Source organism: Psychrobacter sp. APC 3426, assembly GCF_030408035.1.
Taxonomy (GTDB): Bacteria; Pseudomonadota; Gammaproteobacteria; order Pseudomonadales; family Moraxellaceae; genus Psychrobacter.
On record NZ_JASDCF010000028.1, the window covers coordinates 1 to 41,698 of the forward strand.

Consider the following 41,698-nt stretch of genomic DNA (forward strand, 5'->3'; position numbering starts at 1 on the left):
GGGTAGTCGTCTTTAGCTTCAATTAGCATACGGACGGCTCGCTCTTGCATTTCAGGGGTATAGTTTCGTGTTTTCATTGTCGTATTCTCTCAGAAAATTGAGTCTCCGACAATCCCGGGGCGGTTCATAGTAAGTATGCACATTATTATTTTAGTAGGTTACAAGTTTTTATGGAGGCTTTAGCTAGGTTCGTTATACGGGCAGAGCCAGACATGGCTATACAAGTGTTTAAATGGGGTTGCAGTATTGCAATCATAGATGAAATGAGAGATTTCTGGCTGTCGAAACTTTATAGTCATCTCATAGAATACAGCTTACTAGCTATACCAGATAATCGAAAATCAGAGATATTTGAAGATGCTCTCTTATTTCCTTTAGCTACCGAAGTGAATATTGACAATGATTTTGGTCAGAGATGGCCAAACCCTGTTGTAGAATTACCTCCCGTAAGAAATGATAGTCTTAAAATCAGTTCACGTTTAGATGAAATCATAAACAATATCTCTCCGAATAATGAGGACAGCGTCCATGCTTTGATCAAACTATTTCCCTTAATTGAATCAGGTTATCTCAAACCTAGTGAGTTAGAGAAATTACGGAAAGTTGTATGGGGTAGTAAAGAAAATTATAGCATTTTACCTACATTAGGTATTTTCAATCATGCTTTATTACATCTGCCTAGTAACGACAAAAAATCATTAGCCTTAGCTATCAAGAAATATTCATTTGAAAGTAGTGATTTATATGAGATTCAAACTCTTATACCAATTAGAAATCTTGTTTTAAACGAAGAGTACAAGGAACTACCTACGAAGAAGCAAACTAGTAAGATATTTAATACTCTGACGACATGGCGATTCACTCCAAAATCGACTGATATTCCTAATTTTTTCTCCGGTAACACTGAAGAGCGTTTAGCTAAAGAAATTGCGTTTACTCTAAATGAAGCTATAACGCCTTATTTAGGAAAATCCAAATTAAATGAAGCTAATCTAAATAAATTAATTGGATTTTATCAGGAAACGGAGACCTTCGAGGTATTGTCTTCATTTATATATTTCTCTAAGAAATTTGATATGGCTTTTGATACTCTTATGAAAGATATACGTGAAGGTTTTTATAAAGAAGATATAAGAAAAGTTGTATCGTCAGCAAATGCTTTACTAAACTGGTGCAAATTTGACTTTAACGATGCATTAAAGCCATTGATCTCAAAGTTAATTTATTCAATAAACTTGAGCCGTACTAATGGACTTACAACACTAATATATACTGCAAATAAGCTATACTCTCTCGAATATTTAAGTAACGAAAACATCTCAACATTATTTGAAGTCGTTCCAATCATTTTTGATGGTACTGCCTACGAAAATGTAAATCCAACTAGTCATTTAGCCATTAACGTCACTTCGGTTAGATCTGAATGTATAAAGCTTGCTCGTGAATTACTAAAAAATAATTCAAACAGCGAGTTAAAAAGGATAACTGAAGAAGCCAAAATAGACCCTCTACCAGAAGTAAGATTTGCATAAATGGAAAATAAAAATACTTCACAATCTCCAGAGCTTGCCGGTGGTGATGGCTTTATCTATGAAGGTCATGTCATGGCCTTTTATTTAACTGCATTGTTAGCTGAAGCGAGTGCACCTGGCTGTAATGGTACGGTAGTAAATGTAGCTAGCCAGCAAAGAGACTTCGGCTATCCTTTAGATGACGTCATAATAAAGTGGATAGACGCCTCAGATCGAATTGGAACAACTAGCTTGCAGGTCAAACGCGACCTGACGATTAGCTCTGCTGACACTAATAAGAATTTTAGAGATGTAATACGTGATAGTTTAACTAGTTATCAAGATGCTAGTTTTAATAATGGTGTAGATAAGTACGGAGTGGCAGTTAGTGAAATATCCTCTGCTAAATTTCGTGATCTAGGGTTTCTCTGCCAAATAGCTGTTGAAAGTGGTGATATTGAACACTTTGAGCAACGGTTTAGTCCTAATGGGAACGCTAGTGCGGATATTAAAGTTATTAGAGAAGCCATATACCAGCTATTGGATGAATTATCTGCTACTCCGTTGATACCTGCTGAAAAACATAATTTTCTAAAACACTTTATTATTGTGAGGTTTGACTTTCTACATGACGGTGAAGTTGACGCTCATGTAGGAACACGATACATTCAATCGCAATTACCGAATAATAGTAATATATCACCTGTATTGGTCTGGTCCCATATTTACGAGTTAGGAAGAGAGTCTGCAGGAAAGGCAGGTCAGTTTGATAGGGTTCGTTTAGTCCATGAGTTATGTAAGGTTGTTAAACTCAAAGAAGGTAGAACTTTTGAGGAGCATATTTCAAAAATAAAAGAGCTTACGAATACTTACTTACATCAAATTCAAAGCGATATTGATGGATGTAGTTTAGATAGAAGTAGCTTAAAATTAAAATTTTCTGAAGTGCTTAAAACGTCCCGTTTTATTCAGATAACAGGTATGCCAGGTACTGGTAAGTCTGCTCTGCTACGTAAAGAAATTGAGAGCTATTTAGAGAGCTCGTTTGTATTGTTTTTAAAATCCGATCAATTGGTCGGTAAAAACTGGGCTCAATACGTTCAAAGCTCTGGGATACCTTCAAATCATAGTTTAAAAGAGCTATTAATTGAAATTAAATCAGCAGGCACACCCATCTTGTTTATTGATGGTATTGACCGTGTTGACAGTCAGCATAGACCAATTATCGATGAGTTAATAAGTTTGATTTTAAATGACTCACTATTAACAGAGTGGAAAATAGTCGTTACCTTACGTGAGACAGGGCTAGAGCCGCTAAGAACATGGCTTGGGTCTGTTCTTAAGCAGGCTTCAATTGGCAACGTCACTGTCAATAAATTAGATGATAATGAAGCAAATATTCTCTCAACACAGTTTCCGAATTTAAGAAGCTTACTTTTTAGTTCTTCTGAAAATGTAAAGCATGTCACTAGAACCCCATTTTTTGCAAAAACTCTATCTACGCTAAGTATATCAGATGATACATCCCCAGAGTCTGAACTAGATTTGATACATGAATGGTGGAAACGTGGCGGATATAGTGCGACGAGTCAAAAAGTCATAGATAGACAGAACGCTTTACTAGAATTAGCTGAGCATAAGGTTAAAAATCTTAGTAAACCCGTAAAAAGAAGATCGCTTACTAGCAACTTAGAATTAGATGAATTAAACAGCGACGGTGTGATTAGAGTCGATAGTAGAAAATCTGCAGTAGATTTTGCTCATGATATCTTTTTTGAATGGTCATTATTGTATAATTTACTTGAAGCTGATGATGAATGGCTCGATAAAATTGAAACGTTCGGTCAACCTCCTGCTATTGCTAGAGTTGTAGAGTTACTGGCTCAGCAGAAGCTCCAGGACGAAGAGTGGTCTATAGCAATAGAAAACCCAAAGTTTAAAACACTTCGTTCACAATGGTTGCGAGCATGGCTATTAGGTGCTATCAGCTATCCAAATATAGCGCAATACAGTAATCAATTTAGAGGCAAACTAGTTGAAAACGACTATGCTCTCTATGAGAAGTTATTGGTTTGGTTTCAAGCTGAAAAAACAAAACCTAATCCACTGATACTCGCCACTTCAAAAGACATGCGAACTGCAACATCTATGGCGTGGCCTTCTGACTTAACGTTATGGTTTAAGGTCATTAGGTTTATATTAAATGATATATCATCGTTACCTGAATTTTTGTATCAACAAATCATTGACGTTTTTTCCGTTTTTCAAAACGTAACGTTAAATACAGATTTTTCGTTAGAATTATCTTCCGAAATCTTACGGGTTACTTTAGATTGGTTATGTGAAATTGAAGGTTTAGAAGGCAGTGCTAGCACTCATAACTGGAAGTTAGTTGACGATATATCCGAATTTAAAGATTCTTTGCGTAGTTTGCTTATAACATCAACCATCTCTAACCCAGAATTTATTGAAGCTTATTTAAAAAACTTACTGACTTTGAATGAGATACCCAACGATATATTTAAATACATAATACAGTTTTCTGGATTTATTGCGCAGAAGCATCCGGAATTACTAGTAGAGCTATGTTTGAAGAAATTGCTATGCGAGCTACCACTAGACAAATATACGAGAAAGTGTGAAGAGACAAAACGAAATCAAGAGTATTGGGCACATTTAAATAGTACTCCAGTAGAAGACAGAACTGCTAAACAAAATAAGTCTCTTCAATTTAGATCACTATCTTTAAGTTCATTTTCAACTGAGAGAGTTGATGATAGTGATTGGAATGACCTTTCTATTAATACCGATTTTCTTGGTTTCTATCCCTCCTCTCCCATTAAAGAACCATTCTACTCATTATTGAAACATGCTCCTGACTCTGGTTTACGATTAATCACAGAGCTATCAAATCATGCTATTACGGCTTGGCAACAGCTTCATGAGCTATCTGATGAAAAGCTCACACCAATTCCTATCACATTAGACTTGCCTTGGGGCTCTCAAACCTTCTGGGGCAATGAGCAAGAATATATTTGGTCACGCCCATTTTGGATAAATAACGTATTATCATCAGCGTTTATGGCATTAGAAAAGTGGTGTTTTGAGCAGTTAGAAGCGGGTGCGAATCTAGACGAGTTAATTAAAAAAATAACCAAAGATCATGAATCAGTAGCTATCCTAAGTGTTATATCTGTACTCATTCTTGAACAACAGGGTATTAGCAAAACCATACTTCCTTTAGTGACGAATCAAAAGGTGCTTGATTTAGATTACTATCGGTTTACTCAGGACATACGTGGTTCATCAACGCCATTAATATCATATTCAGGTAAACACCTTACCCATAGAAAAGATATAGATGAGATTAAAAAAATATATACCAAAACAGGCTATAAGTCCTGCTTATCTAATTTGCTAACAGCATTTATATTTTCAGAATTTAGTGATGAGTTAAAAGTAATCTTAAATAAATTTAAAAACTTCTTGCCATACGATTATGAAGAGCAAATAGATAATTCAGCGGTTACTGAAAAACTATTGGAGCGAGCCAATTTCTACGCTGAGTATGCTGATAAGACTACTTATTCAGTTCAGCCTACTGAAAATGAAAATATAGTCACTATTTCACATCATAGTTCTTCTTTGGATAGTAGCAAAAACATAGAAGAACAGAAGAAAAGTGTAGATTTTCTTAGTTTCAACAATATAGCCTATTGGGCTCATAAATCTCTTTTACAAGACTCTATTGTAGAAGGATATTCTATTCAATCTGCTCTAGATTTTATAAAGGAACACGATGAGCCTGAGCTTTTTGAAGATGATTGTGAAGGTTGGACTGAGGAGTCTACTCGTACACGCATGAAACAAAATGCTATTGTTGCAGTAGCGACTATGACACTATGGTTTAGAAAAGGTTTGGCAGATGCAGATTTGATGTGGGCTCGTGGCGTTATAAATAGAGCTGTTTTAATTCCGTTCAACTCTTACGAGTGCAGTACTTCAGAAGCAAAGCTTTCCTTTCATCCAAAAATATTTTCTAGTAAAGCACTAGCTTCTGAAATAAGATTTGATCCAGCCGGCGATAACGCAAAGCTTCAGCTCTTATGCATTATTGCAAGTCCAGTAAATGAGATATCAATATCGGCTCTAAATGCATGTCTTTCATTGTATGACATTGATAGAAAACTGACCTATTCTGCTATATTTATGGCCGTATCCATGAGTTATAATTATTTAAAATATCGTAATTGTAACTCAGAGGATATAGAGAAAGTAAAGACGGAGTTACAGGGTATAGAATCTACTTTAACTGACTATCATGAATCTGATAAACAATTCATTCAATTACCAAATTGTGGAAGCCCATGGGTTGAGTTGGAAAAAGAAAAATATAGACCTTCTTCGAACTATCACTTAAATAAGTCTTTTGACGCTATAAAGTGGGAAAGATCTAATGAACAATGGGATACTACTTTTTTGAGTCATATCTTAAAGCAGCTACCTATTAAAGATTTACTACAGACATACTTCAAAGAAGAACTTCTAGGTTTTATAGAGAGTTTAATTAATTGGGCTATTGAACTAACTGAGCCTTCTTGGGCTGAAGAATATGATTTTAAAGGCAGTCGAGGCAGCTTTTACGATTTCATGGACGCTTTAGGTAATATCATAAGCATGATCTGTAGTGAGTTACCTTTTAGTGAAACCTATCATAGATTTGTAGAACCTATACTGGCTCTAAAGACTCAAGAAGGTTGGAAGCTTATAGAGCCATTAATTGGTTATTGTAGTAGCAATCTCTATGATGAATTGATTGTATCAGAAGATATTATAAAAATTTTGCAAAAGTGTTTGGATAGATTCTTACAAATTGAAGAGCTAAACAAAGATAGCTACAGAGTTGGCAGATTTGAACAACTCAAAAATAATACACTAGAAACATTAATGTTTACTCGGTTTAGCCAATTTAATGGTGCTAAACGGTTTGCAAATGAAAACTGGTCTGAGATTAATTTGATATTACCAATTATCGATAAGCTTGTGCGTGAAGCAGGTTGGGTAGGCGTTGTTATGCAAAATTTTGTACAATTATGTGAGCATGCCAAAAATGACTATCCCGCTGAGCTTTTCGCAGACCAAGTCTTAACCGTAATCTCTAAGCCTAAGCTTGTAGGCTGGCAAGGTAGCACACTATATTCAAAAATTGCTGAGCTGGTGCAATTCCTTGCAGAAAGAGACAATCCATTAAACTTGCAAACTGGGCAAAAGCTCTTAAGAATTATTGACTGGCTTATTGATCAAGGCGATAGACGTAGTGCATCACTACAACAAAGCGAATTGTTTAGAAGCATCAAGGTTAATTGAAACAAGCTAGCTAGCTATAAACTCTATATTTTATTTTTTGTTAGTACCATTAATAAATAACCTAGATATTTAAGCACCCCCGATGATGCATAATAGTGATCAGTGGTAGCCAAGTTTTTGTCAGAGTGTTTACGTTTTTTCTGTACTACCCTTACCTCATAGCCATGAAAACTCTCACGAGCACCGACAAGTATTGAGCTGTTCAGACTCAAGTCTTTTTTAACATCGCTTACAGCTTGCTCGCTATATGCCCTAACCTGCCAATGACTGGCATCAATAAGCTGACACCCTACTAGCATAAAACTCTGTAGCATCTCCAGCTGGGCCTCCTTGATACCAAAATGAATCGATGAGTTATTTAAGTTATGTTTGTGTGCAAATACTTCAATAAACACTCTCAACTTCTCAGGATCCTTTATAGATATCTGATACGCCCTATCTAATGCTCTAATTATTACTTCCTGATTTTTACTACCTTTAGGCTTACCTAGTAATAGCCTGTCATCGTCGAACAGCTCACTAGCGCGCAGATATAAACATTTAGATTCATTTAGACTTATACCATGTCTAATAGCAATTTCAGGTAACAGCTCATCTCGAGAGTTTTCTTTTAACTCCTGCAGCTCCTCTAAAAAACCTATGACGTCCGCATATTTAGGATGAATGAAAATTGAATTTGTACTCAACTCTTCAAATTCATTCAAATTACCGTTTAACAGTTGCTGGCTAGCATTGCTATCAGGTTCATCTGCATCCTTAAATAATGGTATTTTATTAACAGCTGTTTTTTTAAGGACATATGGTCTTATCTTATTTAACTGCACAGTCTTTGTCGTTGCATCATAAGCAGTTTTGTCTTGCCTATAGATAGCAGAGTAATCTAGCCCTGTTATTAGCTCTAAAACTGTTATAGGTAGCTCCAAGCGAGCGTTACTCAGCCGCTCCCCTGCCAGCAGATGAGCAGTATGAATATAATGCTCGAAGGTTGTGTCGCACGTTAAATGTCCTGAAAGGCTGGCCAGCCCAAACCAAGCACCCTGCTCTTTATGATAGCCCAGGATACCTTTTATTACTCTCTCGCACTGCTCATTGTCATAATCAGTCATCACCTGTGCCAATGGCGATTTACTTAGTACTAACGCCAGCTGACTAATCGCAGTATGCCTAAAGCTGTGAAATGTGAAGTCGTGCTCTCCTAGGAATCTGTTCCAAATTAACTTCATGAGATTACTAAAAACCACACTGGGTAACGGCTGCTCACCTGAACCTTGAGAAAACAAGTAACGACGCTTCAATCTTTTCTGCTGATGATATAACTGAGTAAATTGTTCTAGCTCGTCTTTCTTGAGTAGGCAGTTAATCGGTATAAGGCGACTTGCGCTGCTACTTTTCAATCTCCGATAGCGGTTTGGTCTTAACCAAATTTGCGGCTGCTCTATTCGTTGTCTATGCTCATCAATATAGATGTCCGCTATATCACGAACTTTAATACCCATAAGTTCTTTGATTCGCAACCCTGTTCGATACGCAAGACTTAAGACTACTAAGCAAAGGTTTTTCTGTTCATCATCTAAATCCGAGGTGACCAAATACTCTTTCATCGCATGATATATTCGAGGTGATATCATGTTCGCATTTACCACTTGGCGTTTATTACCCCACGGAAAATACACAAACGGCGCATTATAGTACGCTCTCTGATAATCATGGAAAGCTCGCAGTCTACCGTAAGTAAATTTTTGCGTATCTTTGAGCTTATCCAGATATGAAACTTTGTTTTTCTTTACGCGCTCATTCTTTAAGCCATTGAGACTATCTTGACCTAACACATCGTCTGCACAGCCAACTAAATCATCATCTATCTCTAGATTGTCTTCACCAAAGCCTGAGTCTTTGTTCAAAATAGACTGCTTTCTTCCATCCTTAATCTTACTTTGAATAATCTCCTCATAGACCGCCTCAAAGTCCTCATCAGACCATTCATCAAGATTCTCATCCATTGTTAGCATCAGCCAATCCCGACCAATACAGCCCAGATATTTACTGATGGTATCTAACCTATTATTGCTATCATTCAATAAGCTTTTTACCCATCCTAAAAGACGCATGGCGTTGGGTTGGGTTAACTCCTGCTGTAACAGCTCTACTTGTATAATAGCGGATGCTTTACTACCCTTAAGGGCATCTTGAACCTCTTTAATAAGATTCTTACTAAAACTTGGATACTCCCTACTATTGGTACTTTTTTTGTCAGATTCTGAAAAGCTTGCTACAAATAACTCTTCCCAAGTGAGCGGCTGTAGATTTGAGTTAATCACCTCTTGATTATAATTAATAAGCTTATTTGTGGTTAAGCCCGTCGTTTTAATCTTACCCTGTCTAACAATAGCCAATGCAGTGTCTATATCGCCTCCCTTCATCTGCCGCCAATGATAGTCAGCGTATTTTATTAACTGTGATAAATGCGGTTTACTTTTATCTTTATTTTGTAGTTTTAGCTTCTTACAAATATCACTGATAATGGTTTCAAACGACTTCACATCTTCTTTTTTTAACTTTTTATCTTTTAGCGCGTATAAAAAGCAAAGTGTCATATCATCAGGTATGTACTCTACATAGCGCTGTAAGCTTGTAGCAGATACATCCTCTGAGGTATGACTTTGCGTATAAGAACAACCGTAATTGTCATCATCAATGCTGAGCAAGATTAGCGCCAAACTCTCGCTGCTGACACCTGAATCTGGTAATTCATCAGTTGCTGGTAGCTGCAATTGATATATGTCACGTTCGCCTAGGAGCCATTGATACAGTGTTTTTAACACATCTATGTCATTCAATCCCCCATACATCACGCTACAGTAGAGCACTGACTCAATCAAATCATTGTTTGAGAACCTTCTTTTCCGTTGCCGTATCTCAATCATTTGCTGGCTAGCAAGGCTTACTTGAGCACCATTTACCATCCAATCATAGGATATTGTTAAATGATCACGCTCTGCTATAACTGGTACAACCGGCTCATCTAAATTCAATCCATGTAATTTGTTATAACTTCGAATGAACTCTAAAAAACCTTGCCTGGCTAAGTAATAGGTATGCGCAGTATCAAAATGCACTTCAAGTAAGCTACCAATGGTTTGATAGTATTCAGTTAGGTCTATTCCTATGGGTATGTGATTGTCATCAATATACGAAGCTATCAAAATTTTCGCCTCATTTTTGATACTCTCATAACTGTTGCTTCTGTTTTCTTCTCTTAACTGATGGGCAAAGGCATTATCCATATATGTTTACCTCTATCTGTCGCAGATTAAGCTTGCCAGCTACTTTATCTAGATCACAAGATAGTTCTTTTAGCTCATTAATGGATAATGACGACATTGGATGCATAGCCTCCTGATCTGGATGTTCATGACCATATAAGGCGCATATCAAATGCTCAGGAGACCTATTTGTTAGTAGTGAACGTAATTGATGTCTTAGCCAATTATCTTGATGACTAAAAAAATGCTTTATCTGATAGCGAACCTTACTAGGCGTAATACCGGCAAACCCTTTGGGATTTTGGCTAAATAGCTGAATGAGTGGCTGACTAGAGTTCAAAATGTTATTTATAGGAAATTGATCATTGGGGTATATAGAATTATGCATGACCGCAAATTGCTTGATATATTCAATATAATTCTGAATGGCTGTGATTAAGAAATCACTAAGAGGAATAAGCCTTCCCTGCCCTTGCCCATGACGCTCTTCTTTATCCGACACCCATAACAGCCTTTGCCTAAAGTCAAATTGATTTAAAAGTCCAGGCGCATGCTTTACAGGTCTAATCCCAGTCTGAATAAAGATGATGTGCCATAGCCAGACACCATAAGCATTAAACTGCTCAATATAACGGTCCTGCCTTATGCTTAAATTCCGCTTTAATCGACCGTTATAACTCTCAGCCGCCTCAGCAAGCTCATCAAAAAACTTTTGACAGATATCAGTATTCAAAGTCATGTCACTACCGATATGTTTTTTGTACCGATTACTTTTCGTGCTAGACATACTAAGCTGTCGCAGCTCATTTTGGCTGTCCACACTACAGTATTCGGTCAATAGCTGTATAGCACTGTAGTAGGTCTTCTCTAAGCTTATCGTTTCAATACTGGTGTAATACAAGGGCGAGCTGTGTTTCACATCAATCCCAGTAATCATGTCGGCATGTAATGGTTCTTGCAGCTCATTCTTTATAACTGTATATAAACAAGCGTCAATATGCTGATTAGATAACACTGGTAGATCTAGTTGCATTTTTAAGCTTGCCAGCACTTCAGAGACCTCATTACTATTTACCAAAAACTTATTTTCAATAACTGCTTGCAGTCTAGCTGGCAGAGGTAATTTAAATTCACTATCATGGCTTTGACGATGGGGCAATAAGTGGCTTCTACGATTTGAAGTTACGTCAATAGTATTACTTATAGCATAACTATCAGCAGCCGAACCGCTCTCATGACTCAACCACTTACGCTGACTGTTATCCAGTTCTAACTCATAAATCACATCTTGGATCTTCCGACCACTTAATAGTGACAGTAATATGACCGCATAAACCTGACGCTGCTTATAACTGACAATGGTAAAAACCTGCCACACCCGAGCGAATAGCATCTGATAGCTCAGTAGACTTAATTGACGTAGGTTGGTAGGAAAATGAAACTTATTACGGCGGGCGTGTCGATAGTTGTTTTTTAGCTTCCATTGCTGCAACTCTGAGGATTTAGCGGTTGTCCTAGAGGGCTTAAAATCATTATCTAAGAGCGCAGGCGGGTCATCATCAGCAGTATTCTCAGCGTCCGCCACGTTATCATTTTTATGAGGTTTACCAAATATTGTGAATCGTACTGGCTCATCAGAGCTATCAAGGTATCGCTTATTAGTATGTTCTTTACTAAGCTCATTGTTTTGTGAGTTGGTATAGGTTTTACCTACAAACGCTTTGTTCTCTGCAACTACTTCATAGGCAAGTCTTATTTGACCAATCTTACCAGCCAACTTTTGATTAACTACTTTGCCTGAATCTTCATCATTCCTTATTTGTGCTTCATATTGACGTAACAGCGCTAGCGCCTTCGTCAGTGAAACATGTTGAGCATGGATGTTAATTAGTTTTTTAACAATCTCAAATTGTGGGTTATTATCCTTTAATCCCATCCTTAGACGCACACTTAGCTGATTAACTTTGGCAGAATGGTCATCCTTACGTATAGAAATCATAATAATTATTTGCAGATATGCACTCATAAACTGCCATGCTTCACTATCACTACGTGCTTGGCCATACCTCTGGTAAAACAAGACCAGCATATAAGTGACTGCCCAATCTTCAATCTTTTTCTCTTTGACGACTATCTTGGCAATAGCTCCACATTCAGACGATGCAAATACTGGCATATCTATATTGGTCTGCTCACTACTATGTAGGCAAAAGCCTGAATTAATATAAAGGGTGTTAATAATCAGGTTTTGTACTTTTATACAGTACGGTGAATCCAGTGGCACTAGATGATCTAAAACCCTCTGTAATTCGCTGTTATCAAACTGATTTATGTTCATTAGGGCCTACCACTCAACCAGCTCATACTTTGAGGTATACCTAGAACTCGCTCTTCTATTGCAAACTTACATTGGCGATATTCATAACTACTCTGGCTGATACCTGCAAAATGGCAATATTCCCTTACCGTTAGTTGCCTAACCCCCATTAGTTGACATATAACACTTTGAGGGGCAGTACTTTTAAGCGCTTTAAACAGATCAGGATGGTGAATACCTTTCAAGAACATCAAGCCTATAACCTCCATCCATGCGAGCTGCTGAACGTCTTTAATACTTTCAGGGATGATTAAACATGGGTAATCACTATCATTCTCGAATTTTAAGACCTGATCGACTCTTTGGAAATCGTTAAAGAAATAAAAGCTGTTATCTCCTCCATCAACCAAGCGAAGTGGTGGACGGTAGAAGTTATCCAAAAACTTCATATTGATATAAGTCGCTTTAGGCCGCAATCTCTGCCAAACAGATAAAGCGGCTCTAGCATATGGATGGATATACAAATCATCCTTACTAGGATTGGCAAGTTTTTGCATAACCTTAAATTTATTATTTCTCATCATTTATATAATAATAGTGAATATAATTCATGTTATCCAATAATCTCTTAGGTGTCAAACACTTTAGTATTGTGGGGCTTGAAATCGCAAAACAATTAATCTCATTAGATAGTTAATATTATTTTAGATATAAAAAAACCTCTTAACACTATAGGATATATAGCTTCAAGAGGTTATTACATTTTATATTTTTGTTAGGTGAGAAGGTTAAAATTGGGGTTTGAATAATTATCAACATATCATTTATAGTAGGTTTAATATTACGACAGATAGAGGATAAAAGATGGACAGAATCGACGCGATACGCGCTTTTGTAGCGGTCGTGACAGAAGGTAGCTTTAGTAAGGCAGCAATCACTATGCAGCAATCACTATGCAGCTCTCACCGCAACTGGTCAGCAAGTATGTGGCAAGATTAGAGGAGCAGCTCCATACTCGTCTGCTTAATCGTACGACTCGCAGAGTCAGCGTAACTGAGGCTGGTAGCCAATATTTTATCCACGCTCAGCAGATTTTATTGAGTATTGATGAAATGGCAGCGCGATTGGGCGGCTTGCAGCAGCACCCTAAAGGTATGCTGCGAATCAGTGCGCCCGTCTCATTTGCCTTAAAGCATATGGCAAAACTGATTACTGACTTTCAAGTACGCTACCCTTCAGTTACTGTCGATCTACAGCTGAGCGACCGAAAAGTCGATATTATTGAAGAAGGGTTTGATATTGCATTGCGTATCGGACAGCTGGAAAGCTCATCGCTTATCGCTTATCGCCAAGCAAATCGCGCCTATTCGTGTGGTTTTATGCGCATCGCCTGACCATCTAAAAATTCACGGCACGCCTAAACAACTTGAGGGTTTAGAAGGGCATCGCTATTTGCATTATAGTTATATGAATATAGAGACTAAGGGACAAATTTTTAAATACCTAAAGACAAAACAGCTTAAGGAAAGCAGTATTTTTCGTAGTAATAACGGCGATGTATTGGTTGAAGCAGCTATTGAAGGTGCCGGACTAGTATTGCAACCGACTTTTATTGCTAGCAAAGCGCTAAATACTGGCAAGCTAGTAATAGTATTGCCAGAATATGAACCGAGCCCTCTAGGCTTATATGCCGTTTATACCCATAAAAAACTGCTACCTCATAAGATCAGATGTTTTATTAGTTTTTATGACGGCCTATTATGGTGCACCGCCATATTGGGATGAGCAGATAATTAGCGAATAATTCAAAGCACTATTTTTGCCGTATCTTTTTACACTTAATAGATAGGCTCAATTACGATTATTACTAGATTTTATTGGCTTATTCATCATCGAAAACATTATCACTAAACAAAGCCCACACCTGCGAGCCTCAAATAAAAGCTGATAAAGGCACAGGCTATTATTGAGCAAGTGACATCAGTGGCCAAGGATTTTTTAAAGGCTATTAGCGACTGTGACATCGAAAAAGCCGTTAATCTAGTTATCGCCGGGGACATTAAAAACTATCGAATGGATGGTGCGGCTGGCAAGGTGGCTTTGAATTAATGAGCGTTTGCAGAATTAACTTACATCCATAATTCAAAATTGTTAGATGTAATTACCTATAATATTGCAGATCTACAAATAGCATTTATAGACCTGCTGGTTACTTACCAAAATGTGCACATGCTATATCGATAATTCATCTAAGGCTGTTTATATAAAGCTTGTACTACAAATTGCTAATCATAAGATTTGTCAGGTGACTTTGTGAATGTTGGAGTGTGATAAAAAACAATAATCTATTACTAATAATAGCAAATAACTATACCTAAAAGGTATAGTTATTTGCTAAATAGGTCTTGGACATGTGATCCAAGAGTGTCTATCTTTAATACAAAAAGCGATGTATAAATTAAATATATTTAAAGTCTAAAGTAGTTTGAATATATTTAATTCCTTCAGAGTAAAAGTCTTGCTTGAACTTCTTAAAAATAGATTAGGGATATCTAAATGATTGAGACCAAAGAGCCGCCTTTGAAGGACGTTATGGAGACAATAAGCTATCCAATGATTTTGACTGGCTTATTTGGTGGGCTTGTGTTGGCTTGGCTTCTACCTGATAGCTTATCCTTTGCTGGACGTGCAGCAGCAGGCGGTGCATTATTAATGGCAATATGGTGGATGACGGAAGCTATTCCGATTCCAGTGACTTCAATGTTGCCGCTCATAATATTTCCATTATTCGGTGTTGGCACCTTTGGAGAAATGGCTGCTCCTTATGCAAATCCAGTAATCTTTTTGGTATTAGGTGGGGTAATACTGGGTCTAGCAACAGAGCGTAGTGAATTGCATCGTCGTGTAGCATTACGCACTGTACAGATCGTAGGCACACGTCCTGATCAAATTGTCCTAGGAATGATGATGTCTTCAGCTTTCATTTCAGCATGGATTTCTAATACTGCGACAGCGGTTATTATGGTACCAATTGGCGTTTCAATTCTGAAACTAGTTCGAAACTTAGAAGGTCAGGAAAGCGGAATACATCATGACAGGAAGTTCTCTGCTGCCTTAATGTTGGGTATCGCTTATGGAGTTACAATAGGTTCTACTGCGACGCTTATAGGGCAGCCACCCACGGCTTTAATGGCTGCTTATCTACAAGAGCAACAGGGTTATACTATAGGTTTTGCTGAATGGATGATGGTTGGTGTGCCTTTTGCCATTGTCATGCTTATTATAGCTTGGGTTTTACTCACTAAAGTGATTTATCGTTCTAAATTAAGGGAGCTACCAGGTGGTGCTGAATTAATTCGTAGAGAAGTCGATGCCCTTGGACCCATGGCTAAGGCTGAAGCACGGGTAGGAATGATATTTCTAGGTGCTATATTTTTTTGGGTTGCAGTACCTTTACTGACTAAAATATCTGCCGTGGATGAGGTGCTACCGTTCTTGGCGGGAATTTCTTCTTCACAAGTAGCGATGACGGCAGCAGTTGCTTGTTTTATTGTATCCTCTGGTAATAAGAACAATAAGGGTAAGAGCGTTGCTTTACTGACTTGGGATGCTGCGCGTGACATTCCGTGGGGTTTGTTGCTACTGTTTGGCGGTGGTTTAAGTCTTTCGGCCGCTTTCACCTTAACTGGTTTGTCAAATTGGATTGGCGAACAGGTAGGCTCACTGGGAGACTTGCCTCCATTATTAATAATGATGGTTGCCGCTATAGTAGGACTGGGATTAACAGAGCTTACTAGTAACACTGCAACTGCAGCTGCTTTCTTTCCTATTATGGGAGCAGTTGCCATTGGTGTAGGAATTGATCCTTTAATTATGACAGCATTGATGACATTATCAATTTGTTCGGCTTATATGCTGCCAGTTGCTACCCCTTCTAATGCGGTAGCTTTTGGTTCAGGTGAAGTATCAATCAAGCAAATGGTGCGTGCTGGGGTCTGGTTAAATATCATTTCACTGGTAGTGATTTTTATAATGATTCAGACATTAGTGCCGATGGTTTTGGGACGTTGAATTTAGCTTCTAGTTTACAATGGGTTTAACTTCAAACACAGTAAGTATAAAGTAGATTGGTGTCGAGTTAAGAAACCTAATATTATATTATATTAGATTGTTGAATTTAATTCTGGACTAAACCGCCCCCGACTATATCGATCGGAGAGTAATTTACTTGAGTCAGGTAGCGATGCCTGACAGAGCTAAATTATCATAATAACGCTTTTTAAATTCAAAAAGTGACGCTTAACTAATCGTACTATGTAAACGATTTTCATTAAACCAGCCCACCCATTCAAGGGTTGCCAGTTCAACTGGCATTAACGCCAGTCTAGCTCTCTTTTAAATAATGTATTACCTCAGACTTGTACAGTCCATTGACCGTTTCAGCCAATGCATTGTCGCACGAATCGCCAGTTGTGCCAACGGAAGCAATCACGCCACAGTCAGCCATCTTATATGTTTAGCGACGAATGGATAAGTACTGAATCCCTCGATAACTGTGATGAACGACATCCTTAATATTGTTCCTATCTGTTATTACTTGATTTAATGCCGCTATCACCATATCCGTGTTCATACGACTAGATACTTTCCAGCCAACGATAGCGCGAGCAAACATATCAATAGTAAAAGCGGTATACATCCAATTGCTCAACGTCTTGATATAAGTAAAATCCGCAACCCACAGCTGGTTAGGACGCTGAGCGCGAAAGTTACGATTAACTAAGTCACTAGCATGCTTTTGGTCGTCACAGCTATTGGTAGTAATCTTGCCTTTGCTACGCCAAACGCCTTGTAGGCCACACTAATTCATCAAACTCTCAATAATACAACGAGCGACCAAAACACCCTCAGCTTTCATCTACTGCTATACTTTGCGAACGCCTTAACGACATTTACTATCCTGCTACATGCGTTCGATTACACTGAGATAAAACTCGTCATGCTGACTGCGAAATAAGCTCTTTACTGGATTATTAGCTAAATATTTTTCACGGTAATGGGTTGATAGAACAATCGGCAACACTCTACAGATTTGCTCGACCCCATAACTATCTCTATGATCATCAATAAAATTGACCATCACTTGGATGGGCGACCCGTCTCCCCCCCCCCGGACGAAAAAAGTGGCAGCTCTCCTAATTATTTCATTGGCTCATCTGAGCTCTCTGCATTCTCGCTCAAGCCCCTAGATACTCTGTTCTTGGCTTTGAGTTTGTGCTGATGTAGGAGTAGTTTAGTCTATGTTCTTCTTATGCCTTGATCGCAGGGTTTCAGGCGTACAAACAATCTTAGGGGCAATGGTTTGGCTGGCTAACCGTTATAGGGATAGTCATTTGCTGATTTAATGAGCATGCGAATGGTGCATTCTTTAATTTCGGGAGTATAGGTTTGTCTTTTCATTGTCGTATTCTCTCAAAATATTAGATCTCCGAAAATATCGGGGCGGTTCACTCAAGGGTACGTCATAAAATAGAGCAATAGCTTCCATTAGAGTCATTTTTACCAGCGGAGTTATACCATGTTAAAATACAGTTATTATCAACATTTAATGGATTAGCTTGACCTTTTAGTTAATGGATTAGCTTGACCTTTTAGATAGCTATTAATCAATGTTACACGGATTAGGCGATTGCTACTGTGTGCTTGACTGGATAATAGGCACATATTGATTAACTTGTGTATTATCTGAAAGAACGTTATGACTAGATGCTGATTGAGAAAAAATGTTCAACGGGAAACCCTCTATATCACTCACTTATTAAGAGAGTGCTTAAAACTAGGTTGCTTTGTACTCCAACTGGGTTTAGTAAAAGCGTATTGGGTCGTCAGTTCTTTAAATTTAATAATGTGACTAAGGAAACCTACAAGGTTTAAAAATTCTGGGTATTTTTAAACCGGAGGCACACCTTCATAAGCTTTTCCTAGTAAACCTTTAAGTTCCTCATAATTATAATCACGCGGATTATAATAAGGACTATCACAAACAATTCGAGCGACTTTATCCGGACCCTCCTCCGGTAAGCCTATCTCTTTAAGTGCCATCCTAATACCCAGAGACCGATTAAGACGATAAATCGCTAAGCCTATCTCTTCACGACTCCTGACATCTAAAGCCTCTGCCAATTTATCCATCGCTCTAATATCAGCATTACGGTTATAGTGAACTGAATACGCAAGAGTAATGGCATGCGCCTCAGCATGAGGCAAATTAAAAGTACCGCCCAAGACATGACAAATTTTGTGATGAATCGCCATACCCACCGAGCCCAAACAAACTCCTGCCAGCCAAGCGCCATAGGCTACCTGCTGACGCGCCGGTATATTTTTCAGATCTCTGATAATTATTGGTAAGCTAGATTTTATAGCTTTAATCGACTCAATTGCCATCATACTAACAATCGGATTCTTATCCTTTGCATAAAGCGACTCTATAGCATGTGCCATTGCATTCATACCTGAACAAGCTGAAATTTGTGCAGGCAATGTTAGGTACAACTCTGGATCATAAATGACTATTTTGGGTAGCACATTAACATCCTTACCAATAGTTTTCCTATGGTTGTCAGTTATCCCGTAGATACTCGTCATCTCGCTACCAGCATAAGTAGTCGGTATAGCGACTATTGGCAAATGTGTTTTCAAAGCGATAGCCTTGGCAAGCCCGATAGTAGAGCCACCACCTAAAGCAAGGCAGCAATCAATGCTACTATCTCTAACAAACTTCACTGCTTTGTCTGCTACCTCTACTGGTACATGCATAACTGCATGAGGATAAACGCCTCTAGATATATTACCTAGCTTATCTGATAGCTCTTTTCCTATTTCTTCATGCCCAGATGTGGTAATTACTAGAACTCTTCGATAGCCTTGTTCAAGAAAAATATCTTTCACTTGAGAGGATCTACCTACACCAAAATAAACATCAATTGGTAACGCATTATAGTGAAAATCTTGCATTTTTCCTCCTTAAAACTTAGCTTTGCTAAAATTATAAGTTAGCAAAAATAAGTCTACTTAAATTTCCTCACGCCGATAAACAAACCTCTCTTCATCATATAACTCGTAGGTGACATCCAGTAGCGTTTTTAGCAAATCCGACTTATCAAAATGACGGACATTCATAATAACTGGTGACGTTAATAATCCGTCTTCGAATGGAATATAACCAATTTCTGTACCGCGTAGGTTCTCGAGCGCTCGAGGCACAATAGTGATCCCCTCTCCTGCAGCTACTAAACCTAAAGCCACATGCAATTCGCTAACTTCTGAAAATGAGCTCGGCTCAATATTGCGTTCCTCGAACAACCCCAAAACAAAGTCAATAAAACTAGGTCGCGGCGCCTTTGGATATAATAATAGATTCTCATTAGCTAGATCAGCAATAGTTATAGTGCTTTGTCGTCGTTGGATGATGGGATGATCAATAGGAACGGCTACCATTAAGCTCTCCTCTCTCAATAAAATACGTCTGACCGAAGCGTCCTCAAAAAACAATCTTCCAAACCCTACATCTATCTTGCCGTTTGTCAGTGCTTGCGTCTGCTGCCACGAATTTAATTCATGAAGTTTTATTTCTATATTAGGATATACCTTGCGAAAGCGTGAGATCACTCTTGGTAACGTTCCGTATAAAATCGACGCTACAAAACCTATAGACAAAGAGCCATCAAACTTCCCCTTACGCATAGTCATCGCTCGAAGATTATCGGACTTTTTTAGAATCTGTATGGCATTCTCGTAGAAGAAAACCCCTGCTTCAGTTAACTTAAGAGGCCGTTGATCACGATCAATCAAAAGCACTCCCATCTCTTCTTCTAACTGTTTTATCTGACGACTAAGTGGTGGCTGGGATATAAAAAGCCGCTCAGCCGCTTTACTAAAGCTTTTTTCTTCTGCCATTGCGACAAAATAACGTAAATGTCTAAGCTCCATATCGTTATCCTTATTATCATTGTTTAATTATCATTAGGCTGTCAATCAACTTTGTCCGTCTATTAAACCCTTGTATTACTATCATACTATACCTAAAAGGTATAAAAAAGCATCATATAAGGTCTTAGACACGGCAGTTTATAAGCCTTATAGTTAATAACAAGCATAACAACTAATTAATCAAGGGTTAGCGCAATATGATTCGTTCAATTACGACATTGCTGGTTCCGATACCTACCATTCGAACTCATAAACTTGCTTGTACGGTAATGAATGAGCAGACCTTAGTCTTAGTTCATATTCAGACAGAAGATGGGCTTGAAGGTTGGGGCGAAGCGACAACCATCGGTGGGCTCAACTATGCAGAAGAGAGCCCACATAGTATCAAGACCAATATAGACACTTACTTCACGCCTTTGTTATTAAAAGAAGCCCCCACTTCCACTGCCAAAGCTATGCAGTTACTAAATCAGCATATCATTGGTAATCGCTTTGCAAAATGCGCAATTGAAACCGCACTACTCGATATCGAGGGCAAACGTCTTGGCATACCGGTCAGTGAGTTATTAGGTGGCCGTGTACGTAATGAGCTTGAAGTGGCATGGACACTTGCCAGCGGTAATACTGATCAAGATATTAGCGAAGCAAAACAGATGATCGAACAAAAAAAGCATCGGATTTTCAAATTGAAAATTGGCAGTAATCCTATTAATGAAGACATTTCTCATGTACTGGCTATCAAGCAAGCTATACCAGAGTATCGTGTCACCGTCGATGTCAATCAAGCATGGACTGAGCTTGAAGCCATGAGCGCAATCAAGCGTTTGCAAGCTGGCGGGGTAGATTTAATAGAACAACCTATCTCTATGCGTAATCAGGCGGGACTGAAACGTTTAAAAGAGCATTTTGAGGTAGCCATCATGGCCGATGAGATTGTCCAAGATCTACAAAATGCTTTTCGTTTAGCAGTTGATCATTGCGCCGATGTCTTTGCAGTCAAAATCAACCAAGCTGGCGGACTAAAGGCAGCCTGCCTCATTGGACAAATGGCACAGCTTGCAGGAATAGAATTATACGGTGGTACGATGTTAGAGGGCCCCATTGGCACGGCCGCATCGGCTCATGTGTTCTCAACTTACCCTAGTTTAAATTTTGATACTGAACTTTTTGGACCTCTATTACTCACCGAAGATATTCTAGCTCGTCCGCTAGATTACAGTAACTTTGGACTGTCTGTGCCAACGGGCCCTGGACTAGGGATCGAGGTGGATCGCGATAAAATCTATCATTATGCAGGACTCAGCCTATCAGCGGTATCAAATACAAACTCTCAACCCTACCTTGCTGCTGAAAATAGCTTATAAAGAATTAAATAATTAACGGGCTCAAAACCATAAGGAAAGAATAATGCTATATCACGTACGAATGGATGTCTTAATACCAAACGATATGGATGCTGACAAAGTTGCCGAACTAAAAGCCACTGAAAAAGCGCTATCACAAAAATTGCAAGAGCAAGGCAAATGGCGTCATATTTGGCGATTGGCTGGCGAGTACTCAAACTTTAGTATCTTTGATGTTGAGAGCAATGAAGAGCTGCACGATATCATGATGTCATTGCCTCTTTATCCTTACATGAAAGTAGAAGTTACGCCACTACTTCGTCATCCATCATCTGTTCGTGAAAATGACAGCTAAAACGATTGAACGACCACGAGGATATCCTCATAAATCAGGTTAAACCCAAGGAGAAAGGACAAGGAACACAAGCAGATTGAAAAAAAATGACAGCTAAAACGATTGAACGACCACGAGGATATCCTCACAAATCAGGTTAAACCCAAGGAGAAAGGACATGGAACACAAGCAGATTGAAAAATTGGCTGAACAGTTCATTAAAGGCAAGATCGACTTCCCTGAGCAAGTTAATCCACGTGTGCAAGAAATCACCCTGCGCATTGTGACCGATTTGATGAAAACGATTAATGATCTAAATATCACTGCTGATGAATACTGGACTGGTGTGTCTTACATTGGCGATTTAGGCAAAGAAGCCGGCCTCTTATCACCAGGTTTAGGTTTTGATCATTTCATGGATTTAATGATTGAAGAACATATGAAAGCGGCTGGATTAGAAGGTGGCACAATACGTACCATTGAAGGGCCACTATATGTATCAGGTGCTCCTGAAGAAAAAGGCTTTGCGCGGCTTGATGATGGTACTGAAGATGAAGAAGGCACAGTGCTATTTATGCAAGGATATGTTTATGACGAAGATGGCAATCCTATCCCTAATGCTAAAGTAGAGGCATGGCATGCCAACACTTTAGGTAACTACTCTTACTTCGATGAATCGCAACCTGACTTTAATCTACGTCGTACTATCATTACTGATGGTGACGGCAAGTATGCTTTTCGTAGTATTGTGCCACTGGGTTACTCAGTACCACCAGGTGGTATGACGGATCAAGTATTAAGTGCTTTAGGACGTCATGGTAATCGCCCTGCTCACATTCACTTCTTCGTTAGTGCTGAAGGTATGCGCAAAATAACCACGCAGATCAATATTGATGGTGATGAATACCTTTGGGATGACTTTGCTTTTGCCAGTCGTGAAGGCTTAGTACCGGAAGTCACCATGGTTGACAACGCTGATAAGCTCAAAGAAAAAGGTCTTGATAAGCCTTATGCTTCAATCGATTTCGACTTCCATCTGTTAAAAAATAGTAAAGCTGATGTACATGGTAGTGAGGTAGCACGTCGCCGTGCCGTGCACAAGGCTAGATAGTATATTTTTTTAAATACTTAGCTTCTTCAGGTATTTACATAAAAGTCATGACTAATAATCTCAATATCTACTTGATACCACGCCCTGCTGTGGTATCAAGCTTAACTTTCGGTAAGCACTCATTATTTTCAACCTAATATCTAATCTTTTTTAACTCACTAATCCATTCATGAACTGGTTGACTAATATAAACACTAATCTTAAGTTTTGAACAATCATAAAATAAAATATGAACAAGGATGTTCTATGAAAAATACGATGAAGAAAATCACCCTACTTACTATCGCTGCTAGCTTGTCATTTACCATCCATGCTTCTGACTCCCACTACGTCCCAGGCATTGAAGGAATAAAAGCAAGTGTAGTACCACCACCTGGAGTGTATTACAAAGGCTATCTCGTAAATTATAGCGCTGATGAAAATGAGGCGTTACCAAATGACAGCGAGGTTAATGTTACCGCACTTGCCAATCGAGCGATATGGGTCACACCGCAAAAGGTACTAGGTGGCGATTTGACATTAGAGGCCATTGTACCGCTTATAAAAACAGATCTAAGAGTCGGTGGTCAAGATGTCGATGAACGTACAGGCTTAGGTGATTTATATGTGGGCGGTGTATTAGGCTGGCATGGCGATAGATGGGATGCAGTCAGTGGTATCGGTTATTGGGCAGAAACTGGCGACTATGATAGCAATCGATTTGCAAGCCCTGGCAAAGGTTATGATTCCGTCATGCTTACCCTTGGTGGTAACGTTAAGCTCAACCAACAAGGTGACTTAAATCTCAGTGCCTTAAGTCGTTATGAGATGCCTAATGGTGACGACCTAGATGATGAGCTAATCATTGAATGGGGTTTGAGCAAAAGTTACGGCTTGCTAGATGTTGGCCTGGTTGGTTACAACACTTTTGAGACCGGTGACGGCGACGAAGAAAGAAACGCCTTAGGACTATCTATTGGCTATTTTTCACCGCCTAACCTACTAGGTGGGGATGTCGCCGTGTATAAAGAGTATTCAAATAAAAATACTTTTGAGGGAGAGGTGATCAGAGCGTCGCTAACCAAAGTATTCTAAAGATTTCCACAAGATCTAAAATGGGGTCAAACTATGATTAACAAAGCGGAGAAAAGCATCACGAATGTGCTCAGTCAAATCAAAGACGGCGCCACGATTATGATTGGTGGTTTTGGTACGGCAGGACAACCTGCCGAACTGATTGATGCGCTCATTGATTTGGGTATCAAAGACCTAGTGATTATTAACAATAATGCAGGCAATGGTGATCATGGTCTTGCCAAACTATTAAAAACAGGGGCAGTGCGTAAGATCATTTGCTCGTTCCCACGTCAGTCAGACTCTTGGGTATTTGACGAGCTATATCATGCGGGAAAAATCGAGCTTGAGCTGGTGCCACAAGGCAATCTGGCCTGCCGTATTCAAGCTGCTGGCATGGGACTTGGTGCGGTATATACGCCAACGGGTTTTGGTACTTTGCTTGCTGAAGGTAAAGAGACGCGCCATATCGATGGCAAAGACTATGTGCTTGAATATCCAATCAAAGCAGATTTTGCCTTAATCAAAGCGGATCAGGGCGATCGCTGGGGCAATTTAGTCTATCGAAAATCAGCACGTAACTTTGGTCCCATCATGGCCATGGCAGCTGACGTGACGATCGCTCAAGTCTCTAGAAGCGTCGATCTGGGTGAGCTTGATCCTGAACACATCATCACGCCAGGTATCTTTGTGCAGCATGTGGTGCAAATCGAGCCTACTCATTCTACTACCGCAGCCAGCGCTTAATACGGTCAATCATAAGGAGCGTCATCATGAGCCATACATTACTCACACGGGATCAAATCGCTGAGCGTGCTGCCCGAGATATTCCAGATGGTGCCTATGTCAATTTGGGCATTGGTCTACCCACCAAAATCGCTAAGTACTTGCCTGATGACAAAGACGTATTTTTACATTCAGAAAACGGCTTGTTGGCTTTTGGCCCGCCCCCTGCCAAAGGCGAAGAAGATCCAGAGCTGATCAATGCTGGCAAGGAATACGTCACCATGTTAGATGGCGGTAGCTTCTTTCACCATGGTGACTCGTTTGCCATGATGCGCGGCGGTCATATTGATATTTGCGTATTGGGTGCGTTTCAAGTGGCGGCCAATGGTGATTTGGCCAACTGGAGCACTGGTGAAGAAGGTGCAATACCTGCAGTTGGCGGTGCTATGGACTTAGCCATCGGTGCCAAAAAAGTCTTTGTGATGACCAATCATACGACCAAGACTGGTGAGCCCAAGATCGTCAGCGAGCTTACCTATCCTGTGACTGGCAAAAACTGCGTCGATCGAATTTTCACCGACCTGTGTGTTATAGACGTTTCGATTAAAGGGCTGGTAGTGACTGAAATGGTCGAAAACCTAAGCTTTAATGACTTACAAGCGGTAACGGGTGCCACACTCATTAACGAGACTAAATAAAAACGCCTCATAATTAAAACTTAGGATAATCACTATGATCGATTCAACCACTGATTTAAACAACGCTTATATTATTGACGCCATTCGCACGCCTTTTGGACGTTACGGTGGTAGTCTAGCCCCTGTACGTACCGACGATTTGGGCGCTATTCCTATTAAAGCCTTGATGGAACGCAATACCAATGTCGATTGGGTGCAAGTAGATGATGTTATTTACGGTTGCGCCAATCAAAGCGGTGAGGACAACCGTAACGTCGGGCGCATGTCATCATTGCTCGCAGGTCTTCCTTATCAAGTGCCTGCTACTACGGTCAACCGCTTATGCGGCTCATCAATGGATGCGTTAGCCATCGCCGCACGGGCAATTAAAGCCGGAGAAGCCAGTCTCATTATCGCAGGCGGCGTTGAGAGCATGAGCCGTGCGCCATTTGTAATGGGTAAGTCAAATCAGGCATTTGGTCGTAACCAAAAATTAAAAGATACTACCATGGGTTGGCGCTTTATCAACCCAAAGCTCGACGAGTTATATGGCACGGAGACCATGCCGCAAACGGCGGAAAATGTCGCTGAGCAGTTCAACATCAATCGTGCTGACCAAGATGCCTTTGCACTACGCAGCCAACAACGTACCCATGCCGCACAAGCATCAGGGTTTTTCAAAGACGAGATTACCCCAGTCATTATCCCGCAGCGCAAAGGTGAGCCCATCATTGTCGATAAGGATGAGCATCCTCGTGCAGACACCACGCTTGAGAAATTAACCAAACTTCGTGCCGTCGTTAAAGAAAATGGCACAGTCACTGCTGGTAATGCCTCAGGCATTAATGATGGCGCAGCAGCCTTCTTAGTAGCGTCAGAGCAAGCCATTAAAGAATTTAATCTCAAGCCGCGTGCGCGTATTGTGGCTTCCACCACGGTAGGTGTCGAACCACGTATTATGGGCTTTGCTCCAGCGCCTGCGATCAAAAAACTACTGGCGCAAACTGGACTGTCACTTGATGAGATGGATGTCATTGAATTAAACGAAGCCTTTGCAGCGCAATCCCTAGCCTGCACGCGTGACTTGGGATTAGCTGACGATAGCGAGCGTGTCAATCCGAATGGTGGTGCGATTGCGCTTGGTCACCCACTTGGCGCATCAGGCGCACGTTTGATTTTGACAGCACTCAATCAACTTGAGAAAACGGATAAGCGTTATGCCATCTGCTCGATGTGTATTGGTGTTGGACAAGGTATCGCGATGATTATTGAACGAATTGAACACTGAATGCATTAATGGCCAACCACCATAAACCTATACGCCACTACCATCATAATCACCCCAAAATGACAAATAAGGATGATCGTTATGCCTGTACTTGAAAATAAAGACATTACCTTAAACTATGTCACTTTTGGTGATAGCCGTAACCCTGCGCTTATATTCTCCAACTCTTTAGGTACCAACTACCACATGTGGCAGCCGCAAATTGATGCTTTGCAAAACGATTATTTCATCATCTGTTATGACACTCGTGGTCATGGAAAATCTTCTGCACCCAAAGGCCCTTATAGCTTAGATCAGCTTGGACAAGACGTCATTGATCTGCTCGATCACTTGAATATTGATAAAGCGTTCTTTTGTGGCATCTCAATGGGCGGCATGACGGGTCAATGGCTGGCCCTCCATTATCCTAACCGCTTTTATCACTTGATGCTGTGCAATACTGCTGCCAAGATTGGTAATGAGGCGGCGTGGATAGCGCGCGCTCAATTGGTTCGCGCGCAAGGTTTGGATTCTATCGCCGCTACAGCCGCATCGCGCTGGTTTACTGAGGGCTTTATCAGTAACCATCCTGATATCGTCAACGCCTTGTCTGACACTCTTGCCGCTAGCAGTAGCAAAGGTTATGCCAGCTGTTGTGAAGCGCTGGCTGTCGCTGATACTCGCGAGCAGTTAAAAGATATCGATGTCGCGATTACGGTGGTGGCAGGTACTGAAGACCCAGTGACGACGGTGGCCGATAGTCAATATATGGTCGATCATATCCCAAATGCCACACTCGCGACTATTGACGCGTCACACATTTCAAATATTGAGCAACCACAAGTATTCAATCAAACTATTCGTAAACACTTTGCCTAAATAAGCATTTTATTTAAATAAACATAGTGCTTAAACCGATTAAAATGATTCGCTTTAAACGATAGCTAAAAAACCTCGACATAAATATGAACTGCCCCCCCCAAAAAACTTGGACGGTTTAGTTTACCCCAAGGACTGAGTTCTGTACTGCACAGGACTCAGTCCTTTTAGTTTCAATTGAATACGCTCATTGTTGTAATAATGATTCTTTGCTATTTTACCCAGTTGACCTTTATATGAGCGGTACTTTTGTCTTCTTATCTTCGCACTGAGTTTCGACTGTTTCATGAGCTTGGCAATAAGCTTATGGTTATGATGAACACCTGACTGTTTTAATGCGACAGTGATTCTGCGATAGCCATACCTGCCCTTGTGCTTGTGATACAAATCGGCAATACGCTGCTTTATATGAGCGTATTTGTCTTTATGACTTAGCGTTGTTCTATGGTAGTAGAAGCTACTCCTTGGTATACGTGCTATCTTTAATAAGTCAGATAAAAGATATTGATCTCTTAATCCTTCGATGAGCCTTGCTTTGTCGCAGTTTGTTCCCTCTCCCTGAGCAAGGCATCGAGCTTTTTTAGGTAAGCGTTCTCCGTGCGCAGGTATGCCAGTTCACGCTTAATCTCTGCTGTTGTCTTGTCGTCATCTGGTTTTCTTGTGATATCTGGCTTGGTCATGGCGCCTCTACCTTGTCGTTTGGGAGTGAGTCCAGACATACCATACTGTCGATACGCTTTATGCCAAAGACTGCTAAGAGCGGGTGAGCTGATGTTGAACTTTAATGCCGTCTCAGATTGACTTAAGCCTTGTTCTAACATGAAGGTTATCACTTGGTGTTTAAAGTCGCTACTGTATTTAGTTTTACTCGCCTTTGGCTTGATAGCCTCTATACCGCCGCTTTGGTATTGATAAGTCCACTTAGACACTATTTTTTTATCAAGTCCAAACTTCTTTACTGTTGCGATTCCGGCATGTCCTTGACGATAGTATGCGATGACTTTGATCTTAAAGTCTAGATTGTAACGCATAAAAATACCCCATAAGTTGTGTCCAACTTATGGGGCAGTTCAGATGGCGGGGTTTTTATGTAAGCATATAGTGAGAAAAATATGACAAACTTATGACTACTAAATACGCTTAAATAAAGCAGAACGACTTGACTCGTCCGTACCATCAGCCGCAGTTAAGAAACGCTCCATATGAATATCGCGCTCAAATAGACGGGCTTGCATCAAAGTTGTAATAGTCGCATCAATCATAGGCGGCGGACCACACATATACGCTTTATGACCTGAGCATTTCCCATTAAAATGGTGCTTGACCGCATCATTCACATAACCTTTGAAGCCTGACCATTCCCCTAACGTATCTTCATCACTTAAAGCAGGAATGTAATGAAAGTTGTCATGCTCTGTTGCTAGCTGCTCAAACTTATCTCTATGATATAGCTCAGGAATATTTCTAGCCCCTTGAAACAGATAGAGCTGACGAGTTTCCCCTTGCTCTAATAAGTCCAGAATCATCGACTCAGGACTTGATAAACCTGACCCGCCTGCCACAAAGATCATATCTTGACTATCGCTACTGCGCACAAAAAACTGACCATAAGGACCTGACAGCTCGATGCTATCACCAACTGCTAACTCATTATGGAGCCAAGAAGTGCCTTTACCTTCACTGACTAAGCGCACATGAAGTTCAACGATATTAGACTGCGACGGCGGATTGGCAATAGAAAAGGCTCGCGTCCCAACATCAGGGATATCTAAGTTGATATATTGGCCGGCTTGGAATTGCATATCGCGATCTAACTGCAAGCGAATTCCTAAAATAGTAGGCGATAAAGGCGTCACTGACTCAACTGTCGCTGTATAATCTTCTACCGGATAGCCCAAAAAGTCAGGATCAACATCTATATCGGCTTCGATGACCAAATCGGACTCAGGATAACAACAACAAGCGAGTACTTTGCCTTCATCGCGCTCAACCTCCATCAGTGCAAAAGTAGAAGCCTCACCAAGATCCGCAAACCCCTCCAAAACTTGAACCTTACAAGTACCGCAAGTACCATGACCGCAAGCAAAAGGTAACCAAACCCCTTGCCTTAAGGCAGCTTGCAGTATCGTTTGACCATCTTCTACTTCAATAACATCACCGGTCGGCTCAATAGTGACTTCATAAGACATATCGCTCTCCCTCGCAATATCTGTAATTATTTATTACTTAGATGAATGTGCGCTTCAAATAATGGTGGATTTTATACCCCTGTTCCTTTCCAACCATTTAAGCCAGGTGTTTTAAATCGTAATAATGACTTGTGATCAAACCCTAATGCTTCAAGCGTTTTGTCATCTGTTGGCGTTATTGATTCTCCATTAAGATTCCACTCAACCTCATCCCATTTGATATTTTCAAAATCTGGATGCTGATTAAAACCTTCAGATAATACTCCAGCCTTAAAATCTGCAAAAGTCATTGTGGGAGGTAATGGGAAGGCTTTAGCTGAACAAAACAGTAAATGCTCATCCCAACCAATAAAGACTAGAATGTTGTCGCCATAGTTTTCTTGTTTGTCCATAACCTTGCCCGTGTAATCTGGGCGAATCGCTGTAACTGCCATAATAATTTCCTTATTAATATATTTGCTAATTAATTACTTGCTTACTAACTATTTAACATTCTATTGTTGAGAGCTTATTTGTGTATTTTGGTTCAGTAGCGCTGACTTTGTTTAGCCGCGCTACTAAGCTCTAATCAACCAATAAATTAAGCGGTGCCTTTCCATTTGTTCCAGTTTTGCTCATCCACAGAACCTTTGAAGTCCATATTATCGACACCCACATTGAAGCGATAATACTCACTAAGAATCTTCTCAAGCTCAGGGCCACCACAGTTACCTTGCAATATTTGCTGTACTGGTAACCACGCTTGCACGTACTTTTCAGGCTCATCAACGAAGATATCATGGCAACCATTTGAACACATGTGGTAGCGCTCATCGTTATAAACTGTCGTGCGATAGCTAAATGTACCAGGATCACCGTCCATTTCCGTAAAGGTCATGGGTACCTGACAGACTTGGCACAACATAGGCAGGCCTGAGCTATAAAAACGCTTGCCTTCTGCTTCCATTTTCTTTGCCAACTCCCAACGCGGACGATAGTATTTATCAAAAGTGTTAGGGTATTTTTCACTGAGCCAGTCAAGCTCTTCATCAGAAGGGATAAAGGTATGGAAACCAGCCGCATGACCGAAGTTATAGAAAATCCACCATGCTTGATGCGAGATATGTTCTTTTTCCTTTTCAATTACTTCGCTGTATTTTGGTCTTTTTAGGCCATAACGAGCGAGATCATCAAACAACGCCCCGCCCGCATCTTCAAAATATACTTCCCACGCTTCTTTCCAAGACATAACTTTGTTCGGTAGCATATAATCCATCATCATGCCCACGATAGACAGTAGACGGGTGCCACGCCAAAACCACTTATCAATCCATTTTTGTACAATTGGCAGGTTATCTTCGTGCTGTTCTAGCAAGAACTTGATAATCTCAAGCCCTAATGTCATATGACGTGCTTCATCCGATTGGGCACTAAAGCCAAAAGTGACGGTAGCCATATCACCATTGTGAGCTGCACCAGACATGAAAGGTACGAATAACAAATTGGTTAGTACGTATTCAAAAGAAAACGAAATGGCAAGCAAGAACTCAAATGGTCCTGCTGAGCGTGCGTCTTCAAAGAACGACTTAGGAACAGATAAATACCAAACACGGTCATGCATATGGCTCCAATCTTGAAAACCATTGAAATACTTATTAAAGTGACTCATTGCATGAACTTGGGTTTGAACATGACGTAGCTCATCGATAGACTGCATTTGACAAGCAATGCGTGCACCAATACCACTGAACTGACGACCTACGTTAGCGTAGCCTTGATAGGCCTGATACTCTAAAGGAGTAACTGCTGTCAAAAAAAGCTTGATAGCATTAAGGTAGCGTGGGTCTGAGACGTTCATTTGACCATTATTCTGAGAAAATGCATCAAAAATAGCGTAAAGCTTTTTCTCTTTTTCGGCCTGATACTTCCAATAAGTATCCATCGTCAGACGAAACGGGTCTTCCCACTTTGACCAATCAGTAATCTTGATACCTTCAAAGTCTTCGTGAGGAAAGGCTTCTTTTTTATCTTCATAAGAAAAGTCCCAATCAAGATCACGAGTGAGTAGCCGATACTTTTCTTTCAGATTTAAGCGCTTTTTAGTTTTTGTGATACTCATGTTGTACTCCTTAGCAAATGCTAGGTTATTAGTTAATGATATACTTCAATCGTTCATAGCTAATTAAGACTATCAACTCCAGCTCAGTGTCAGAGAATCTTCTTCCTCTTCGACATTCCCGCCAAGTGTTACCAAGCTAAGCTGCAGCTCTTGAACATCCCATTCACGGCCGAGCTTTTCTTCTACCGTTTCGCGATTGATGACCAAGCGATCTTCGCATTCCATACGAATCATAGCTGGCTGGTAGGTAACGGTGACTTCTGGATTATCTTCTTCAACAGCCTGAACGATATAACGCGACATATCGTTGTCTTGTAACGCCAGATATACTTTTGACATAAGCTTCTTCCATGAAAATTGGTTTAATTTACGATGATAAATTTATAATTAGATTAAGCAGCGCTTTGCACAACTAAACCGGCAGTTTTACAACGTTTTGCCAACTGTGCCTGAATGTCATCCAACACGACTAACACTTGTTCAGCATCAAATAGCTTTTCAATCAAAGGACGATAGGCAGTGGCAACTTTCTCTTGCCACGTATCTAGCCACTGCTGGCAGCACTCCTTATTTTCTTCACTTTCTGCAACCACCGTCTTGATGATACTGTTGCTCCAGCCCGTTATGTCTTTGAAACAATCTTGCATAAACTCAGTCAGGATAGCGATATCACGACCGTTATTTTCAACCAACCAGTTATCTAAATGCTGATAATGTACAACGTGAATAAAAGTATCTATGACTAAAGACTGCGCGAGAAACAGCTCAAACCAATCTTTGACGATTAAGGTATGTTCACAAAGCGCCCGAATACCTTGCCACGCGTCATCGTTCATCCAGTACTCTTTGCCTTGCTGTAATGAGTCACTAGAGTTGCCATCAATCAACAAGCCAATACGAGATAAGTATTGCGCCATGCCCAGTCTGTCCATGCCAGCATACAAACACGCTTGGGTAATTGCTGTGCCATAACCATAAGCAGCACCATACATATAGTTTAGATTGGCAGTTTGCTCAACGTGACGTAGGGGTATCAGACCAAAAGTAATGGCTTCTATTACTTCTTCATCTAAATTATCTACAAGCTCACGTTTTTCGAAGAACTTATAGTTCCCTTCGGCGATGTCTTGCATACGTGCTCTATTCTGAACATAGGCACCATAATAAAACTGACGAGGATCTTTCAGGTCGTACCAATCTTCCATCTGAATAATCGTGTAGTTTTCATCGTTCAATGTTTTGTCAGGATTCCATAGTGGACGATAATTAAAGTTAGCCGTGCCCTGCGCATCATAAGTTGCCTCTTGATAACGAGTTGCAGGTTTGTCACCAAAACGCCGAGCGATGTTCGCATAGGTATGACGAACGGGTTCAAGCGTTGATGTTTTGATTTCTAAAGACATGCTTTTTTCTCCTTGATATAAATTATTGCGCTCTAGTCGCGAGCGCCTTCCGTGTTTAACAACAATTATGATGAAGTAGGTTTAATGGTTGCGAGTTTCTGAGTGGTTTTGGCCTACTAAGGTAGTCTCTGTGCCATAACGCCACTTGTCTTCTTCCTGATCATTAATATGCATCTGCTCAGGTGTCATGTTGATGACGTTGTTATTGGCACAAAACTCCTTAAAGCTTTCAGGAGGTAATACTAGCTCAACAAAGAGACTAGATTCGCCAATAGCAAAGTCAAACATGACAAACTTATCATCCGGATCACTTCTAACCCGAACATATTTGGGCAAGTCATTAAAAGAAAGATTAGACTCTTGATGATAATTTGATGAGGTATTAGGTGAATTCATTCTCAACTCCTTTTCTTAAATGGTATGAATATAGACAGTCCTTATCCGGTATTTACTACCTTACAAGTTGTATGCCAACTTTATAATTATTGACTTAAGTTTTTGATTTTAATAAAATTATTAAATAACACTACGCATTAACCATCTAAGCTCAATAGTTTTATTTCATGATTTGAGTCATTCATTTTTCAAAATTTCATGAAATACTTAAATTATTAAATTTAGAATCGCTGCTCATAGTTTGATATAGCTTGATAGGCCATGTATTTAGCATGATAAAATTGCATGATTTAGATGGATGTGTAATGATGATTGGCTTAACCATCTAAGGATAGATGTTACTCAGCTCCTTACAAGGAACGCATCTGCTATGTCAAAACAAACCTCTTATAAAGATGATACTCCTGAAGTAAATGCAGTCCCTCATCCATCTAAATTTCTCGATGGCAAGGCTATACCTGAGCCAATCAAACTTAATAAAAAAAATAATAAAGAGAAAACTGAATTCTCAAAGAGAATCGAAGATTTATTGACACATCTTGAGTTTGATTTGCATTCAGGGAAAATATGGTTCGGCGGTCAACGCATGATATTAAGCCATGCTCATGCCCTATGGCGTCTACGAGAGGATGTCGAGTCGACTTTGGGTAGCGATATTATGCAGCGGCTTTTTTTTCGTTACGGTCATTTTGCTGGGGAACAAGACGCTGAGATTAGTAAGAAATTACGTCCAGATGGTAGCTGGAAAGAAGTGTTTCTGTCTGGTCCACAACTACATACTATTCGAGGAATGGTAAAAGTAGTTCCTGACGAGATGATCGTAGATTTCGATAATGGAGAGTTTTTTGCAAGCTTTGACTGGCATCATTCATTTGAAGTGGCTTATCATAAAAAGTTTCATGGGGTTTCAGATAAGCCGATATGTTTTAGCTCACTGGGTTACGCCAGCGGCTATACCAGCTCCTTCTTTGGCCGTCAGATTGCTTTTAAAGAAGTACAATGCGCGGCAATGGGTTTTGATCATTGTCGTATTGAAGGGCGACCATTAGAGGACTGGGAGGAAGAAACGGATCTTGAAAGGTTTTTCAACACTGAGCGCTTAAATACTGAACTGTTTGAGCGGCGCAGTAATTTTGATGAGATAAAAAGACAAAACCCTGATTTACGTATCAACCCTGAAGGATTTTTTTCTGCTATTGGTGAATCGCCTTCTTTTAAAAAGGCAACAGCGCTGATGAAAAAGGTCGCAAAAACCAAAGCGACTGTTTTATTGCAAGGAGAAACTGGGGTTGGTAAAGAGGTATTTGCTCAAGCGCTCCACGATGCTAGTGATCGCAGAAGCAACCCTTTCATCGCTATAAACTGTGCCAGCATCCCTACCGATCTTATTGAGTCTGAGCTGTTTGGTGTTGAAAAAGGCGCTTTTACTGGCGCTACGCAATCTCGAAAAGGCAAAATTGAAGCGGCGCATTTAGGGACACTCTTTTTGGATGAAGTTGTTGAGTTATCACCGCGGGCGCAAGCAGCTCTACTGCGCGTATTACAAGAAGGTACACTCAACCACATCGGTAGCTACATTGATATAGCTGTTGATATTCGAGTGGTTGTAGCCACCAATGAGAATCTAAAACAGGCCGTAGCTCAAGGAAAGTTTCGTCAAGATTTATATTATCGATTAAACACTTTTCCTATCTACCTACCTCCTTTACGAGAGCGTAAGCAGGACATACTTCTACTAGCCAAGTTTTTCTTACATAAATATGCGGATATGTATCAAAAAAATATTCAAGGTTTTACAGATCAAGCGCGAGAATATCTGAGTTTATATAATTGGCCAGGCAATATACGAGAGCTACAAAACGTCACCGAGCGAGCGGTCATACTCAATGATAACCACAAGTGGATTGATGCTAGTGATTTACTTTTATCCAATATCGAAGATAATAATATGAATGATAATAAGCTTCGAATATCGGCTGAAAGTGGTGGTTTACAGCATTCTAGCATTGACGACCATAGTAATACCGCACTTGCCACTTTATTCCATGGTGGCTTTGATTTAGAAGTGTTTAACGACAAGCTTATTCGTGTCGCTTTAAGTCAGTGTGATGGTAATGTATCAAAGGCTGCACGACTCTTAAATATCAGCCGCGCAAAACTTGACTATCGACTACGCAAGCTCAATTAGCGGTGATTGTTATATGCAAAGTAACTAAAACTATAGTCAATCCCACTGACTTACTCGCTACATTTTCGCAAACAAGTACTAAAAAGCTTAGACGAGGGTATGACCTTTGCCGAGGCAGCTGAATTCTATAACCTCAGCCCAACCACCATACAAAACTGGAAGCGACGTGTTCATAGTAAAACAACCAGGCAAACCAAACCCTATAAAATACCAGATGACGTGCTACTCAATGATGTCAAAGAACATCCTGATGATTACCAGTATGAGCGAGCTCGTCGTTTAAACTGTAGTAAAACAGGCATTTATCATGCCCTAAAGCGTCTTGGTATCAGTCAAAAAAAAGACCTTAGAGCATCTAAAAGCCTGTCCGATAAAAATAGCACAGTATCAGAGCAAACTTAATAGCTTTAGGCAGCAAGGCTATCCCATCGTTTATATATACGCGCGCGGCTTTGAGGCTGAAACCATTCGCTCTCATGGCTATGCACCGATTGGTAAACCCTGTATCGATAGCTACAACTGGCAAGCAAAAAAGCGAACGAATGTCATCGGAGCTCTATATGAAAAGATGCTGTTTGCCCTAGGTTACTTTGAGACAAACATCAACAGCATCGTCTTCTATCACTGGTGCAAACATAAGCTAATCCCAACGCTTAAAACCAAATGCGTGATTGTGATGGATAACGCCAGATTTCATAAGAGTAAGCGTATTCAAAAGCTACTTAATAGGCATGGTCATCGTATTCTATGGCTGCCACCCTACAGCCCTGATCTGAACCCTATCGAAAAGAAATGGGCTCAGGTGAAGTTTCTACGCCAAGGCTGGATGGAAAATGACTTATCCAAATTGTTTTATGATGTTTGTCCTAACCATAACAATTTTATTTTGAACTGACTATAGCGTTATGAATCTTTAATTTAGCTGACACAGAGTTTTGAACGTCCTCTACCTTTGATACATATTCTTTTCATCAATAAGTCGATACGATTAAGTAGACTTTAACTTATGATTAAATATTTTTTTAGCTACATTAACGAAATTATCAACGACGGTATAGTTTTCTTTTTTTCGGTATCTGAGAATAATTGGGCTAAAAGCAAACTCTTCACTTAGAGGAAGAAATACCAGATCTTTACTATAAAGATTAACCACCCCCTCATTCACTATTGTAATTCCAAATCCAGCCAACACTAATCCCAAAGCAGATTGAATATCACGTACAGGCTCAAATAAATTTGAGGGTGACATCATTTTGACTTCGAAAATTTTAAGAATAATTAATAGGAAATTTGGTTGTGGAGTATCAGGAAATAAAATCATCGGTTCATTAACGATATCTTCTAAAGACAGAGACTGGTTAACTTTTAGCTGTAACAGTGGATGCTCTTTGTATAAAGCAACATAAAGTTTTTCTTCTTTCAGAATAATACGCTCAATCTCGTGATCTATAATTTTAAGCCCACCAACTCCTATGTCAATCTTGCCGTTTTTTAATTCTTCAATCTGTTGAAGAGTATTCATGGCTTCGACATGAATGGAAATATCAGGATACTTTAATCGGTAATATTTGATGCATTCTGCCAGTTCGCTGTACATGGCAGAACCAATAAATCCAATACGCAGTGTATTATTGGCTCCGCCAATTTGCTGAGTCATCTTCTTAAGATGCATTTCACTCTGCACAATTTTTTTAGAATTTTCATAGAAGTATTTACCTGCCTCTGTCAATTCTATGGATCGAGTATTACGTACCAATAACGACACTTCTAACTCTTCTTCCAAATTTTGTATAGCACGACTTAATGGTGGCTGAGCAATAAATAATTTTTCAGCCGCTTTTGTGAAACTCATCTCATCAGCTACAGCAATGAAATATTTCATTTGGCGAATATCCATATTGTGCGGCTGTCCTCTTAAAGATCAATAATAAGGTGCTGTGATTTTATTTTTGAACAGCAGGGTGTAAACATAGTCAAATGGTCTGTTTCATTTAAAATCATATCCTGATGATGCAGCTCTCCTTCGGTGTAACGCAGTGTACATGTACCACAAATACCCTGTTCACATGACATTGGTACTACATAACCTGCCTTATTTAAAACCTCGGCAATATTATCTGTTTGTAATAATGAAATTTTTTGTCCTGTAGATGCAATTTCTATGATGTGTTCTTGGAAAGGAGCCAACTGCAATGCAGTATTAGTATTTTTAAAGCACTCTTTATGAATAAAAGGTTTAGTCCATTGCATTTTTAATGCCTGACTTTCAACATATTGAATAAAATGTGCAGAGCCACAAACATAAATGTGTGTATTGACTTTTTCTTGCTGTAAAACTGCTGCGATATCAAAGCCGTTAGTTTGTTGATTACCAATATAGGTCACATAATGGCTATTACGGTTCATGATATGAAATTCATCAATACGGTCAATAAATGGGATATTCGGCTGACGTATACAATAATGTAAATCACATTTACGTTGATCGATAGCAAGGCTTGACCACATACTCAAAATAGGTGTAATGCCGATTCCACCTGCAATCAACAGAACTTTTTGGTCAGTATCATCGAGTTCAAATAGATTACGTGGTTCACTTATTTTAATAAGGTCGCCCACTCTAAGTTGCTCGTGAATATAACGAGATCCACCTAGTGATTGCGGCTCTTTTAAAACACCTATTTCGTAATATCTACGGTCTTGTAGTGGACTAATGAGTGAATATTGACGTACTTTGCCATGAGGAAAATGGAAGTCTATGTGCGCACCACTATTAAAATGAGGTAATAACTTGGTATGAATTGGAACAAGTTGAATACTTAGGATATTGTCAGATTCATAGCGCATTTGCTTTATGCGCACATCAATGAGGTTATTCACATTCAATCCATATCTTCTACAGGGTTTAAAATTATGATTCGATATATCTTTATTAGGCCGTGTCCCTAATTTAAAAATGCGGTAAAAAGTGCCAAACTACGCCTAAATTTATAGAATTTAGAACAGGAAAAAATGGAACGAATCGCATTGGCAGATGAATTCTAAAAGTCAGCCTATGATTCTCATTCTTCAAGTTTATAGCAAACCTTAACCCTGTATTTTCTTTCGAATGATTGATATTTTTTTCATGATGAATATCCTTATTGATTTAATGCACATTGTACTGTATAAAATCAATTAGTTTAAAGGTCTAATTCTAGAACAGGAGAACGTGATCTAGAAACACAAATCATCATCCGTTGATTGCCTTGTTTCTCAGTATCGCTTAAAACCATATCTAAGTGCTCAGGTTCACCACGAAGTACTCTGCATTCACATGCACCACAAATACCCGCACGGCAAGAAAATGGTACCTCTACGCCCTGCGCTTCGATTGCTTCCAAGATTGACTGCTCAGGTTTTACAAGAATGTCGCGTCCTGATTTTGCTAATTTTACGGTAAAGTCTGATATAGCCAGTTCTGTCTTATTCTCTGACGTATTCAGTTTCGGCGCATTAAACCATTCAAAATGTACTCTTTCTGCAATATCAGCTGAAGCCTCTTTGAGTGCCAGCATTAGTGGATTTGGACCACAGCAATAGATATGGGTATTTTCAGCATTATCTTGTACAATTTTTTGTAAATTCAACAAATCTGCTTGTTCATCATTGAAATGGAAATGAATATTTTTTTCCTGATTAAGCGCACATAGACTTTCATAAAATGCAGCACGTTGTCGATTTCGTACAGAATAATATAATGTCCATTTTTTTTGATGTGCAATACACCAATGAATCATCGAGAGAATTGGGGTAATCCCAATCCCTCCTGCAATGAAACAATATTGTTCAGCATCAACCAACTCAAAATGATTACGTGGTGTGCTTACGCTCAGCATATCACCAAGCTTTATCTTTTGATGAATAAAAGCTGAACCACCCTGGCTATTTGGATCCAAACTCACAGAAAATACATAACGATCAGTCTCTACAGATGAATTTAACAATGAGTAATGTCTCGTCAGTCCATTCGCAAGATAAATTTCTATATGCGACCCTGCTGTAAATGATGGAAGTGCTTGTTTCTTTTCATCTCTAAGCTCCAAGAGCAGGATACCTTTGGCTTCACATTGGATATCTGTCACTCTGAGCTTTAATTTTCCTACTGTCATAACCACCACCTCCTTTTAGTGGAATGAACATGAAGTACTTCTCAACAAGTACTTCACGATGTATTGATAATATTTAAGCTTGATTTTGCTGTGTCTCTTGGCTAATCAGCTCTAAAAGTTTCTTACGTACACGTACAGGTGCAATATCATTTGACATTAATAATGGGTCTAAAGAGAAGAAATCGGTAGTTTCCATCTCTGTCTGTACGGCTTCAAGTAACGGTACGTCTTCATCTTCAAATGCACGATGCATATTCTGAATTTTCATCATATTAAAACTTGCATCTTCTTCGATATGATTACGACGTGTCGCAAAGAAATAGTGCGTTGTGGTATCAGTTTCAGGGGTGGTAGTATGTAAATCATATTGATTTAAATCATCTACGCCAAATTCTCCGTTTTGTACAGCAGCAACAGTAAGTTGAATATGCGAAGGTGCCGTCCATGTGATGTTAAAATATTGCTGAGCTGAGGCTTGTGGATCTGGTAACAATGGTGCAAAAATCATCATTGCAGGTTGTTGTTCCCATTCCCAACGTGCAGAAATACTATTATATGTTTCTGTAACCTGTGGAATAATTGGTGACAGCTTGCCACGCGTTGTAATAATTTCACCATGTACATGATCGATATGACTTAAATCCATTACATTATCGGTTAAGAGTTCAAAATTGCATTTTACATGCATATAGGTATGACCAACCGAATTTGGATGTCCTGACAATAGTTCGCTGTAATCTGGGATTAAATTTTCATCGGCGTTTTCTGCGTTACCCATCCAAATCCAAACAAAACCATAGCGTTCTATCAAAGGAAAAGATTGTATTTTCGCCGCAGTTGGAATGTGACCTTTCCCATGAGGATTATGTACACATTGACCAGTGCAATCAAATTTTAAAGCATGATATGGGCAAACCAATTGGTCGCCTTCTCTTCTCCCTAAACTTAAAGGTGCGAAACGATGAGGACAACGATCATGTAGCGCAACAGGCATACCATCTTGAGTGCGATAAATTACCATGTTGATATTCATAATTTTGCGCTTAAATAGATTAAATGCATCAACCTCGGTTGAAAGCGCAGCAACATACCAGCATTCTTTTAAAAAAACATCCTCAGACTGCGTGTGCGTTTTAAAAATCATCTTATTCATTTAGCATCTCCTTGCTATATTGACAATATTTATTGAACTATTCCGTTTAGCTAATTACTTTACAATAAATGAGTTTAGAAACGTTTTCCAATATCAAATATATCTTAATTGGATACTTTAAAGGTATTAATTCTAAATTGTAGATTTAACTAGCGGAGTTTTTCAAGCTAGTTGTCACCATCAAGCCCAATTAAGCAGCTTGTAATCTCATCTTTTCTGGCTCTTTTACAGGATTCAATGTCGTCGGACCCACAGGCTCACAATCTCTCACCTCTTGACT

Annotated in this window: 33 protein-coding genes and 1 pseudogene; 16 read left to right on the forward strand and 18 right to left on the reverse strand. The window is 39.6% G+C overall.

The window, feature by feature from the left end:
- The first annotated feature begins 170 nt into the window (after positions 1-170).
- Both QL919_RS11840 and QL919_RS11845 read left to right on the forward strand, forming a co-directional pair.
- Positions 171-1,532 carry a hypothetical protein gene (locus QL919_RS11840; RefSeq protein ID WP_290189698.1) on the forward strand — a complete coding sequence of 454 codons (1,362 nt, stop codon included), beginning with the start codon at positions 171-173 and terminating at the stop codon, positions 1,530-1,532.
- A complete protein-coding gene (locus QL919_RS11845) occupies positions 1,533-6,878 on the forward strand; it encodes an NACHT domain-containing protein (RefSeq protein WP_290189699.1) in 5,346 nt (1,781 codons plus the stop codon).
- Between the two features lie 23 nt (positions 6,879-6,901).
- Here QL919_RS11845 and QL919_RS11850 read toward each other — a convergent pair whose 3' ends face one another.
- Genes QL919_RS11850 through QL919_RS11860 form a run of 3 tightly spaced genes read right to left on the reverse strand, consistent with a single transcriptional unit; the run spans position 6,902 to position 13,015 of the window.
- Complete coding sequence (locus QL919_RS11850; protein ID WP_290189700.1) at positions 6,902-10,162, reverse strand: site-specific integrase; 3,261 nt, start codon at positions 10,160-10,162, stop codon at positions 6,902-6,904.
- Positions 10,155-12,479: a hypothetical protein gene (locus QL919_RS11855; RefSeq protein WP_290189701.1), complete on the reverse strand. Its 2,325-nt coding sequence runs from the start codon at positions 12,477-12,479 to the stop codon at positions 10,155-10,157. Before QL919_RS11855 ends, QL919_RS11850 begins: the two co-directional genes overlap by 8 nt.
- Positions 12,479-13,015, reverse strand: coding sequence for a hypothetical protein (locus QL919_RS11860; RefSeq protein ID WP_290189702.1), 537 nt, complete (start codon positions 13,013-13,015; stop codon positions 12,479-12,481). The genes QL919_RS11855 and QL919_RS11860 overlap by 1 nt, the downstream gene beginning before the upstream one ends.
- A gap of 396 nt (positions 13,016-13,411) precedes the next feature.
- On the opposite strand from QL919_RS11860, the gene QL919_RS11865 reads away from it, so the two are divergent.
- The 3 genes from QL919_RS11865 to QL919_RS11875 all read left to right on the forward strand — a co-directional run bounded on the left by QL919_RS11865 (position 13,412) and on the right by QL919_RS11875 (position 16,529).
- Positions 13,412-13,852, forward strand: coding sequence for a LysR substrate-binding domain-containing protein (locus QL919_RS11865; protein WP_290189703.1), 441 nt, complete (start codon positions 13,412-13,414; stop codon positions 13,850-13,852).
- Complete coding sequence (locus QL919_RS11870; RefSeq protein WP_290189704.1) at positions 13,758-14,243, forward strand: substrate binding domain-containing protein; 486 nt, start codon at positions 13,758-13,760, stop codon at positions 14,241-14,243. The genes QL919_RS11865 and QL919_RS11870 overlap by 95 nt, the downstream gene beginning before the upstream one ends.
- A 771-nt stretch (positions 14,244-15,014) precedes the next feature.
- Positions 15,015-16,529, forward strand: coding sequence for a DASS family sodium-coupled anion symporter (locus QL919_RS11875; protein WP_290189705.1), 1,515 nt, complete (start codon positions 15,015-15,017; stop codon positions 16,527-16,529).
- A gap of 231 nt (positions 16,530-16,760) precedes the next feature.
- On the opposite strand, the pseudogene QL919_RS11880 reads toward QL919_RS11875, so the two are convergent.
- The 3 genes and pseudogenes from QL919_RS11880 to QL919_RS11890 all read right to left on the reverse strand — a co-directional run.
- Positions 16,761-17,918: pseudogene (locus QL919_RS11880) on the reverse strand (IS3 family transposase); the annotation flags it as partial.
- 489 nt (positions 17,919-18,407) lie between these two features.
- Positions 18,408-19,475: a maleylacetate reductase gene (locus tag QL919_RS11885; protein ID WP_290189706.1), complete on the reverse strand. Its 1,068-nt coding sequence runs from the start codon at positions 19,473-19,475 to the stop codon at positions 18,408-18,410.
- 57 nt (positions 19,476-19,532) lie between these two features.
- Complete coding sequence (locus QL919_RS11890) at positions 19,533-20,450, reverse strand: LysR family transcriptional regulator (RefSeq protein WP_290189707.1); 918 nt, start codon at positions 20,448-20,450, stop codon at positions 19,533-19,535.
- Positions 20,451-20,647: 197 nt separating this feature from the next.
- On the opposite strand from QL919_RS11890, the gene QL919_RS11895 reads away from it, so the two are divergent.
- From QL919_RS11895 to pcaD, 8 genes are all read left to right on the forward strand, one after another.
- Positions 20,648-21,814, forward strand: coding sequence for a muconate/chloromuconate family cycloisomerase (locus tag QL919_RS11895; protein ID WP_290189708.1), 1,167 nt, complete (start codon positions 20,648-20,650; stop codon positions 21,812-21,814).
- A gap of 43 nt (positions 21,815-21,857) precedes the next feature.
- Positions 21,858-22,148 carry a muconolactone Delta-isomerase gene (gene catC, locus QL919_RS11900; RefSeq protein ID WP_102091449.1) on the forward strand — a complete coding sequence of 97 codons (291 nt, stop codon included), beginning with the start codon at positions 21,858-21,860 and terminating at the stop codon, positions 22,146-22,148.
- Between the two features lie 157 nt (positions 22,149-22,305).
- Positions 22,306-23,238, forward strand: coding sequence for a catechol 1,2-dioxygenase (catA, locus tag QL919_RS11905; protein ID WP_290189709.1), 933 nt, complete (start codon positions 22,306-22,308; stop codon positions 23,236-23,238).
- Between the two features lie 246 nt (positions 23,239-23,484).
- Positions 23,485-24,312 carry a transporter gene (locus tag QL919_RS11910; protein WP_290189710.1) on the forward strand — a complete coding sequence of 276 codons (828 nt, stop codon included), beginning with the start codon at positions 23,485-23,487 and terminating at the stop codon, positions 24,310-24,312.
- Positions 24,313-24,345: 33 nt separating this feature from the next.
- Positions 24,346-25,038 (forward strand): 3-oxoacid CoA-transferase subunit A, encoded by a 693-nt coding sequence (locus QL919_RS11915; RefSeq protein ID WP_290189711.1) that lies wholly within the window; start codon positions 24,346-24,348, stop codon positions 25,036-25,038.
- 26 nt (positions 25,039-25,064) lie between these two features.
- A complete protein-coding gene (locus QL919_RS11920; protein ID WP_102091445.1) occupies positions 25,065-25,715 on the forward strand; it encodes a 3-oxoacid CoA-transferase subunit B in 651 nt (216 codons plus the stop codon).
- 34 nt (positions 25,716-25,749) lie between these two features.
- Complete coding sequence (gene pcaF / locus QL919_RS11925; protein WP_201572145.1) at positions 25,750-26,982, forward strand: 3-oxoadipyl-CoA thiolase; 1,233 nt, start codon at positions 25,750-25,752, stop codon at positions 26,980-26,982.
- Between the two features lie 81 nt (positions 26,983-27,063).
- Entirely contained in the window at positions 27,064-27,840 is a 777-nt protein-coding gene (gene pcaD / locus QL919_RS11930; protein ID WP_290189712.1) for a 3-oxoadipate enol-lactonase, read from the forward strand.
- 123 nt (positions 27,841-27,963) lie between these two features.
- Here the strand turns inward: pcaD and QL919_RS14170 are convergent, their stop codons facing one another.
- The 8 genes from QL919_RS14170 to QL919_RS11965 all read right to left on the reverse strand — a co-directional run bounded on the left by QL919_RS14170 (position 27,964) and on the right by QL919_RS11965 (position 33,926).
- Positions 27,964-28,449 carry an IS3 family transposase gene (locus QL919_RS14170; RefSeq protein ID WP_356650416.1) on the reverse strand — a complete coding sequence of 162 codons (486 nt, stop codon included), beginning with the start codon at positions 28,447-28,449 and terminating at the stop codon, positions 27,964-27,966.
- Positions 28,353-28,871: a helix-turn-helix domain-containing protein gene (locus tag QL919_RS11935; protein ID WP_290189713.1), complete on the reverse strand. Its 519-nt coding sequence runs from the start codon at positions 28,869-28,871 to the stop codon at positions 28,353-28,355. Before QL919_RS11935 ends, QL919_RS14170 begins: the two co-directional genes overlap by 97 nt.
- Positions 28,872-28,970: 99 nt before the next feature.
- A complete protein-coding gene (locus QL919_RS11940; RefSeq protein ID WP_290189714.1) occupies positions 28,971-30,029 on the reverse strand; it encodes a 2Fe-2S iron-sulfur cluster binding domain-containing protein in 1,059 nt (352 codons plus the stop codon).
- A gap of 71 nt (positions 30,030-30,100) precedes the next feature.
- Positions 30,101-30,463, reverse strand: a complete 363-nt coding sequence (locus tag QL919_RS11945) for a phenol hydroxylase subunit P4 (RefSeq protein ID WP_102091440.1) — start codon at positions 30,461-30,463, stop codon at positions 30,101-30,103.
- Positions 30,464-30,609: 146 nt separating this feature from the next.
- On the reverse strand, positions 30,610-32,127 hold the full coding sequence (locus QL919_RS11950) for an aromatic/alkene/methane monooxygenase hydroxylase/oxygenase subunit alpha (RefSeq protein ID WP_290189715.1): 1,518 nt from the start codon (positions 32,125-32,127) through the stop codon (positions 30,610-30,612).
- A gap of 72 nt (positions 32,128-32,199) precedes the next feature.
- A complete protein-coding gene (locus QL919_RS11955; protein WP_290189716.1) occupies positions 32,200-32,466 on the reverse strand; it encodes an MmoB/DmpM family protein in 267 nt (88 codons plus the stop codon).
- Between the two features lie 53 nt (positions 32,467-32,519).
- The gene (locus tag QL919_RS11960; RefSeq protein WP_290189717.1) at positions 32,520-33,530 is read right to left on the reverse strand and encodes an aromatic/alkene monooxygenase hydroxylase subunit beta; all 1,011 of its coding nucleotides are present in this window, start codon (positions 33,528-33,530) and stop codon (positions 32,520-32,522) included.
- Positions 33,531-33,611: 81 nt separating this feature from the next.
- Complete coding sequence (locus QL919_RS11965; protein ID WP_290189718.1) at positions 33,612-33,926, reverse strand: phenol hydroxylase subunit; 315 nt, start codon at positions 33,924-33,926, stop codon at positions 33,612-33,614.
- A 370-nt stretch (positions 33,927-34,296) separates the two neighbouring features.
- Here QL919_RS11965 and QL919_RS11970 point away from each other — a divergent pair, with 370 nt between their 5' ends.
- The 3 genes from QL919_RS11970 (at position 34,297) to QL919_RS11980 (ending at position 37,009) form a co-directional block, all read left to right on the forward strand.
- Positions 34,297-36,114, forward strand: a complete 1,818-nt coding sequence (locus QL919_RS11970; protein WP_290189719.1) for a sigma-54-dependent Fis family transcriptional regulator — start codon at positions 34,297-34,299, stop codon at positions 36,112-36,114.
- A gap of 99 nt (positions 36,115-36,213) precedes the next feature.
- Positions 36,214-36,516 (forward strand): IS630 transposase-related protein, encoded by a 303-nt coding sequence (locus QL919_RS11975; protein WP_356650413.1) that lies wholly within the window; start codon positions 36,214-36,216, stop codon positions 36,514-36,516.
- Complete coding sequence (locus tag QL919_RS11980; RefSeq protein WP_290189720.1) at positions 36,437-37,009, forward strand: IS630 family transposase; 573 nt, start codon at positions 36,437-36,439, stop codon at positions 37,007-37,009. The genes QL919_RS11975 and QL919_RS11980 overlap by 80 nt, the downstream gene beginning before the upstream one ends.
- 93 nt (positions 37,010-37,102) lie before the next feature.
- On the opposite strand, the gene QL919_RS11985 is transcribed toward QL919_RS11980, so the two are convergent.
- The 4 genes from QL919_RS11985 to QL919_RS12000 all read right to left on the reverse strand — a co-directional run bounded on the left by QL919_RS11985 (position 37,103) and on the right by QL919_RS12000 (position 41,418).
- Positions 37,103-38,011, reverse strand: coding sequence for a LysR family transcriptional regulator (locus QL919_RS11985; protein WP_290189721.1), 909 nt, complete (start codon positions 38,009-38,011; stop codon positions 37,103-37,105).
- Positions 38,012-38,028: 17 nt separating this feature from the next.
- Entirely contained in the window at positions 38,029-38,994 is a 966-nt protein-coding gene (locus QL919_RS11990; RefSeq protein WP_290189722.1) for a PDR/VanB family oxidoreductase, read from the reverse strand.
- 302 nt (positions 38,995-39,296) lie between these two features.
- Positions 39,297-40,265 carry a PDR/VanB family oxidoreductase gene (locus QL919_RS11995; protein ID WP_290189723.1) on the reverse strand — a complete coding sequence of 323 codons (969 nt, stop codon included), beginning with the start codon at positions 40,263-40,265 and terminating at the stop codon, positions 39,297-39,299.
- A gap of 73 nt (positions 40,266-40,338) precedes the next feature.
- Positions 40,339-41,418, reverse strand: a complete 1,080-nt coding sequence (locus tag QL919_RS12000) for an aromatic ring-hydroxylating dioxygenase subunit alpha (protein ID WP_290189724.1) — start codon at positions 41,416-41,418, stop codon at positions 40,339-40,341.
- Between the last annotated feature and the right edge of the window lie 280 nt (positions 41,419-41,698).

Excerpts from the sequence above, each read along its gene's own strand:
- QL919_RS11950 (WP_290189715.1), bottom strand. The coding sequence starts at position 32,127 with ATGAGTATCACAAAAACTAAAAAGCGCTTAAATCTGAAAGAAAAGTAT.
- QL919_RS11885 (WP_290189706.1), bottom strand. The coding sequence starts at position 19,475 with ATGCAAGATTTTCACTATAATGCGTTACCAATTGATGTTTATTTTGGT.
- QL919_RS11855 (WP_290189701.1), bottom strand. The coding sequence starts at position 12,479 with ATGAACATAAATCAGTTTGATAACAGCGAATTACAGAGGGTTTTAGAT.
- catA (WP_290189709.1), top strand. The coding sequence starts at position 22,306 with ATGGAACACAAGCAGATTGAAAAATTGGCTGAACAGTTCATTAAAGGC.
- QL919_RS11875 (WP_290189705.1), top strand. The coding sequence starts at position 15,015 with ATGATTGAGACCAAAGAGCCGCCTTTGAAGGACGTTATGGAGACAATA.
- QL919_RS11895 (WP_290189708.1), top strand. The coding sequence starts at position 20,648 with ATGATTCGTTCAATTACGACATTGCTGGTTCCGATACCTACCATTCGA.
- pcaF (WP_201572145.1), top strand. The coding sequence starts at position 25,750 with ATGATCGATTCAACCACTGATTTAAACAACGCTTATATTATTGACGCC.
- pcaD (WP_290189712.1), top strand. The coding sequence starts at position 27,064 with ATGCCTGTACTTGAAAATAAAGACATTACCTTAAACTATGTCACTTTT.
- QL919_RS11945 (WP_102091440.1), bottom strand. The coding sequence starts at position 30,463 with ATGGCAGTTACAGCGATTCGCCCAGATTACACGGGCAAGGTTATGGAC.
- QL919_RS11850 (WP_290189700.1), bottom strand. The coding sequence starts at position 10,162 with ATGGATAATGCCTTTGCCCATCAGTTAAGAGAAGAAAACAGAAGCAAC.
- QL919_RS12000 (WP_290189724.1), bottom strand. The coding sequence starts at position 41,418 with ATGAATAAGATGATTTTTAAAACGCACACGCAGTCTGAGGATGTTTTT.
- QL919_RS11975 (WP_356650413.1), top strand. The coding sequence starts at position 36,214 with ATGACCTTTGCCGAGGCAGCTGAATTCTATAACCTCAGCCCAACCACC.
- QL919_RS11970 (WP_290189719.1), top strand. The coding sequence starts at position 34,297 with ATGTCAAAACAAACCTCTTATAAAGATGATACTCCTGAAGTAAATGCA.
- QL919_RS11910 (WP_290189710.1), top strand. The coding sequence starts at position 23,485 with ATGAAAAATACGATGAAGAAAATCACCCTACTTACTATCGCTGCTAGC.
- catC (WP_102091449.1), top strand. The coding sequence starts at position 21,858 with ATGCTATATCACGTACGAATGGATGTCTTAATACCAAACGATATGGAT.
- QL919_RS11995 (WP_290189723.1), bottom strand. The coding sequence starts at position 40,265 with ATGACAGTAGGAAAATTAAAGCTCAGAGTGACAGATATCCAATGTGAA.
- QL919_RS11840 (WP_290189698.1), top strand. The coding sequence starts at position 171 with ATGGAGGCTTTAGCTAGGTTCGTTATACGGGCAGAGCCAGACATGGCT.
- QL919_RS11915 (WP_290189711.1), top strand. The coding sequence starts at position 24,346 with ATGATTAACAAAGCGGAGAAAAGCATCACGAATGTGCTCAGTCAAATC.
- QL919_RS11985 (WP_290189721.1), bottom strand. The coding sequence starts at position 38,011 with ATGGATATTCGCCAAATGAAATATTTCATTGCTGTAGCTGATGAGATG.
- QL919_RS11935 (WP_290189713.1), bottom strand. The coding sequence starts at position 28,871 with ATGCGTTACAATCTAGACTTTAAGATCAAAGTCATCGCATACTATCGT.
- QL919_RS11940 (WP_290189714.1), bottom strand. The coding sequence starts at position 30,029 with ATGTCTTATGAAGTCACTATTGAGCCGACCGGTGATGTTATTGAAGTA.
- QL919_RS11860 (WP_290189702.1), bottom strand. The coding sequence starts at position 13,015 with ATGCAAAAACTTGCCAATCCTAGTAAGGATGATTTGTATATCCATCCA.
- QL919_RS11965 (WP_290189718.1), bottom strand. The coding sequence starts at position 33,926 with ATGAATTCACCTAATACCTCATCAAATTATCATCAAGAGTCTAATCTT.
- QL919_RS11890 (WP_290189707.1), bottom strand. The coding sequence starts at position 20,450 with ATGGAGCTTAGACATTTACGTTATTTTGTCGCAATGGCAGAAGAAAAA.
- QL919_RS11865 (WP_290189703.1), top strand. The coding sequence starts at position 13,412 with ATGCAGCTCTCACCGCAACTGGTCAGCAAGTATGTGGCAAGATTAGAG.
- QL919_RS11955 (WP_290189716.1), bottom strand. The coding sequence starts at position 32,466 with ATGTCAAAAGTATATCTGGCGTTACAAGACAACGATATGTCGCGTTAT.
- QL919_RS11845 (WP_290189699.1), top strand. The coding sequence starts at position 1,533 with ATGGAAAATAAAAATACTTCACAATCTCCAGAGCTTGCCGGTGGTGAT.
- QL919_RS11920 (WP_102091445.1), top strand. The coding sequence starts at position 25,065 with ATGAGCCATACATTACTCACACGGGATCAAATCGCTGAGCGTGCTGCC.
- QL919_RS11960 (WP_290189717.1), bottom strand. The coding sequence starts at position 33,530 with ATGTCTTTAGAAATCAAAACATCAACGCTTGAACCCGTTCGTCATACC.